Below are 55,228 nucleotides of genomic sequence, written 5' to 3'. Positions count from 1 at the left end.
GCGAGATCGACTGGCGCGAACACCCTGCTGCGCGCGAATGGTACACGCGGGTGAAGTCGCGGCCCTCGTTTAGGCCGCTCTTGACCGACCGCGTGCGCGGCCTGTCGCCGGTGTCGCATTATGCGGACCTCGACTTCTGACGCCGCAAAACTGCGCGCGCTGATCGACGCGGAGGCGCATCGCGCCGGCTTCGATGCCGTTGCCGTCACCTCTCCCGATGCGATCCCACTGGCGCCGGCCCGGCTGGCCGAATTCGTCGCCGACGGTTTTCACGGTTCGATGGACTGGATCGCCGAGACGATCGCGCGCCGCAGTGAACCGACGGCGCTTTGGCCTGAAGTGCGGTCAATCATCGTATTGGCGATGAACTACGGACCGGACCATGATCCGCGTGCGCTGCAAGCCAAGCGCGACCGTGGTGCGATCTCGGTCTATGCGCAGAACCGCGACTACCATGAGGTGATGAAGGGGCGGCTGAAGGAAATCGCCGGCAAGATCGTCGCGCGCGCCGGCGGCGACGTGAAGGTGTTCGTCGACACCGCACCGGTGATGGAAAAGCCGCTGGCGGAAGCCGCAGGGCTCGGCTGGCAAGGAAAACACACCAATCTGGTCAGCCGCGAACACGGCTCCTGGCTGTTTCTTGGCACCATCTTTACCACGGCCGAACTTGAGCCCGACCGCGCTGAGATCGACCATTGCGGCTCCTGCCGCGCCTGCCTCGACGCCTGCCCGACCGATGCTTTCCCGGCGCCCTACCGGCTCGATGCGCGGCGCTGTATTTCGTATCTCACCATCGAGAACAAGGGGCCGATCCCGCATGAATTCCGCGAAAAGATCGGCAACCGCATCTATGGCTGCGACGATTGTCTGGCCGCCTGCCCCTGGAACAAGTTCGCGAAGACGGCTTCCGAAGCAAAACTCGCCGCGCGCGGCGATTTGCGCGAGCCGCCGCTTGCCGAACTGCTCGAACTGGACGACGCGGCCTTCCGCATCTTCCTCTCGGGTTCACCGATCAAGCGCATCGGCCGCGACCGCTTCATCCGCAACGTGCTGATCGCCGCCGGCAATTCCGGCGAGGCCTCGTTGACCGATACCGTGCGCGCCTTGCTCAGCGACGCCTCGCCGCTGGTGCGCGGCGCGGCAATATGGGCGCTGGCGCGGCTGGTGCCGTATGCCGAATATGCCGAAAGGGCCGCGACCGGCTTGATGACCGAGAATGATGCGGCGGTGCGTGACGAATGGCACATGGCGCGGCCAACCAGGGCACATGCATGAGCGAAAAGCAGATCTTGATCTTCGGCGCCGGCTACTCGGGCAAGGCCTTTGCCCGCGCCAACACGGAGCCCAGTACGATCTTCGGCACGACGCGTTCGCCGGAAAAATTCGCGGCGCTGCGTCAGGCTGGTATCGCCCCGCTGCTGTTCGACGGCGTTCTGACTGGTGAAATCGCCGAAGCACTGAACAAAACGACTCATCTGGTGATTTCGGTCGCCCCGGAAGAGGCCGGTGATCCCGTGTTGAGTGCCGCCCGAGAGGCGATCGCCCAAATGCCGGCGCTGGAATGGATTGGCTATCTCTCGACCGTCGGCGTCTATGGCGATTATGGCGGAGCCTGGGTCAACGAAAAGACCACGTGCCGGCCGGTATCGAAACGCTCGGTCATGCGGGTCGCGGCCGAGCAGGCGTGGCTGAAGCTCGGCGAGGAGATCGGCCAGGCTGTGGCGATCCTGCGCCTGTCCGGCATTTACGGGCCGGGCCGCAATGCGCTGGTCAACCTGGAAAACGGCACCGCGCGCCGGCTGGTCAAGCCCGACCAGGTGTTCAACCGTATCCATTGCGACGACATTGCCGGCGCGCTGTGGCATCTGGCCGAAGGCAACACGGGCGGCATCTTCAACGTCACCGATGACGAGCCGGCGCCACCGCAGGATGTCGTTACCTATGCCGCGTCGCTGATGGGCGTCGAGGCTCCGCCCGAAATTCCCTTCGACACCGCCCAACTTTCGCCCATGGCGCGGTCCTTCTATGGCGAGAACAAGCGTGTCGCCAATGCGGCGATCAAGGCGGCGGGCTATCGCTTTCGTTTTCCGGATTACCGCGCCGCCTTTGACCACATGTGGGCAGAAGGCGACTGGCGCGACGGCGAGGCGCGCAGTCCGATGAAGGGCTGACGATCGAAGCATTCTGCGCGGCGTGCTATGATTCGGGCTGGGATTGCGGTGGGGATCCGGTTTCATGAACTCAGCGATGCGTCCATATTTCGGCAAATCGTATCTGTTGGCGGCCGCTCTTGGTCTGCTTGGCCTGACCGGTCTCGCCGTGCAGCCGGCAATGGCCGAGGAACGGGCAAAGGACTTGTTCGGCGCCGAGAAACTGCCGGCGGCGACCGCGGCGCAGTCGATCGGCTTCTACTCCAGGGGTTGTTTTGCCGGCGGCGTCGCCATTCCCATGGATGGCCCGACCTGGGAAGTGATGCGGCCCTCGCGCAACCGCCGCTGGGGTCATCCGGCGATGATCGCTGTAGTCGAGAAATTGTCACGCGACGCGGCGGCCGATGGTTGGCCCGGCTTGCTCATAGGCGACATCTCGCAGCCGCGCGGCGGCCCGATGCTGACCGGCCACGCCTCGCACCAGATCGGGCTCGATGCCGACATCTGGCTGACGCCGATGCCCAGTCGTCCCATGTCCATGGCGCAGCGCGAATCGATCAGCGCCACCTTGATGGTCGACGAGAAGACGCATCTGGTGAAGGACGCATTGTGGAAGCCGCAGCATACCGCACTTCTGAAGCGGGCGGCGAGCTACCCGGAAGTCGAGCGCATCCTGGTCAATCCCGGAATCAAGAAAAAACTCTGCGACACCGTCAAGGGTGACCGCACCTGGCTGCGCAAGATCCGGCCGTTCTGGGGCCACGACTATCATTTCCACATGCGCATCGGCTGCCAGCCGGGTTCGCCCAACTGCAAGGCGCAGGAAGCAACGCCGGATGATGACGGTTGCGGCAAGCCGCTGGCCTGGTGGTTCACCGAGGAACCGTGGCGACCCAACAAGAACCCGGATGCGCCGAAGGCCCGCGATGTGATGACCATGGCCAACCTGCCCAAGGAATGCCGCGCCGTGCTCGACGCGCCGGGGCCGGCCTCGGCCGAGGCCGCGACCTATCACGGCGGCGCCATGCCGGTCGTGGTCGCCGCACCCGAACCGGAAGCACCGTCGCAGCCCGCCACCACGGCCAGCGGCGATTTGCCAAGCGCGGCAAATGCTTTCGCGGCAACGCCCAGAATGGGCGCGCCCGTTCCCCGGCCGAGGCCGCCCGTGAACTGATCGCCGCTGCGCCATCGATCGGCTCAATCGGTTTAGGGGGCTGTTTTTCGGGAAACAGTGGCCGTTTGGCCGCAGAAGCTCACTGCGCGCGCTGCCAGGTTCGAAAACCGTTTCCCTTTTCAAACTCATGCGCTAGTCAACGAAAGAACGGCGATACGCCGTCAGGGGCGCCGAGACGGACGAGAGCATGCCAAGCACAGGCGATGACGATACTTTGCTGCGGTTTCCGATCCTGATCGGCGACATTGGCGGCACCAATGCGCGCTTTTCGATCGTGCTCGACGCCAATTCCGAACCGACCGAGCCGCAAATCGTCCAGACGGCCAATTTCAACACCATCGACGAGGCGATTCAGGCGGCGGTCCTCGACCGCTCGTCGGTCCGCCCCAATTCGGCGGTGCTGGCGGTGGCCGGCCCGGTCGACGGCGACGAGATCGAGCTCACCAACTGCCCCTGGGTCGTCAAGCCCAAACAGATGTTCGCCAATCTCGGCCTCAGCGACATCGTCGTGCTCAACGATTTCGAGGCGCAGGCGCTGGCCGTCGTTGCGCTTGGCGAAGAGCATATGGAAAAGATCGGCGGCGGCACGCCGGAGCCCAATGCCGGCCGCGTCGTGCTGGGTCCCGGTACCGGTCTCGGCGTCGCCGGGCTGATCTATGCGTTGCGCCACTGGATTCCGGTGCCCGGCGAGGGCGGCCATATGGATATCGGCCCGCGCTCGGCCCGCGACTTCCAGGTGTTCCCACATATAGAGAAGCTCGAAGGCCGCATTTCCGGCGAACAGATCCTGTGCGGGCGCGGTCTCGTCAACGTCTACCGCGCAGTGGCCAAGGCGGACGGCAAGCCGTCGCCCTTCACCACGCCGGCCGAGGTCACCGGCGCGGCATTGGCCAAGACCGATCCGGTGGCTGAGGAAGCGCTGGAGACCTTCGTCACTTGCCTCGGGCGCACCGCCGGCGATCTCGCTTTGGTGTTCATGAGCCGCGGCGGCGTGTTTTTGACCGGCGGCATCGCGCAAAAGATTGTGCCGGCGCTGAAAGCAGGCAATTTCCGCGCTGCCTTCGAGGACAAGGCGCCACACAGCGCGCTGATGCGCACCATGCCCGTCTATGTCATCACCCATCCGCTGGCGGCGCTTCTTGGCCTTGCCGCCTATGCCCGAAATCCCTCGCTGTTCGGCGTCCAGACGGCGGGCCGCCGGTGGCAGGCCTGACAGCCAGCGCGAAGCGCTCGGGTCCCCGCGACGAAGTTAATCAGGTGCGGGCATAGGCAATCCGGCCGCAGGGCGTTAAGAGGGGTGCCGAATTTGCAGCCCCGGTCCCACGAGGCGGAAAACCACAAAGCGCTCCCGATTTGACACTTCAAGCTCCCAACAAACAAAAAGCCCGGCCCGGCGAGGTCACAGCGGTGCTCCGCCGCATCCTCGCTGAAAACGGCAATGAGTATCGCTGGACCTATGTCGTCGCCGTCTCTTGCCTACTGATTGTTTCCGGGACCACTGCCTTTCTGGCGTGGATCATGGCCCCGATGATCGATGGGATATTCGTCGAGCGGCGCAGCGACGTAATCTTCTGGGTCTGCGCCGGTTTCATGGGAGCCTCCCTGTTGCGCGGCTTCGCCGGCTACGGCCAGGCGGTGGCACTGGCCAGAATCGGCAACAACCTGGTGGCGCGCTACCAGAAACGCACCTTCGACCATCTGATGAAGCTCGGCGTCAACTTCTTCAACGACACGCGTTCCGGCCGGCTGGCGGCACAGGTCAGCGAGAATGTCGGCGGCGTTCGCGACCTGCTGTCGCTGACACTGACCTCCATCAGCCGCGACGCGGTCTCGCTGGTCGCTCTCGTCGGCGTCATGATCTACCAGGACCCGGTGTTGTCGCTCAGCTCGCTGCTGATCGGACCACCGCTGATCTGGGCCGTCGTCTACATCACCCGCCGATTGCGGCGTATCAACCGGGAATCCGTGCTGATCAATTCGCGGCTGAACGGGTCCGTGCAGGAGGCCACGCAAGGCATCGCGATCGTCAAGGCCTTCACCCTGGAGGCCGAGCTGGCGCGCCGCATTGGCATCATGGCCGATACGGCCGAGCAGCGTAACAACAAGATCGCCCGCGTCGCGGAGCGGCTGTCGCCGATTTCCGAGATTCTCGGCGGTCTCGCCATTACCTCCGTAGTCGCCTATTCCGGCTACCGGGCGCTGTATCTTGGGCAGCCGCCGGGCGCGGTGTTTTCCTTCATCACCGCGCTGATCATGGCCTACGACCCGGCAAGACGCCTGGCGCGTACACAGGTGGGCATGGAACGGGCGCTGGTCAACGCGCGCATGATCTACGAGTTGCTCGACCTGGAGCCGAAACAGGGCGACGCGCCCGATGCCGTCGAGGCCAGGATCACCACCGGCGAGGTGCGCTTCGACAATGTGACGTTCGGCTACAGCGCCGACATGCCGGTGCTGAGAGATCTGAGCTTTGTCGCCGCCGCCGGCAAGGTGACGGCGATCGTCGGCGCCTCGGGTGCCGGCAAATCGACGCTGGTGGCGCTCTTGCAGCGCTTCTACGACGTCGACCAGGGCAGCATCGAGGTCGACGGCCAGGACATCTCGAAGGTGACCAAGCATTCGCTGCGGCAGTCGATCGCCTATGTGGCGCAGGCGCCTTATCTGTTCGAGGGCACGATCCGCGACAACATCCGCTACGGCCGCCTGTCGGCCACGGACGCCGACATCGAGCAGGCGGCCAAACAGGCGGCAGCCGACGAGTTCATCCGCCAGCAGCCGCAAGGCTACGATACGCCGGTCGGCGAAGGCGGCTCGACCCTCTCCGGCGGCCAGCGCCAGCGCGTGTCGATCGCCCGCGCCATCGTGCGCCAGGCACCGATCCTGCTGCTTGATGAGGCGACATCGGCGCTCGACAACGAGGCGGAGGCCCGCGTCCAGGACGCGCTGACCCATGTCATGCAAGGCCGCACGACCATCGTCATAGCGCATCGTCTGTCGACGGTGGTCAATGCCGACCGCATCATCGTGCTGGAAGAGGGACGGTTGGTCGAGGAAGGCACCCATGCGACGCTGATGGCCGACCCGGACAGCATCTATTCCCGCTTCCACCGCATCCAGGGCAAGAAGGGGCTGGGGCTTGTCGATGACAGCAAGCCGATCCAAACCCCGGTCCGGGCCACGCGTGCGAAGAAGACTGCTGTGAGGAGCACATGAGCGAAGCAGGCGATATGGGCTTGGTGGTGGTGGGCGCGGCCGGCCGCATGGGCCAGACGCTGATCCGCGCCATCCACACCATTCCAGGCGCCCGCGTCATCGGCGCGGTCGAGCGCGCGGATTCTCCTCATCTAGGCAAGGATGCCGGCGAACTGTCGGGTATCGGCATCATCAATGTGCCGATCAGTGACGATCCGCTGCCGGTTTTCGCCAAGGCGGATGGCGTACTCGATTTCACCACGCCGGCCTCGACGGTCGAATTCGCCGGCTACGCGGCGCAGGCGCGCATCGTCCATGTCATCGGCACGACCGGCTGTTCGGCCGACGACAATGCGAAGATCGCAGCGGCGGCGCGCCATGCGACGATCGTCAAGTCGGGCAATATGAGCCTCGGCGTCAATCTTCTGGCGGTGCTGGTCGAACAGGCGGCGCGCGCGCTCGACGCCGACGATTTCGACATCGAGATCCTCGAAATGCATCACAAGCACAAGGTCGACGCGCCGTCGGGCACCGCATTGCTGCTTGGCGAGGCCGCCGCCACCGGGCGCGGCATCGCGCTGGCCGGCAACGACGTGCGTTCACGCGACGGCCATACGGGCGTGCGAAAAGAAGGCTCGATCGGCTTTGCCACGCTGCGCGGCGGTTCGGTGGTCGGCGACCACAGCGTGATCCTGGCCGGCACCGGCGAGCGCATCACCCTGTCCCACCATGCCGAGGACCGCGCCATCTTCGCCCGCGGCGCCGTCAAGGCGGCGCTTTGGGCGCATGGCAAGAAGCCGGGACTGTATTCGATGCGGGACGTGCTCGGCCTGAGCTGAGGCGGACCATCCAAACCTCTTTGTTTTAACGCAATTCCGGACGGAAAACCGCTTCACACTTTTCCTGGAATTGCTCTTGTAGGGAGCAAAAAATGTCGAGAACCCTCGTGCTCGTGCGCCATGGCCAGAGCGAATGGAATTTGAAGAACCTGTTCACCGGCTGGCGCGATGTCGACCTGACCGAGCAGGGCCATGCCGAGGCCAAGGCCGCCGGGCAGAAACTCAAGGCGCGCGGCCTGAAGTTCGACATCGCCTTCACCTCGGCGCTGATCCGGGCGCAGAAAACCTGCCAGCACATTCTCGACGCGGTCGGCCAGAGCGACCTGAAGACGATCCGCGACCAGGCGCTCAACGAGCGCGACTATGGCGACCTCTCCGGCCTCAACAAGGACGATGCCCGCAAGAAATGGGGCGAGGAGCAGGTGCACGTCTGGCGCCGCTCCTACGACGTGCCGCCGCCCGCCGGCGAAAGCCTGAAGGACACCGGCGCCCGCGTCTGGCCCTACTATTTGCATGATATGCAGTCGCACGTGCTGCGCGGCGGCACCGTGCTGGTCGCTGCGCACGGAAATTCGCTGCGCGCGCTGATCATGGCGCTGGACGGCAAGTCGGGCGAGGAGATCGTCAAGCTGGAACTCGGCACCGGCGTGCCGGTCATCTACCAGCTCAACGCCGATTCGACCGTGGCGTCGAAGGAAGTGCTGGAGGGTTGAAGGTCCTTAAGCCGGCAAGCTGCGAACGGCTTTGAAAAAAGCGCGTTGACAGCCATCGCTTGCCCGCTTACATGAGCCCGCACCAGCCCAGATGGCGGAATTGGTAGACGCGCACGGTTCAGGTCCGTGTTCCGCAAGGAGTGGAGGTTCGAGTCCTCTTCTGGGCACCATTTTTTCCCGACTACCAACGGGATCAAGAAGATAAGCCTTTTCAATTCATTGCGCTCACCCCTATGTGTTACAAAGGTGTGCGACAATGCATTTCCGGCTGGTCAAACCCGTGAAACGAAAAGGCACCATCAATCAACAATTCAACCAGCGTATCCCGGCTGACGTGCGGAACCGTGCGGTGGGCGTCACGCTCCACATTCCCGTTGGCCTCCAGGTCGTAAGGAAAACGGTCACCTCTAAGGATCATGCCATCCGTGTGTCGCTGCGAGCCTCCACGCCAAGCGAAATCAAGGTGCGCCAGGCCCAAGTAGCCGGCTATTTGGAAACCGTGTGGCAAGGCCTCCGAGAGCCGCCATTGCTCTTGTCGCACAGGCAGGCCGTTGCGCTTTCCCGTGATGTCTACGCCTGGGGGTCTCTGGCGGAGATAGACCCGGACCTGTCTGACGCAGAGAGCGCCTTCACTGGAGACATCGGTGGCGGGGTCTATAAGAATGCGATGGCGAGGCTAGAGGCTGAAACGGACCCTTCAGGCCGCGACCCCGCGATGGCTACGGCCCACCAAATTCTCGTTCGTCGCGGACTTCTTAACGTCAATCCTGTGTCGGTCGAGTTGCTTGCGCGTGAAACGCTTCGCTCCCTAAAGGATGGTTTCACAAAGGCAGACCGGGAGACAGCGGGCGATTATTCGCCGGACCCGAAGGCAAGCCGGTTTCCTCCATTGGAGATTACGAATTCCACCACCACTACCACCGGGCCGGCCGCAGCGATCTCTATAACGGGGCTTGTAGAAGGCTGGTGGACTGAGGCGAAGACAGCCGGCCGGACCATCAGCACCTACGAAAGCTACAAAAGCGCAGCGGCTCGCCTAAGCGAGTTCCTTGAAAATGACGATGCGGCGGCGGTCACTCCAACTAACCTTGTAGCCTTCAAGGACCATAGGCTTGCGCAGGGTGTTAGCCCCAAGACTGTAGGTGACAGCGACATTGCCGGGCTCCGTTCCGTCTTCAAGTGGGCGGTCGCTAACCTGAAGCTGCCAAGAAACCCAGCTGAGGCCATCACTGTGACCCGACCGAAGGTTGTCCGCACACGCGACAAAGGCTTCGCCCCGGAAGAGGTCCAGGCGATCCTTGCCCACAGTCTCCATCATCACCGGAAGGGTCGAGAGTCTGACAAGTTGGTGGCCGCCAAGCGCTGGGTGCCATGGCTCTGTGCCTACTCAGGGGGTCGCCTTGGGGAGATCGTCCAGTTGCGTAAGCAGGACATCCGCAAGGAAGGCGAATACTGGGTGATGACGATTACGCCAGAGGCCGGCACTGTAAAGGATAAGGAGTTGCGGTTGGTAGTTCTACATCGCCACCTCATAGAGCAGGGCTTCGCGGACTTCGTTACGGCCGCCCCTGCCGGCTACCTCTTCCTGAAGCCACGGAAAGATGGGGAGACGAGAGGGGTGCGGAGAAGCGTAAAGAATCGCATCACGGAATTCGTGCGGGAAGTCGTCAAAGATAAGGCGGTGGCCCCCAATCACGGCTGGCGGCATCTCTTCAAGACGATTGGGCGAGAGGCAGGCATTCAGGACAGCGTGTTGGATGGCATCTGCGGCCATGCCTCCAAGACAGTGGGTGGAAGTTACGGCGGGGTGAGCCTCAAGGCTCAGGTGGAAGCGTTCGAGAAGTTCCCCGCCTTCATTGTGTCTAGCTGAGTTTCCCTCCCTCTTCGCCAATGTTCTAATGCGGCCAATACCGACGCTTAGGCGAACGCGGCCTACGCGCTGTTTCCCAGAGTTGTGTCCCGAAAAACGCATTGAAGGCTACGTAGAATGGTGACGCTGACCCAAGAAGGGATCGAAGGCAACCGCCACATGCAAGCCCTTGTTCGATTCGGGCATGTGATGATGTGCGTGAGTAACGCAGACCATTATCTTCACAGGATGGAAACTCTCAAGAGAGAAGTCACTCTGGAGAACGTGCTGGAAATTGACGGCTTGTTGTTAGCCTTCAGTGTGACTTACGGCCGTCTCTTCACGGAGGCCGCTGGAGAGTTTCCTCGGCTCGACCGCAATGCAGTCTACAAGACCGGAGAGCTGAGGACGACGCACGACCGGATCATGGAGATACGGAACAAGCGGTACGCCCATGAGGGCGCTGGGAGAGACATTGAGTTCTCTATGGGGGTCGAGCTGAAGGACAGCTTACTGACGGTGAAGCCCATCATTGCGTTCGCCATTCCGGGCCATGAGTTCCCAAGCTATCGAACGCTAATCGATGTTTTACATACGTATACCTACGAGAAGCTGCACAAGATCATTGAGAAGGCGTCTTCGGCTCTGGGGGTGAGGATAGATTTCCCGCATGGCCCCCCGCCCGCTAATAAAGTAGGACGCGACTAAGGCGCTTCGAGGCGTGGACACGATCCCGCCGCCGCTGTTGAAACGCCGGAGATTACAAAGGAGGTGGGATGGTGGACAAAGAAACAAGGAAGCTGTTTATCGTACTTGCGATCCTAACTGGTCCAGTTGCCGGAGTGATCTTCGCGTTCAAAAACTACGGTGAGACTAACCCTGTATGCCCTTCCTAGGCGGCTTGGTGACAGGACCGCTCTTTCTAGTATTTACCTACGGTTTCATTCTGAGCGGGGCATATACGGGCGGTGCACTAGCGCCTTTCACGTTTTGACGGAAGCGTACCCGGCGTTTTCGAAGTAGTTCTTGCATTCGGCTGCCTCGATGGTTTCGACGATGTGGCCGATGTGGCGCCAAGTGTCCTCGACGGTGCGTTTCTGAGCCTGGCGCATCCAGTGTTTGATCTTGGCAAAGGCCTGCTCGATCGGATTGAGGTCCGGAGAGTAGGGCGGCAGGTACCAAAGCCTGGCGCCAGCAGCCTTGATCATCTGCCTGATGGCCGCCGACTTATGACTTCCCAGGTTGTCCATGACGACGATATCGCCGGGCTTCAGCACGGTGATGAGCTGCTGCTCGACATAAGCGCGGAAGCATTGGCCGTTGATCGGTCCGTCGAAGACGCAAGGTGCCGCGAGCCGATCGCAGCGCAGCGCGCCCAGGAAGGTCAGCGTGCGCCAATGGCCGTGCGGCGCCAGGCCGCGCAGCCGCTTGCCCCTCGGCCCCCAGCCTCGCAGCGGAGCCATATTGGTCTTGATCCAGGTTTCGTCGATGAAGACCAGGCATTGCGGATCGAGACCGGTCTGCCAAGATCGCCATCGCTGACGCCTGCGGGCAATATCAGCGCGTGCCTGCTCAAGGGCGAACAGCGTTTTTTTTGAAGCTCAGGCCCTCGCGGCGCAGGAACAGCCACACCGCGTTGTGCGAGACCTTGACCCCGCGACCAGCCAACTCATCCTTCAGACCGTGCAGCGTCAGATGCGGCATCTCACGTATACGCGCCTCGATGAAGGCACGGTGCGGCTCCAGTAGCCTCTTGCGATGCCCACCCATCTTGCCCGGTGCTACCGAGCCGGTCGTCCCATGACGCTGCAACAGCTTCACAGCGGCCGAAATCGAAATGCCAAACCGTTTGGCGGCAGACCGGCGGCTTTCACCACTCAAAACCGCCGCCACAACTCGCTCGCGAAGGTCATTGGAAAGAGGTCGGGTCATCAGATGCTGGCCTCCACTCCAGCCAGCATCTTGAATCACAAAACCGACAAATCGGGAATCCCCTTCGATTCCATCAAGCCGTGAACCGCTCTAGACAAGCGGTTCAACAAGCCGAAGCCGCGAGAGACCTACGGTGGAGGATTCTATCCGCCTAACCAGTTTAAAGAGGGCCTTTCCATGGCGGGAGGGTTCGCTATCACCGCATGTTGGATGGTGCCTCTCTACTGGATGGCGATGGAACTACCTGTGATCGGAAGCCAATTGGGTTTCATGTTTAGGGACTGACCCGCTAATGCTCCGGTTCGGCCCAGCACCCTCATTACCTGAGTCGCGGACCACTTGCCTCCTCGTGAGGATTTTGCCCCCATGTCGTTTATCGTTTCGGCCATGGCGGTGAGGGTCTGACCGGCGCTCCGCAAGGGGCCTATGATCCTCATAGCCTTCTCCGCTTCGGCCTTCGCCTTCCTCTGTATCGCCTGGTTGCGCTTCATGGTCTTGTCCCGGAGACCACCCAATTGAGCCTGGCCGCCTTGAGGGCCGCCTTGGTGCGCTCCGAGATGAACTTCCGCTCCTGCTCCGCCATGGCGGCATAGAGGTGGAGCTGGAAGGGCTCCGCGTTCGGCATCTGGGCCACCCTGAGGCGAACCTTCTTGTCTTCGATGAGGGTGGCGATGAAAGCCACGTCGCGGCTCAGGCGGTCCAGCTTGGCGACCAGAAGCTCCGCCCCTGTCGCTCGCACCAGCTTGATAGCCTCCGCGAGGGCGCCTGTCGTCGCTGCCCCCCGATAGCACTCCTGGAAGCGCCCTGTGACCTCCCACGGCACCTCGGAGAACGTCTCCATGTAAAATCTTGATGTCGCGCTCTTGGGCCTCCAGGCCTAGCCCGCTGCGGCCCTGCTCCTCCGTGCTGACTCGCGTATAGACCACGTACTGCTTCATTGCCTTGCCCCGTCCGACGACTTCAGGGGGAGTCTAGGCGCCCACTCGATCCTGATAATAATCCCCACGAGGCTGAGCCGTTTGGAACGTCTGGAGGTGGCACGGGGGGCAAGTCCCTCCGCTGCCGCGTAAATTGGAGCGCCCGAGTGATCGACCCATTTTGGAGGTGCCGACCCGCTCCCAGCCTACTGCACTGCACACTCTGATTTTAACACGCGAAATCCTGCAAAACCCTCGGCAACGAGTAGGGCGTCGACCTCTGCTGACGACATCAGGCACTTTGGCCCAAGATGAACACTTTCAATCGATCGCCGAGGGTCAGCTTTGCCGCCGGAATATCGGCCATACTCAAACGGCAGATATCCCACGTCGCGGTCACGTGATCGGCGCGTCATCGGTTCTCGCCAGTGAACTTCCCGGCCATCGGGATGTAGGCTCACCATCTGCGTAATGATCTCCGCAGCGTCGGGCTTCGAGTTGCGCTGATTGACAATGATTCTGGCTTCGCGCTCGTATTCCCAGGACCTGTGCTTGATAGAACTGATCAGGGCAAACGCTTCAGCCATTGCCAAGACCCGGGGTACCGTCCGGGTTTTCCCCATATTCGCCGCTATCTGTAAGACAACCGACCGGAAGAAGTCTTTCATGTCATCTTGCTCATAGCGAACAAGCTGCATCCGACCAGGAATGGAGGATATTGCGGTAGGTCTAAATCCGATGCAGAGGCCAGTTCCGCCGCCCGCATACTCCCTCCAGAGAGGCAACGAATCCCGCGCCAGTGCAAATGAGCATGAGAAGTATGTTGATTTCCTTCGAGACGAGAGCACCTCGGCAAGAAATTCGGCCATGTCACGGTTCGAGGTTCCTAATACTTCATCGGTCTTATAGGCCTTCACGGCCGCAGCTAAGAAGTTTTCCCCCAGCGCTAGCTCTCGCGGGTCGTTGGAGGCCGTTATGTCCGACAGCCAGAGCTGCTTAGACCGCACTATTCCTTCGAAGCCGCCTATATCGGTATAGTAAAATAGCGTCGAGGTGGGTGCGTACTCAAGATATGCCATACCTATCCTAGCTGAGCATGAAATCTAAAAGCCGACTCGGTTCCCGGCCCCGCTTAACGGGCCACATTTAATACTGGTCAGCCCTATCAAAGGCAAATGGGATCGAGCGCTCCGGCTGGCGCGACCATCTTGGCCCCGTTGATCCCAGAATAGCGGCGAGGTTTCCCCTTTTGATCCGGACAGTTGGCCAAAGGTTCGCAAGTGTTCCTGTCATGTCCTTCACTTTAGCGGCGATACGGCCTGTCATTACGTTGCGGAAATCGGCGGCTTTCATTAGGGTTCACTTAAGCGAGTCGGGAGGACGCGACGTTTAGGGCAACCACATGCGAGGTGACACGCAATGTCCGTCCAAGCAAAGAAAGCGTTCGAGTACCGTCCCGACCATTTGGTACAAGACTTCAAGGAGCACATTCGGGCTTTCGGTGAGCCGCATACTTGGCGGCATCACACCCATGAGCCCCCTGCTCCGGAAGGCGCTGAGGTCTTGCTGGCAAACTTCGTGATCCCACGCGAGTTCGTCAGGAGCAAAGGCCTCGCACCTTGCCCCATCTGTAGCCCGAACTCCCCCCGGTATGCGAAGGGCCACCTAATTTGGTCGTCGGTCGGCGGGACCCTCCACGCGGTCGGCCATTGCTGCGGTCACAAGTATTTCGAGGATGGTTCATTCGGAAGAGGCATCGCGGACGCGAAGCAGCGTGAGCAGCGACGGGCCGACGAGATATTCCTACTAGACAACTGGGAGCGCCCTCGCGAAATGCTGGCGCTCTCCGGAGACCTGAAGCCCTGGGCGAGGAGCTATGACCAGGTTGTGAAGAACCTGAAGGCAGGCTTGTCCCCGTTGGTCTGCAAGGCCATTTATCGCGCTGCCGCTGATGGTGCATTCCTGTCAGTCGAAGACCAAGTGGAAAGCCTGGGCAGCAAGATGGTAGGCATCAAGACGCCCTTCGGCTCAAGGCCGGTCCAAGGGGGACGAGTCCTTCGAGGCAGCAAGCGGGGGGCGTCGTGCGAGGGTCGCATCACGGCGGCATCCATGACGTTCGGCCACTTGGGGTGGGTCTCCTATGAGGACGCCTTCTGGTGGGTGTCGTCGCAGCCCAGCGTAGAATTGAGTTTGGTGGCCCGGCACATCAAAGAGGCGGCAGCGGTTTTCCAGGAAGCCCACGCCGATTTCCTGGCGTTGCAAGCCTTTCTATCTGATGAGAACTTGGAGCTGCTCAGTGCATGGTCGGCGGTGGCCCATGCCGGCAATCCCCTCAGGCTCCATGCCCATGATGGGGAAGACCTCGTGATCTGGCGGGGCGCGTTGAGGGTCCGCCGCATGTTGCTTCCAAGAAACATCTGGGGGCCGCCGTTTGCCCTGCCTGCCCTGTCGCCCGATGCCGGCTGATCGGTTGGGGCACAACATAACAATCCGGAGCCAACTATGATGGAACAAGGCCTACGCAAGGCACCCAATGAACTCGACGCTTCGAGGGAGCCCCAGCGGCTCTCTCAACGGCAGCAGACTTTGCGGACATAGGTGTTGCCAAGAGTCATATACGCGTCGTCAGGAATAGCGCCTCGCGCTTTTAGCTCCGCCACGAGGTTCTTGGCCATCACCTGCTCGAAAGTGTCTTCGAGGGTGACCGCGAACCATCCGTTGGTTGCGAGATAGGCCGAGAGCGGAATGGGGGCAGAGCGAACATAGGCGGAGGCATCCGCGAGGTTATCGAAGCTTTTGACCTGTATGTGACGCTGCTCGAATGGTCCGCTCTCATACTGATCAACAAAGACCCAGGTGTCGTGCAAATAGCCAACCTGACCGTTGGCTTGCACCCGATACCAGCGAGCCACATTGCCAAGGATGGCAACCGGGCTCCCGTTACGGAGATTAATGAGGGTAGCGGACTTTCCATCCGCAAGAGCCTTTAGCGGGGCGGCCCCCTTGGGGTGCCTAATGCGACCGGTATGCGCCTGTGGGATCGCTAGTGACGAATCTGCAGGGACTGGCGGCAAAGCGGCCACGGGTGGCTGTGGCGGCGATGGAGATGGCGATGAGGCTGGTGCTTCGCTGACGGCAGGCGGTTGGCGTGCGTCCGAGGTAGTGACCTTGAATTTCGCCATCTCGCTCCTGGAAAGATAGCGTATGTCGTCACTGTCATACTGAAGCGAAAGCTGAAGTAGTGCGGGGTCCACCCCCATCTCGATCATATAAGTGATGATGTCAGCAGTGACTTGCTGGATACCCGAAACCGCGTCCTCTGTGTTACCAGCAAAGTCGCCACTGAATGAAGACTTGTGGACGCCGATTGAACCCGGCTCGGCGTATCGTATCACGCCACCAAGGAAGGCCAGAGAGCAGGCCGAAGCGCACTCGACAGCCCTGAACTGAACCGTACTGAGGCCGAGTCTGCGGATGAGGCGGCCAAGCTCCATTGCCTTCTGGATATTGCCCCCAGGTGATTGGAAAGTTATCGCGACCGACGCATTGGATCGTGCAAGCGCCTCGAAGACCGTGAGGTCGTCCTGAAAAGCGAAATCCCCGGATACAAAAATATAGCGGATTCCGGCGTCAGTCTGCCCGGCCTCAAATTTCAGGCCAGCATGAGCCGTCGGAGTTTCCACCAGCACCGATGCAAGACACAACAGGACTCGAACTAAAGAGATGCGAGACATGGCCCAAGAACAACCCCAAAACTAAGCGTAGCGCCAAGCAGGTAGAGCTGTCGAATCTTTGTTTGCGAAATTGAGAAGCAATCAAGCTGGGGTTTTGTCGGCGACTGGGAGCGTAATGCCCACAATCCCTCGGGCTCCGCCAGCCATCACCGTCATCCCCTCATTAACCTTTGAGCGTGGCACCATGATCCCATCGTGCATCGGTAGGGCCGCTATCCCCATCCTCGCCAGCCGCAGCAAGACGGCAACCAAGATGGTGCTTTCGGTGAACATCAGGTCCGGCGCGATGTCCTGGCCGAAGAGTGGCACTAAGGCGGGGTGCTTCTCAGCGACTGCATTGCGGAACCTTGAAGCCGTCCACCCAGCCGGCAAGGCTGCCTTCACCTTGGGAGGCAATCGGGTCATCTCTGTCTCAGTCGACAGAAGTGCGGAAAGCCCCGCCTTGACCCCTGCTCGATGATCCTGAAGGCCGGGGATGGCGTAGAGGTCCCCTGTTGGCGGCTCGGTGTCCACGCGGGCATACGCTAGCCTCGGGAACATGCTGGCATAGTCGAGGTCCGCGATGGGCTCCCCATTGACCGTTAGACCACCTCGTTGAGCCTTCGGCATCGATATCCAGAAGGCACCGTAAAGCCGCCCATGGAGGTCAAACGCCCTGATGTCTGATGGCGACCGCAAGAGGAAGCGACGAGTTAGCCTGTAGGCAGCTTGAGTCTTCCCATGGACCTCAATGCGTTGGGTGGCGAGGAAGGCATTGATCTCATCCATCTCACCCCTCAGCCGTAAGGTCTCCTCAGTGTCCTCATAGTCCACCAAGACGGGAGGTAGCCTGTTGCCGTAAGGGTCCCTCCCTGTCCTAGCTGAGACCCTTATGACCTCCTCGCCCTCGGCACGCCCTATGTCCGCAACACGGACCTCAGGGGCCACCAGGGCGGTCCTAAGCCACCCAGTAGCCTCTATGCCAGTCCTTCGCACATGGGTCACAGGAGGATGCTGCATGATGAGCCCAGCCCGCTCCATCCCCTCCACCACCTTGGGCAGGATACCGAAGCCACGGCGATCATAGCGGGTCACTACGGTGTGCTTCATTGGCATGGCGAGATACTGCCCCCACACATGGTTGGCATGGAGGAGCATAAGGTTCGCGATGATGGAGGAGACAATCATTGCAGTCCTCTCCACCACCTCGGCCTTAGGTTTCCTTACTCGGCTTCCAGCCTCCTTTGAGGTGGCATCAAGAACGCATTGCGTCACCTCCGTGGCGATGGCGCAAAGCTTTGGGCCGCTTGAGGTTGCCCAAGGGTTGAACAACATGTCTGGGGTGGTGAGGGTAGCTATTAAATCATCCCCATCACCCTTGGCCTTAAGTCTTGCGTTTGCTCGGCTGCTGAGAGGAAGCATCAGGGAACCGCTAAGCATATGGGGCGAGATAAGCGCACGCTAGACTGGCGTTCGGGGTTCAACATGTTGGCACGTTGATGGCTTACCACATCACTGTTTTGTTCGGATTTGCGCACCATTCTACCGGCCACGCCTATCCCAAGATGGCCGCCAACCAGGGAGATGGGAGGGGTGAACGCCGAAGCGGTCTATCTTAATGGCGAGGATTTCCGGCAATGCTTTTAGAACCAGCGGCTCCCCAGCTTTCTCCAACTTCTCTCCGATTTTGCGCAAGACGATGCCGGAGGATCTCGGGTAGACATGAAGCTCCGTATGGACGGTCGGTCCAAGAGGATTGTACATTTCCCATGTCTTGTGGGAGCCCGATGAAAGCCTGTGAACCCCCTTCGCAGCCTGTACAATCTTGAACTCACGTATGCGGTGCGAACCTAGGTCATCGTCAACTAGCGCACTTACGCCTAGATAGATGGCCAACATTCGGCTGGGCGTAACGCCGGCCTCGCGCAGCCTGGCGAATGCGATGTTAGCCCTATAAATCGCCGGCTTCCCCAGCAAGTCCGTCGCTGGCGCTACTCGACCCGCGAAGGCTAGAGTCCAGTTCAACTCTTGGATGGCTGCAGACACCGCGCTGCTCTGCTGCTCCCTTGCAAGCCAAAATGAAGCCGCTTTGAGATACGGCTTCAGGTCGGCCGCACGGATGGTTGGAGCCCAGAACGACCCGAAACGCGCCCTGCGAACAATGTGATATCGGCAATGAAACTGACCAACCCCGTTCCTTGCGGTGGCTGACGAAGGACGTGAACATCCTGGGATGCAGCAGTTCCGGCTTTCGACAGAACCCAACACGAGTATGGGGTTTACGCGAGACATGGATTTTGTCATCGGCTTCCCTCGCTCTCTAACTCGGCGAGCCGCGCCCTTGCTGCTGCTTTGGCTTCCTTCTGAAGGCTCTTCGCTTCAGGCCCCTTGGGGGCATAGACAACGGTGAATTCGATATCGTGCGCTTTGGCGTATTCGATGACCTCTCGTCCGGTATCGTGATCCACCATTGGGCGACCGTTTGGCCCGGTGAATTCGCGGCGAAATGCATCCGCGATTGAGTTGAGGCAAACGTGAACAATCAAACGAACACCAGGTTTTGCTGTTTCCAGCGCAAGCAGAACGGCCTTGATGGTGGCGTGCCACTGATGTCTATCTGCCGCCCGGCTACATTTGATAGTCTTGGTGATTTGGGTCCCAAAAAGGATACATGCTGAGGCTGAGACCCCGCCATATCCCTTTGTTCGCACTGCGAGAGCTACAACGCAGAACACGGTGATCTCTTCGCGAGATTTATACGGTTGATTGTTGAGGGCTGGCATAGTCACTCCTTTGGGTTACGGTTGGTCGGGATAAGTCAGCCGCCCTCAGGCCGTGCATCCTGACGGATCACGATCGAAGTAGGGCTGTAAGAAAAATCCGAGTCCGTATTCCAAAGGAGACCCGCTCTCCTGAGCGTAAGCCTCAGCTGCGTACATAGGCGCTTTCCATATCCTCCGATAGCGACCCCCAAGAAGTTTTTTTGCAGCAGTGTTCTCAAGCTGCTTTCGATGGTTATATCGCGACCGAACGCAGACGCGGCGTTCCGAGGCGTGGAAACCTTGAGCCTAGCGGTACGGCATCGACCGGAATGATGCCGACCTCGACTTTTGGTCGGGGAGCCTGCGGCGTATGTCCAGGTTCTCGCGAACTAAAGGCCGTAGGGACCGGCCTAGGCTTGGTTTTCCAACTCCCCGATCACGGGTCAAGGGAGGCTTGCTTGCGGGGGCGAACCGCAGGCCATCGCCTCAGGGTTGAAACCAATGTCCAATGAAGCAGCAGCTTATGAGCAGCAACTTGCGGAGAAGGCCGAATTCCTCGACCAGCGGAAATTGCAGCGTGACCCCAAGACGGAGGTGATGCGCGGCCTCTTCGAAATCCTTCTGTATTATGGTGTGATCCTTTTGGTAGCCGCAGCGCTGGCGGTGTGTGTCGGTATCGGTTCGCATGCCATTCTTGGCGAAGGAAACTCGAATGCAGTTTGGATACTTTCAGCGACGCTGGTGAGCTTCTTGGTAGCCGCAGGGGGGATCAACTACCTTCTCGACGGGGAGGCTAAGCCGCTACGAAGGTCAGCCCTTGAGCAATTTACGCGGCGCTACGGCTACCCTTTAATCTTGCTCGCGGGCCTTTGCGGCGGATGGTACGCAAGCCAATACAACGATGCCTATTCCGATATAGCAGTGGTGAAATCAGCGGTGCTTCGAGCATGCTTGCAATCGGCATCATGCGTAGCGAAGGCTACCCAGTTGAATGGCGGAAACAACCCTCGCTATGTGTTAGGTCCTGACGGACGACCTTACCCCGAATAGTCATCACTCCATGTCCGGCACGTCGCCACCTACAAAGAGCGTCGTGGGCTCCCCGTATTCGCCAAGCGAGGGGTTGGCATCGCGCGACCACGCAATGACGCCGGCATGCTTCACGGCTAGGCCCTTCGCGGTGCGTATCGCCCGGTCCTCGGTCTGCTGCTCGGCAGGCCCAAAGACAGGCTGGAGGTCCCCTGTCTCATCTCGGTCGAAGGCGGTGACAACGATTAGCTTGGGTGCCTTCTGCTGTGGCATCAAGTTATCTGACATGGAGGCGCTCTTTCCGCTGAACTAGAAGGTCCTTGAAGTTGAGCGGCGGAGGGGGAAGGACCTCGGTCATCTCGAATAGAGGCACCGTAGAGGCCTCCGGCTCGGGTGCTTTCTGCTTGGCCTTCAGCTCCGTAATCTCATCGTCGCGTCGCGCAATTCGGCTCTCCAGATTGGCAATGCGCTCCGTCAAGAAATAGCGCCCGACCGCAAACCCACCGCCTCCGAACAGCACGGCAAACGTGGCGAAGGCTGCCGGGTTGGCGGTTACCAGCGCAGAGTTACTCCCAATGAAAGCGATAAGGTCATGCATTGAGCGCTGCTCCTGTCACCCCAGCATGGGCGACGTATCGTCATATGCAATGGAAACTATTCCCGGATGCCGGTGGGCGACGGCGAGTATCTGAGTCTCAAGCTCGCAGTTGTAGGCCATGAGCGCCTTCACGGTCTCAAGCGGGCTATCATACCGGGCGATGAGCTTCACGGCTTCGGAATGCAGCTCGGCTTTTGCTTCGGCGTCAAAGTGCATGGTGCCCATTGCGGTTTCTCCTAGCGCATCGCGCGGCGTGGTGTGGTGAGCGCGTCGAGGCGTTCCTGGAGGTGGCCGTTGAGCACGATCATTTCCTTGAGCGCCTTCATCACATCGCCCTTGTGCACGGCAACGAAATCCTCGGCGTGGGCCTGGAGGGCGGCTTCCTGGCGACTGTTGAGTGTCACGATGCGGTCCATTAGCGCTTACTCCAACATGAATGCTCATAGTGAACAAAAAGGGAACATAAATGTCAAGGGCGAATTGACTCGGCGAGGAACTCATTCCTATTTTTGCCTATGCCAGAGCAGCCCAGAAAACCCCGCCGCCTTGTGCAGACCCTGTGCAAAGCGCATGAGGTTGGGCAGCTAGTCCGCATCCGGTGCATGAACTGCAACATCACCCGCCACTATCTGCCGGGGGACCTCGCCAAGCTAGTCGGGGACATTCCGTTTTGGGATGTGGACAGGCACATGCGCTGCGAGCGGTGCAAACGTCGCGACCTTGACGTTGATATCCTGCTGCCAAGCGCATCGGAGGGCTTGAAGATACGAGTGAGGCGGCTTTTAGAAGTCCGTATGGTGCAGCGGGTGATCTGGAAGGACGATGATCCGTGATCGACCTAGGCGGCTAGCTACGGAAGGTTAAGTGTTCTTCGATTGTCTGCTATCATTCGGCCTACAATGAGACGACTTGCGGGGGTGCCTTCGCAACTCTTTCGAGCAAGTTTCTCGTAGCTCTCGATGATCTTTGAGTTTTGTGTCTTTTCTAGAGCCGTCCGGGGCTCCTTCTTCAAGAAATTTACCAATACCTTATAGGAGTGATCTTTTGGGTCCAAGATTAAAACCTCTCCTGCGGACGGGTCCGTAGAAGCCCGTCTGACGACAATCTTAGTCGCAAGGCCCTCGCAATTCATTTCCACGAGCGTCCCCAACGGGGAGCCTTTGGTGGGGCAGGTCAATTCGACGGGAAGAAACTCTTTCTTACAAGAGGATGTTTCAGCGGCCTCCGTCAGACCATTCTGCCCAATCGCAACAATAGAAACCAGCAGAACAACGACCTTGCCTGCACCATCCAACATCCGCGCCTCTCCATCTATCCACTAGAGCATTGACAATTGACCGCTCGACGTGTCGCCACCAAGCGGAAACTTGATCTGTGTGGCCGGCTTCTCGACAACCACAAGGGCATCATCCGGGACCGTGCGCTGTAGCCGCTTAGCTTCTGACCAAGGGGCTGTAAGCCAAGTCTCGGTTTCCTCTTGCGTCCTCAGGACAACCGGCATGGCCTTTTCGTGGATGGGCTTGATGAGTGCGTTGGGTGCGGTCGTCATGAAGCCGTAAAGCTCGAAATCCCCGGGGCCGTCTTTGATCTTCCGAACCCCATGCCACGGCGTCCAGAGGCCCGCGAAGAAGAACAGCGGGCGGTCCTCATTGAGAGCAAACCAGTAGTTCCGCTGGATGCCTGTCTCAGGGTCCTTGTCGCCGGGTGTCGGGCTGGGCTCCGCAAAGCTCGTCACGGGCACCACGCAACGGTTCTCGACGCCGACATACTGCTGCCAATGGCCATACTGCGGATTGCGGATGTTGGTGGTGCCATAGTCCGCTTTCCCCTTCATACGCTCAATGGGAGTCGGCATGCCCCACAGCAGGTTGGCAAGCTCCCGCTGCCCGTCCAGCGCATTGCGGACCACCGGGCCGGGGCGGTTGGGATAGATGTCTATGGATGGCTCAAGGTTGCCCAAGATGTCCCGCAAAGCGCCGGTCCACTGGCGGATGGCCTCTTGCGATGTGGTGATGTTGTAGAGGTTGCACATGCTTCATTCAGTCCCTACGGGCTAGGGTTCTTTTGCCGTAGCTCCTCAAGCCAAGCACCCAAGGCGGCACCATCCTTTAGCTCTAGGCGATAAGGCATGAACTTGGTGAATTCTGGCGAGGTAAGCACGCCCGGTTGGAATGTTGAGGTCGTAGAAATTACGGCCTTTGATGCATTCTGATCGGCGGACAATACACCTAGCATCGCCCGAAGTTCATCGTGCCCGACTTGATGGCCGGGCGAATATGCTTTCGCTTGGTCAAGTATCCTGACGGACCCAAAGCCATCCTTCGATGCGATGACGTCCCGTCCAAAATCCCCTCGCTGCGGAGTAAGTATCACATCATAGCCGGCACGCTCGTAGGCCCCAGCAATGAACTCTTCAAACTTGCGAGGGGTTTGGACGAAATGAAAGAGGAATTTCGGATCTTTGGCGATCTCGGCCATGATAGCCAGCCATGGCAGGGTAACCGTGACGATCCGGGCACCCTCAGGCACATGGACGCCGGCCGTCACAAGCGCTTGGAGCAGGAGCGCGGTAGTTGGAACCTCGTTGCTGTCGCGTGGCCTAGCAGGTCGCTGGTTGCCGGCCATGCCTAAACCTATTCCCAGTCCCAAACCAACCATCGGTCTCGACCTCCTCAGAACTCTGGCACCGGCTTGTCCCGGCAGCCAAACTTGCCGCCCGTCCCCGAGTCCTTGACGTTTGAGTTGTAGAAACTTCCTTTGGACTCTGCGGTCAACAGCGCCGACACCGTGCCTTGGTCGATGTCGCAGTAGTGATACCAAACCTGCTTAAGCCGAACGAGCATATAGGAGTGCTCGGCGTTGTAGCAGACGCGCTTGACCACGCTGCTGTCCAGTTCCCCGGTGCATTGGAACTTGGCGAGGTCCACTGGGCCGCGATACTTCACGTCCACCGTTTCGGCGGCAACTGGCCAAGAGGCCATCAACGCGAGCCACAGGGCGGCACCAGCCGCCAGGCATTTTGCCTTCACATGCATTTCCCCACTCCCATCCACCTAGCTCGTAGGCGCCGCCTCAGCGTGTCCCGCCAGTATCCTGAAAACACTTGCCCTGCTGATGCCCAACGCGGCCACCGTATCGCTAACAGATTTCCCCTCTGCCCGCATCCTCAACACCTCCTTTGCCTTTGCGCGAGCCGTGGGTTGCCTTCCCGCATACTTCCCATCCGCCTTCGCCTTAGCGATGCCCTCGCGTTGCCTCTCCAGCATTAGCTCTCGTTCGAATTCGGCGATTGAGCCCAGCAAGTTCAACATCAGCTTTCCGGTGGGAGTGGCGGTGTCGAGGTTCATCGCCAGGATGCGAAGGCCTGCACCCTTTGCCTTCAAGGCCGCAGTGATCGACACGAGGTCAGCCACGGAGCGTGCTAGGCGGTCCAACTTCGTGACAACCAATGTGTCACCCTCACGCACCCATTCAAGGACTGCGGCAAGCTGTGGCCGATTGGTGGCCACTGAGGAAATCTCTTCGCGAAACACCTTGGTGCATCCCGCTTGCTCTAGGTCGCGAAGCTGCGCCTCAAGGCCGGCCTTTTGATCGGTGGTGGAGGTGCGGGCGTAGCCGACTAGTGTGCTTGTTGTCATGACATTGGGTCTCCCATTGGTGTCTATGTGAGACCACTATGTGAGACTAAGAGGCGAAATGTCAAGAGACCATTCATGTGACACTGCTTGGCAGGCCATTTGGCGGACTCACATGGGCTTGCCCTAATGAGACTGAGCTCGTGAGGAGCGTTTTAGATGCTGCCCTTCGAGGCTGCGCCCGACTAGGCTTCGGCCAAGGCTGTCGCATTGCCGGCCATTTAAGCCGGGTTTGGGGGCACGGGGGGAAGATCGTCGCCGCTCCCACAAGGTTGACCTCTCGCGTGGTTGACCCCAAAAATTGATTTGGCCGCGTATTTGTTGCGTTGGGCGAGGGTGCTGTCTACGCCAACGTAATTCGGTCCGCGTTATCGTTGTTGGCGGGTAGCTGCAATCGCCGTGGATTCACTTGGAGGGTTGGCTAGAAGATCGAAGTGCTCACGGAAACGCCGATAGACACGCACATCGTCGGTCGGGTTAAGACATGGCTTAATAGGGTCGCTGCGGCCGGTTGAATGCCCCTCACGCCGACATTCTGCGACATGTTGCCTGATTGAAAATTGTGAACAACGATCCATCTGTGTCCAAGTAGCAATAATGTGGTATAAGTGATTTGGTCGCCTACCATCAGAAGCGGCCGGCGGCGGGAGACGCATCTTAACGATGTCACCAGGTAGGATTGGCCTGCAGGCGAGACACCTCGATCTATTTCGAGGTACGGCTCATGAGCTGATGGCGCATCCAGCGTTTGCGAGACTCGGGAACATAAGCTTCCTGGGTATCTTATCCCTACAATTCGCGAGCGTTAGTGGGTTTCCCCTAAAACGGTCAGATTCTGCGGTAACACGAACGCCTGACGGAACTCGCGCAAACCACAGTGTGGCAGTGTCGAAAGCTGCACAACGATTTGCCATACACTTGCAATTGTCCGAGGAAGCACAGAGGTACGCGGTAGTATGGGGCTTACTGCACGACATAGCAACTTGGCCACTATCGCATACTGGCGAAGCCGGGTTCTCAAAAGTTTCCGGCGTGGATTCAGGCCAACTTCGATGCATGATGGTAACTGGTTCCCATAGACTACCATCTCGATTGTCGCTCTACAGACTCATAAAATCTCTATCGATCGATAGCGGCAAGCTGCTGGCCCTTTTCGACCGTGCTGATGAGCCATTCGATTACGATCTTATGGTCTTACATCGACTCATCCACTCTCCCTTTACTCCCGATACATTAGAGGGAATTAGGCGGACAGGATTGGCTTTTGGACTCAAAGTTCCCACGCCGTCTGCCGTCTCCTGCGCATTCGAAAACGACCTTGTTTCAGGGTTAAGGGTGAGGGGGGGTGACTCTGAGGTGCTCTTTAGGTTCTGGCGGGCGAAATCGCTGATCTACAGGCGAATTATCAATCGTCCAAAAGTGGTTGAGTTCGAATCTGCCTGGTCAAACTCAATCCGAGATCGCTTCTGCCGCCTGTCTCTCACAGAAACTTTAGAGCTTACTGAAGCGGAAGTTTTGCACTCGCTTAATGGCTCCACTGTTGCGACGAAGGACGTTGTTCGTTACAAGCCCCCACAGATTTATACTATTGCCCACGGTTATCGAAAATCGAAGCACCTATCATCCCCAGTGCCGGCCGAGGAGATGGCAAAGATTTTTCTAAGAGAGCCAATGGCTGGGAAGACATAGAATTTTCGGGGGGAGCATGGAGTGCCTAAAGGCTTGTCTCAAAGGCGATCGTCTTGCAATTTACACAAGGGCGGCCGAACTCTCACATAAATTGATCCAGCAGGCTCGCGACACGATCGATACTTTTCTATCGGAAAGGTCAATAGATCACGGTGATCTATGCTTTGCAGTTGTCGGCTCTGTAGGGAGACTCGAAGCGCTGGAGGCGTCCGATTTCGACGTTATTCCAATTGCTAACAGTGCCAGTGCGCTTGAAAACTACAAGACACACGATAAGGACCTACGGAAACGACTTTCGGAAGCTCTTGGCGTGAAGGTTTCAGCGGGCGAAGACCTAACAAAGCCTACCTCACTGGAAGAGCTTACCCGCGCCGAAGCCATAGGCGGAGATGCTGACGACAGCAGCCAACTCACGAAACGCATTTTGATATTGAGCGAAAGCCGCCAAGCCGGGGGATCCTTACCTGTTATGGATGTGCGGTCAAAGATACTTGGGGCCTATGCAAGTGCTGACCGAACAAGCGGGCGCCATGCCTTATCGTTATGCAATGATATTGCCCGGTACTTCAAAACTCTCTGCATTGAGTACAAAGCTAAAATCGATGAAGAGAATAAAGATTGGTGTACACGCAACATTAAGCTAAGGCATAGCCGAAAGATTTGGTATTTTTCATGCATGTTGAGCATGGTTGACGCTGCTGAGTCTCCACCTGATGATGAAGATAAATTCATTTCCAGCCTGTTAAAGCACTTAGATACGTCTCCTTCGGAACGGATAGTAAACGCACTCTCTAAAGCAGGACGGATATCGGCAGGCCGGCTTTTGGAGAGCTACGCCTTGTTCTTAGAATTCATGTCTCAGGCAAATAATCGTGCAGCTCTAAGTCGGGTTAGTCATTCTGCCCGTTATGCGATGACCCTGGATAACCCGTTCCCATCCATGAAGTTCAATTCGGACCTCATTCATTCCGAGATAATGTCTATCATCGATGAGCTCCCCCCGGGGACCCGGAGGAGGCTTATTGGTTGGTTTCTCCTGTGAATGAAAGGCGGCGGAGCGAAGTCCGGAATGGCGGGGGAGGTCTCTCCGGGGAGCCTCAAATGAGTTCGCGATGGTATGCCGATCCTGTGCTACCCTACTGTAACAAACGCTTGGGAAGCGCGAAAATAGGTAATAGAATCAATTACTAGAGGGCACCTGAGCGCAATCCTCTTCTGGGCACAACGTGCTTAAGATGGCAGCTTTACGGCCTCTACAAGCGCTCTCTTCGCCCTTTCCGGGTCCTGCCCCGCGTAACCATGCTGGCTGAGGTCGAGGCTCTTAGCCCGCTCACTGTCCGTATGCCCAACCACCCACGTAATGGTCCACTCGTCAAAGCCCTCGGCACCCGCAAGCTTGGCATCACGCGCCTTCCGGATGAACCAGCGGCAAAGTCGGCTTAGACCTCAATCAGCCTCTTCGCTGTCAAATTCAGAAAGATTGGACCGAATGGGATGGCCGCGCCGCCTGGCTTCTTTCAGGAAATCAATGACAGAATCGGGAGGTCGACGACGCTGGCCTGTAGCCCTCCTTTTGGCCCGCGCAATCCTTGCGAAGGCGATCTCAGCCGCCGAAGGGCTGACTTGGAAGCGCATTGCTATGTCCTCTGGGCATGTGCCATCGATTGCCAAGAGCGTGGGAACTAGAAAAAAGGATGCGAAGACATTCGCTTCCTCTTCTTCAATGCGATCGCGTGCCGTGGGGTAGGCGGTAAGTCTTTGGGTCCGCTCCTTCATACCTTTATGCCCAAGGAGATAATGTCCAAGCTCGTGAGCTATGGTAAACCTCGCCCGTTCCCGTCCTGCCCTCACATCCTCCATGACGCTCTCACGCACTATTAGCGTATCCGCCGCCTCGTCCATCAGCGCTTCGCCCTGACCTAGTTCCCCGACAGTCGCTATACGAAAGCTGAATTTTCGGCCCCGTTGCTGGAATGCTTCAAGCACATTGAACATGCACGGAGCCAACACCCCTTCCAGACCCAACCTGCGCCGAAAATCGTGTGCTGCCTTCTCGATAAATTCTTCACTGAGATTCATCATCGCCTCAAACCTCGGATGAGCGCCCGACTCTGGTGCTGACACCATATGATGTGTTTCAATTTCCTTCAAATACTAAATACGGGGGGTCGGAGCGCTTAAAGTGGGCAGTGCGGTTTCTTATGCTTCTGCGTAACGACACTGTGTTACAGAGGCTCGACTGCGAACCAAATTTATGATAGAAATCAATGACGAAGAGGCCTAAGAGCGCAATCCTCTTCTGGGCACCAAATTCCCGTTTCGAACCGCTCGATGGTTCAGAGACGCAGACAAAGAAAGCCCGGTTCGTCCGGGCTTTTTCTTTGTCCGAGGCATCGTCGTCCGGCCGGACACGGCCGAAAAGGACCGCTGTCGCGACAAAGCTTTGACATGATCGCGGCTAGTTTAGAGCCATCTAAAACTGGATGGCCGGAATGAACCCAACCTATACAGGCGCGCAGAAGGCCATTCACTGGGCCGTGTTTCTCCTTGTCATCGGCCTCTATGGCTTGACCTACCTGGAGGACCTGTTTCCACGTGGCGATCCCGGCCGCGCACTCGTCTGGTGGTTCCACATTTCGTTTGGGATGCTGCTGTTCGCACTCGTCGTCATCCGCGTCGGCTTGCGCCTGACGCTGGGAGCACCGGGCCTGCCGCGGGAAATGTCAGAACTGGAACGATGGGCGGCCAAGGTCGCGCATCTCTTACTCTACGCGCTGCTGGTGACCATTCCGGTGCTCGGCATCCTGCTGACCTGGTACAGGGGTGACGCCTTGAGCTTCTTCGGTCTCTTCACCATTCCGGCTCCGGTTTCGCCCGACCGCGACACAGCCCGGTTCATCAGGGAACTGCACAGCCTGTGCGCCAATCTGATCCTCATCCTTGCCGGCCTGCACGCGGCCGCCGCGCTGTGGCATCATTTCATCCGCAGGGACGACGTGCTCAAGCGCATGCTGCCGCAAACCAGAACGGGTTCGTGAGAGGCGGCGGCCCGTCACTGCAGAGCGACGGCGTGGCGGCCATCAGCCAAACCTCCCCTCGCGGCTAGGCGCTGAACAAACCGCTTCAAAGTGCGCGGCTGCTTCGCTACGCTCGCATCCATGTCCCAGTCCAGCACCGCAATCTTCGGCGCCCGTCGCGATCAGGCGTTTCCCACGCTAACCGAGGCAGATATTGACCACATGCGCCGGTTCGGCGAAGCCAGCGCCTATGCCGCCGGCGAGCACATCATCAAGGCAGGTGATGTCGCGCCCGGCCTGATCGTCGTGCTGTCGGGCACGGTCGATATCACCCAGGATGGCCTTGGCCGGCGCGAGACGATCGTCACCCATGGTCCCGGCAGCTTCGTCGGCGAGCTGGCGCAGCTTTCGGCGCGCCCATCGTTGGTCAATGCCGAGGCCGCCGAACCGGTCGAGGCCTTCGTCATCCCCTCGCAGCGCGTGCGCGACCTGATGGTGCAGGAGGCCAATCTCGGCGAGCGCATAATGCGGGCGCTGATTCTGCGCCGCGTCGGGCTCCTGGAAAGCGCCACCAGCGGGCCGATCATCATCGGACCATCAGGCAATGCCGACGTCTTGCGGCTGCAAGGGTTTTTGGCCCGCAGCGGCCAACCGCACCGCGTGCTCGATTCCGGCAGCGACCCTTGCGCGAAAACCCTGGTCGAACGCTTCGATGTCGACCCGCACCATCTGCCGGTGGTGCTGTGTCCGAACGGCAGGCTGCTGATGAATCCCGGCGAGAAGGACCTCGCCCGCTGCATCGGCCTGCTGCGGCCGATCGATGCCGATACGCTCTATGACGTAGCCATTGTCGGCGCCGGGCCAGCGGGGCTGGCGGCGGCCGTCTATGCGGCCTCCGAAGGGCTGTCGACCATCGTGCTCGATTGCCGGGCCTTCGGCGGACAGGCCGGCGCCTCCTCGCGGATAGAAAACTATCTCGGCTTCCCCACCGGCATTACCGGCATGGCGCTGATGGCACGCGCCTACAATCAGGCGCAGAAATTCGGCGTCGAAATGGTGATCCCCGACGAGGCGAAGCTGTTGAGCGCCGCGACCGACAATTCGGGCGCCCGCTACCTGCTCGATGTCGGCGACGGCGAGACGGTGCGCACGCGCAGCGTCGTCATCGCCAGCGGCGCACGCTATCGGCGCCTCGAAGTCGCCAACCTGTCGCAGTTCGAGGGCACGTCGGTGCATTATTGGGCGTCACCCATCGAAGGGCGGCTTTGCGCCGGCCAGGAAGTGGCACTGGTCGGCGCCGGCAATTCGGCGGGCCAGGCGGCGGTCTACCTCGCCAGCCACGCGCGCAAGGTGGCGCTGCTGGCGCGCGGCGGCAGCCTCGATGCCTCGATGTCACGCTATCTGGTCGAGCGCATCAAGGCGCAGCCGAACATCGAGGTGCTGACCGAGACCGAGATCGAGGCGCTGGACGGCGAGGGCGGCAATCTTGCCAAGGTCCGCTGGCGCAACCGCGTCAGTGGGGAAGAAACGACGCGCCCGATCCGGCATCTCTTCCTGTTCATCGGCGCCGACCCCAACACCGACTGGCTGGCGCAATGCAATGTGGCGCTCGACGCCAAGGGGTTCATCCGCACCGGATCGGAGTTGGGGCCGGAACACGGTCTGATGGAAACCAGCCGTAGTGGCGTGTTCGCCATCGGCGATGTGCGTTGCGGCTCGGTCAAGCGCGTCGCAGCGGCCGTCGGCGAAGGCGCCCAGGTGGTCGCGGCACTGCATGCTTATCTTGCGCGGGACGGCAGCCAAACCGTCTCGCCTCAAAGCATGATCCCGAAAAGTGGGGGCCGGTTTTCGGAAAAAGATCATGCTTCAACGAAGAGATAGTTCAGGAGAGTGTGATGGCGGACGAATGCAAACATGCGGCCGGGATCAAGGATGTGACGCCGAGCGCGCTTGGCTGCGAGGAATGCCTGAAGAGCGGCTCATGGTGGGTGCATCTGCGGCTCTGCCGCACCTGCGGCCATGTCGGCTGCTGCGACGACTCGCCCAACCGCCACGCCACCAAGCACTTTCACGCCACCAGCCATCCTATCATCGAGGGCTACGATCCGCCGGAAGGCTGGGGATGGTGCTATGTCGACGAGGTGTTTCTCGACCTCGGCGACCGCACAACGCCGCAGAACGGCCCGATCCCAAGGTTTTATTGAGACGACGCGTAACGAGGTAAGTTTCCGAGGCGCAAAAAAAGCCCGGTTGCCCGGGCTTTTTTCATGCCATCCCGATCTCGCGATCAGTCCCGCTTTGGCGTCACCGGCGCGGGGGTCGGATTATCGACGCTGTTCTCATTCACCTGGAAGGCTTTGCCATCAACCTTCTTTTTCCTGAGATCGTCGCCGGTCTCAGGCTGCGGCGGGCGCTTGGGATTTTGCTTGCTGTTGTCGTTGATGTCGAAAGCTCTGGTCATCATGTCCTCCAGGGGCTGTCCTGGAAGACAATGTTCGACGGCGCGGCGGGTTCCGCCGCTGAAAGCTCGACCACTGGTGCCGAGCGCCGCCCGGGTGACCTATCGCACGGACCCGGTGACCGTCCGGTCGACGTCGGGAACCGATTTGCGGTCATTGCCGGCAAGGGCGGCGATGATCAGCAGGCTGGCGACCACCGGAACGAACAGGATGGCGACACGGGCCTGTACATAAAAAATGGCGCGCCATTCACTGCTGCGCTTGTCGGGGCTGTCGCTCATCATACTCACTCTGCCATGGACCCCCCCGGGCGTCACATAGAGGTGAACTGTTAAGCAACTCCTTCCGACTTCGTTAACGGGCGGACTTCAAGCGCGAAATCAGCTGAGCCCGATCCGCCTGGCGCCTTGCCGGAACAGCGCCTCGGCATCGGGCTCGAAGCGGAAGGTGCCGATGAAATCGTCGGCGCGATAGTCCGGCAATGTCTTGCGGATGGCGGCGGCGAAGCCGCGCGCCTCGTCGAGCCGGCCGGCCAGCGCCAGGCAGTGCGCGGCGATCGCCAGGATGATGGTATGCGCATTAGGCCGTGCCGCCGCCTTCAGCGCCCAGTCGGCCGCCTCCTCGAACTGGCCGAGCCGGACATGCGACATGGCGCGTGACCCCAGCATGCCGAACAGCAGCGGGTCGAAGGGACTGAGATGGCGCGAATGGTCGGAGGAGCTTATCGCCGCTTGCGGGTCGCCCGACTGCGAGTGGACAAAGGACAGCGCGTAATGGCCGAGCGCGAAATTGGGGCTGAGATCCACCGCCCGTTCCAGTTCGGAGAGCGAGCCGTCCTGCTCGCCGCGCAGCCACAGCGCCCGGCCCATCGCCCAGTGCGCGGCCGGATTGTGGTCGTCGATCAGCAGGCTGTTGCCGGCGCTCTCATAGGCCAGCGCGCTTTCGCGGTCGCGGTCGCCCCAGCGCTGGAAGGCATTCTGCCAGTGAGTAAAGGAGAGACCGGCATAGGCGCGGGCAAAGGTCGGGTCGAGCTGCAAGGCCTTGTCGAAGAAATGCCGCGCCTGCTCATTCTCGCCCTGGGTGAAGCGATACATGTGCCAGAGGCCGCGGTGATAGGCCTCCCAGGCATTGAGCGAGTTGGGCGCCTTTAGCATGGCGCGGTTGCGCTCGACCGTTTCGATCTCGGCCGAGATCGACGACACGATGCTGTCGCCGATATCGTCGAGCACGGTAAAGAGGTCGTCGGGCCGGCGCTCGAAGGTCTCGGCCCAAACTATCCTGGCGGTGCGCACCTCGACGAGTTCGACGCTGACGATCAGACGGCTGGCCATGCTGCGCACGGTGCCGGTGGCGACATAGTCGACGCCAAGTTTTCTGCCGGCTTCCTCCGGCGCGATGGTCGTCTCTGCCAGCGCGAACACCGAACCGCGCGCGATGACGAAGAAATCGCGAAGCTTGGCGAGCCGGGTGATGATGTCGTGGGTGAAACCGTCGGCCAGCCCGCCGCGCCCGCCGCTCTCCTCGACAAACGGCATCACCGCCAGCGACGCCTGGCTCGGCACGATAGTGCCGACATCGTTCGATGGGGCGACCAATTGCGATGATGTGGACAGGCAGGCCGGCTGCGCCTTGAGCGGGCTGCCGGACTGTTGGCCGCGGATTGCCTGCCAGGCCGCGCGAAGCGGGGCGAAATCCAGCTCTTCCGACTGAAACAGGCGAGCCGCCGAAGCCAGATGCTCTTCGGCCGCGCCCATGGCACCGCGCTCCGCCAGATTGGACAGCAAGGCCAGATGCGCGCGTGTGTCGAATGGCGCCAGCTCGACCCATTTGTCGAGATGGGGGGACATTTCGGGCGAGCCCGCCGGATGGTTTGCGGCAAGCTGTTCCAGCACGGCAGCGTGGAATGCGTGAAAACGCCGGCGCTGGGCGATCAGCCAGCTCTCGAAAAGCGGGCTGCGCTCGAGCATCAGCCCGTCGAGCAAATCGCCGGCGAAGAGTTCTGCCAGCGCCTGCAGCTGCTTCCTGTCGAGTGTGCCGATCCCTTGCGTGGTGGCACGGCTGATCTCCAGCGCATCGACAAGACAGCAGTCGAGATCGAGCGCGACCGTGTCGCCTTGTGTTACGACCCGGCGCCGGTCCGGCGTGTCAAGGGCGGCGCGCAGCTTGCTCAGGCACCAGCGCAGTTCGCCACGGGGATCGTTGGGCACATCCCACAGCAGTTCGCACAGGCGGCTGCGCCCCACGGCGTGTGGCGCCAGCGCCAGATAGGCGAACAGCGCGCGCAGCTTGCGTGACTGCGGCAGCGCCACCGGCACGCCGTCGCGCAGGATCTCCAGCGATCCAAGCAGGCGCACGGACAGTCGCGGCATGTCGCCGTCCAGCCTCGATGGTGCGGATTCCACGTCCGTTTCCACGCCTGCTCCCACGCTGGCCTGTCGGCCCTTGCTGTATCACCAAACACGACACGGCGCATCCGGCGGCAAATTTCCACGCCGGGGCATCGTCATTGCCGCATCGTCGGCAGTCAGTCCTAACGCGGCCATGTCTCGAAACCTCGCCGCCCAAGCCGCCGGTTTGTAACCGGCTTGTGAAGATGAACACGATCGAGGAGATCAACGATGTTGAATAGACAGAAAATCAGGACCACGGCCGGGCGCGGCCGCCTGTTCGACAGCATTCTGGACACTGTCGGCGACACGCCGGTGATCCGCATCAACAATCTCGGACCGGCCCACGCGACGATCTACGTCAAGGCCGAGTTCTTCAATCCCGCCGCCTCGGTGAAGGACCGGCTGGCGCTCAACATCATCGAGGAGGGCGAGCGCAGCGGCGCGTTGAAGCCCGGCCAGACCGTGGTCGAGGCGACCAGCGGCAACACCGGCATCGGGCTCGCCATGGTCTGCGCGCAAAAGGGCTATCCGCTGGTGGTCACCATGGCCGACAGCTTTTCAGTCGAGCGCCGCAAGCTGATGCGCATGTTGGGCGCCAAGGTGGTGCTGACGCCGCGCGCCGAAAAGGGCTTTGGCATGTACAAGAAGGCGGTGGAACTGGCCGAGGCCAAGGGCTGGTTCCTGGCCCGCCAGTTCGAGACGGCAGCCAATGCCGCCATCCACGAGGCCACCACGGCGCGCGAGATCATCAATGATTTCGCCGGCTCGCGGCTCGATTGCTTCGTCACCGGCTACGGCACCGGCGGCACCGTCGTCGGCGTGGCGCGCGTGCTGCGCCGCGAGCGGCCGGAGACCCGCATCGTGCTCTCCGAACCGGCCAATGCGCAGCTGATCGGCAGCGGCAAGGCGCAGCAGCGCGGTACCCATGGCGCCCCTGCCGCCAGCCACCCGGCCTTCGAACCGCATCCCATCCAGGGCTGGACGCCGGACTTCATCCCCAACGTGCTGCAGGAAGCGATCGATACCAGCCTCTATGACGAGGTGATGCCGATCGCCGGACCCGAAGGCATCAAATGGGCCAAGGCCCTGGCGCAGAAGGAAGGCATCTTCACCGGCATTTCCGGCGGCGCCACCTTCGCCGTGGCGATGCAGGTCGCGGAGAAGGCGCCGGCCGGATCGGTGATCCTGTGCATGCTGCCCGACACCGGCGAGCGCTACATGTCGACACCGCTGTTCGACGGCATCGAGGCCGAAATGGATGCCGATGAGATGGCGTTGTCGCGCTCGACGCCCGGCTGCCAATTCCCGGCGGCTTGACGGGAGGAGTTCATGGATATCGCGCAGGAAACCCTCGGCATGGTGGCCGAGGAAACGCTCGACCCCGCCGACTGGGCCACTGTCCAGGCCCTGTCACACCAAGTCATCGACGACGCCGTCGATTATCTCCGCGATATCCGGGACCGCCCGGCCTGGCGGCAGATGCCGGCGGATGTGAGAGAGACCTTCGCGGCACCCCTGCCGCGCTTCCCCGCGCCGCTGGCCGCTGTCTATAGCGAGGTCTCGCGCACCGTGATGTCCTATCCGATGGGCAACATCCATCCGCGCTTCTGGGCCTGGTACATGGGGTCGAGCAACTTCACCGGCGCGCTCAGCGATTTCCTGGCGGCAATCCAGGGCTCCAACCTCGGCGGCGGCAATCACGCCGCCGGGCTGATGGACAGCCAGGTGGTGAACTGGTGCAAGCAGATGCTGGGCTTTCCAGCCTCCGCCTCCGGCACGCTGGTCAGTGGTGGTTCGATGGCCAACCTCATCGGGCTGACGGTGGCGCGCAACACCAAGGCCGGCATCGACGTGCGCGAGCACGGCGTTGCGGCAATCGAAAAGCCGCTGCGCTTCTATGGCTCGGACCAGATCCATTCCTGCCATCGCAAGGCGATGGAAGCGCTCGGCCTCGGCAACCGGGCGCTGCGCCGCATCCCGACCGACGCCAGCCTGCGCATCGACATCCCAGCATTGCGCGCGGCGATAGCAGAGGATCGCGCGGCCGGTTTCAAGCCGGCCTGCGTTATCGGCAATGCCGGCACGGTCAACACCGGTGCGATCGACGATCTGCGGACGCTCGCCAAACTCGCACATGAGGAAGACCTCTGGTTCCATGTCGACGGCTGCATCGGCGCGCTGATCGCGATTGCGCCTGACAATGCGCATCGCGTTGCCGGCATCGAATGGGCGGACTCCATCGCGCTCGATCCGCACAAATGGCTGCATGCGCCGTTCGAGGTCGGCTGCGCCCTGGTCAGGGATGCCATCGCGCATCGCCGGACCTTCGCGGTGACGCCGGAATATCTGGAATCGACGCCGCGCGGCCTAGCGTCGGGCGAATGGCTGCACGATTACGGCCTGCAGACATCGCGAGGCTTTCGCGCGCTCAAAGTGTGGATGGCGCTGAAAGAACATGGCGTCGACAAATTCGGCCGACTGATCGACCAGAACATCGCGCAAGCCTTCTATCTCGCCGGGCGGATCGAGGCCGAGCCGCTGCTGGAGCTGGCGACGCCGCCGACCATCAATATCGTCTGCTTCCGCTACCAGCCAGGCGTCACCGGCGAGGCGCTGAAGGCGCTCAACACCGAGATCATGCTGCGGCTGCAGGAACAAGGCATTGCCACCCTCTCCGACACCACCGTGCATGGCGAGCACTGGCTGCGCGTGGCGATCGCCAACCACCGCACACGGCGCGACGACCTCGACCTTCTGGTCGCCGAGACGGTGCGGCTGGGGCGCGAGATCGCGGCCGAAGGCACTTCAGCGAAATAGGTCAGAACGCGAGCGACAGGCATGGGCGGCCATGCGATTCTGCGGCGGTGATTCGGGAGGCTCGACCGTGACGCTGTTTCGTATGGCCGTGCTGGCGGCGCTGGTCTGCACCAATTCGGCCGAGGCCGCCGACATGGCCTTCTTCGTCAAGAACCTGCGCAAGGAAGCGGTTGCGGTCGAATTGTTCAGCCGCGACCGCGAGACGGTCTGGCCGGGCAATGACAAGGTGTTCATGATCGACCCGAATTCCCAGAAATCGGTGCCGCTGTCCTGCAATTCCGGAGAGCGCATCTGCTATGGCGCCTGGGTCGACGGCAACGACCAGATCTCGGCCGGCGTCGGGCCTGACAACGACCAGCCTTGCGACAACTGCTGCTTCATCTGCGTGGAACACACGACCGAGACGATCGATCTGGTGCCGTGATTGGGGCCTCGTGAATCTAGCTACGGTATGCACACATTTCCAAGCAGTTGGTCTTTGGCGATAGCGTGCATGGGAACTTGGCGCATGCATTTTCTTATGTGCGCTGGTCGACCCCCACTCCGTCTCGGCTTCGCCGAGCCACCTCTCCCCCGATCGACGGGGTAGAGGAAAGGCGCCAAACCTTTTTGCCGTCAACGCTCATCCAGCAACGCTCCCTTCCTTTCCCTCCGGAGGGGGGAAAGGTGGCGCTGCGAAGCAGCGACGGATTGGGGGAACCACGTGGCAATCAAGCCGCGGGCCGATCAGTCACGCCAATCACAGAAGAGTGTGCATCCAGTAGCTGAATCTAGGCAGGAGGTCACGTCAGTCCGGCAGACCGGCCTTGCGAAAACCATCGACGAAATGCTCGCGCATCGCGTCGTCGCGGAATGGCTCCGTCCAGACCCAGTGGCTGGTCGTAAAATGCGGGTTGCCGATCAGGAACATTTCGACCTCGGCGCGCGCCTCTTCGAGTCGGCCGAGCTGGGCCAGGCTTGCCGCCAGGAAACGGCGCGAGCTCGTTCGATAGGTCTCGTCCCGGCGCAGGGTCTCGACGGCGGCCTCGTAGTCGCGCGCTGCATACTGCGCCGCGCCAAGGGTGAGATAATACCAGCTCGCCGGAAACGGGTTCAGCCGGAACGCCTTGCGGATCTGCTCGAGGCCCTCCTCGACCCGCCCGGCCAAGGTCGTGATGTCGGCCAGTGTCGCCCAGGCATCGGCCTCGTTCGGGTCAAGTTCGAACGCCTTGGCGAATTCGGCATCCGCCTCTTCGAAGCTGTGCTCATAGGCAAGCAAATTGCCGAGCACCCAGCGGCAGCCGGCATCGTTGGGATCGATCGCCACGGCCTTGCGCGCCAGTTCGAGCGCAATGCGACGGTTGGGTTCGACCGGCTCGCCCCAATGCACCCATCCCATCCAATGGTTCATGGCAAGCCAGCGATGAGCCTGTGCGTACTCCGGATCGAGGGACACAGCGCGCGTCAGCAGCAGATGCGCTTCCCGTGCCGTCTGCGGCGAATCGTCGATCAGCTTGCGCGCCCGCACGCAGAGATCGTAGGCCTCCAGATTGTTGGGCCGGTTGCGCGGCGGCGGCGCGCGCAGCCGACCGAGCAGCGCCTCGACGATCTTGGCCGTGGCCTCGTCCTGAACGGCAAAGATGTCGTCCAGGCCGCGATCGAAGCGTTCCGCCCACAGGTGCTCGCCGCTCACCGCGTCGACCAGCTGTGCGTTGATGCGCACGCGCCCGGCAGCGCGTCTGGCGCTGCCCTCCAGGAGATAGCGCACGCCAAGCTCCTCGGCGATCGCGCGCACATCCATCGCCTTGCCCTTGTAGGCAAAGGTCGAGTTGCGCGCGATGACGAACAGGCCCGGGGCCCTGGACAGGTCGGTGATCAAATCTTCGGTCAACCCGTCTGCGAAGGCCTCCTGCTCGGGGTCGTTGCTGAGATTGACGAAAGGCAGCACCGCTATCGATGGTTTGTCGGGCAGCGGCAAATGTTTACGCTTGGCGCGGTCGAGCTGTTCGATGGCGCCGGTGAAGCGGTAGCCGACGCGCGGCACCGTCGATATCCATTCACCGCCGCCGGCGGGCGGACCAAGCAGCTTGCGCAGCTGCGCGATCTGGACGGTGAGGTTGCCTTCCTCGACGGCCGTCCCCGGCCACGCCGCATCCATCAGTTCGGCCTTCTCGAGGATTTCGCCGGGCCGTCCGACGAGCGCCGCAAGCAGCTTCAGCCCACGATAGCCGACGGCAACGGGATCGTCGTTCCGAAGCAGCGTTCCCGCACCCGGATCAAGCACGAACGGACCAAAGGCAAAGCGCGATCCCTGCATAGGGCGCATCTATAGAGCAATTCGAGGAAAAGTGTGAGGCGGTTTTCCCGGGAAAAGCGTGGTGCGCTTCCTGAGGAGCGACGTCAAAACAAAGAGTTAGAGCCGATTTGGAACTTTTGAGAACTATTTGGGAGGGCTTAATTACGGCGCCGTCCGTATGCTGCAAAGTCCAGCCTCATTAGATCGTTGCCCCTCAAATCGTGTGGGGGTCCCGGAAACCCATGGAGGTTGTCATGACCAATATTTTTGCATCGGCCCCGCATCAGGCAGTGCGGCGGGGAACGTCCGTCGGGCAGGCGTCGCGCCGGCGCTATAGCCTTGCGAGCCTGCGAAACACCGTCGCAGCCTGGCGCGAACGGACCTACTTTCGCTGGGACCTCAAGCGAATCTCGGACACCAATCCGCATCTGATCGACGATATCGGCCTGACCAGGCGGCAGGTCGATGAAGAGATCGCCAAGTTGCCCTTCTGGCAACGCTAGGGCGAGGATTTTGAGATCCTGCGGCCGATTGTATCTGGGCCGATTATATCTGGGATTGTCGCCATCATCCCTTTAGCCCCCGCGCGCGTCGTGCCATGATCCCCTATCGGCCGTGGGGGCCGATTCTTCACGGGGGTTTTCATGTCTTTCACGTCCGCGCGCCGGCTTGCCGCCGCGTTTTCGCTCGCCGTCCTGTTTGCACCATCCGCCCATGCCGGCGACGTCACCTTCACCGTCAAGAACAGCCATCCCAACGCCATGCGCCTTGAGCTCTACAGCCAGGACCGCGACTATGTCTGGCCGGGCGAAGGCAAGGACTTTTACCTCGACGACGGCGAGACCAAGTCGCTGCCGATCTCCTGCAACGAGGGTGAATCGATCTGCTACGGCGCCTGGGTCGATGGTGACGAGGGCACCTATTGGGGCGTCGGCCCCGGCAACAAGGAAAAATGCGAGGACTGCTGCTACACCTGCAGCGGTGGCGAGACCGAGGAGATCAATCTCGTCCCCTGACCGGTTTGCCAGCTTGACGGTTTTCCTGTTCGAGCCATAGCTTGCCCAACACCCAAGGCACGCCGCGTCTGTGCATTCAGCCGCGACGTGCCCCAGGCAACAGGAGCACCGCGATGGCCGGCATGGTCGAAAGTGACAAGATCGACGTCGGGTTCTCCGGCAAGCGCTGCATCCATTCGCGCAATTGCGTGCTCGGCGATCCGCATGTCTTCGTGCCCAACGCGCCGGGCCAATGGATCCATCCCGATGCGGCCAGCGTCGAGAAAGTGGTGGCCATCGCCGAAAACTGCCCCTCGGGCGCCATCACATATGTCCGCAAGGATGGGGGGCCGCAGGAACAGCCGCCTGTGGTCAACACCGTGCGGCTGCGCGAAAACGGCCCGCTCGCCGTTCACGCCGAGATCGTGCTCGACGGCCAAACCTTCTATCGCGCCACGCTCTGTCGCTGCGGCGCTTCGGAAAACAAGCCGTTCTGCGACGGCAGTCACACCAAGGCCGGCTTCACCGCCACTGGCGAACCGGCGCTGAAGGACACGCCGGCGTTGGAGGCGCGCAATGGCCCGCTGAAAGTGACGCCGACCACCAACGGCCCGCTCAAGATCGAGGGCAATGTCGAGATCGTCACCGGCACCGGCCATACGATCGACCGCACACAACGCACCTTCCTCTGCCGCTGCGGCCACTCGGCCAACAAGCCGTTTTGCGATGGGTCGCATAAGCGGGTGGGGTTTGTCGGGTAGGTAGGCGCTGCGGTCGACGCGGCCAATCTCCCCCCTCGTGGGGGAGATGCCCGGCAGGGCAGAGGGGGGCGCCGTAGAGCGCTATCTTCAACACCCAGCGAACAGTGACAATGCCTCATACGCCATTGCCTCCGAGACATCGCGCAAACGCCAGATCGATGCGCAAGGTCATGACATCAGCCGAATTAAAGCTCTGGAACGAGCTTCGCGTGCACCGGTTGATGGGGCTTGGCTTCCGCCGACAACTTCCGGTCGCCGGATACATTGTCGACTTCGCTTGCCCGGAGAAGAGACTTGTCGTCGAAGTCGACGGCTCCCAGCATGCGGAAGCCGACGCAACCACCAGCGACGACGCAAGGACGTTGCGCCTGGAGCAAGATGGTTGGACCGTCCTGCGCTTCTGGAACGATGACATCATCCGCGACATCGACAATGTCTGCCAGCATATTGTGATTGCGGCCGGGCTTGGAGACGCGTCTTTGACGAAGCGGCTGCAGGAACTGTAGTCGCCGCAAGGTCGGCGGGACAGCGCCCCCCTCTGGCCTGCCGGCCATCTCCCCCACAAGGGGGGAGATCGAACTCCTCCCTTGGCCCAGCGCTCGCGGCTTTATCGCCCGCCTCGTATCGGCTAATGGGCTGGGGCAGATAAATCGGACCGCCATCAGCAATGACCGCCAAGACTAAACCAAAACCCCTCTTCCTCGGCATCGACACCGGCGGCACCTACACCGATGCCGTGCTGTGGTCTGAAACCGAAGGCCCACAGCAAGGGCCAAACAAGGGCAAGGTGCTGGCCAAGGCCAAGGCGCTGACCACGCGACATGATCTCGCCGTCGGTATTTCCGGCGCCGTCGACGCGGTGCTCGAAAAGGCCGGCACCGATCCGGTGGCGATCAAACTGGTGTCGATGTCGACGACGCTTGCCACCAATGCGCTGGTCGAGGGCCAGGGCGGTCGGGTGGCGCTGGTGATGATAGGCTTTTCCGAAGCCGACCTCGCCCGCGACGGGCTGAAGACGGCGCTCGGCACCGATCCGGTGGTGTTTTGCCCAGGCGGCCACGATGTCCACGGCAATGCCGCCAAGCTCGACCTGTCCCAGCTGGAAGAGGCCTTGCCGGAGCTTGGCGCTTCGGTGTCCGGCTTTGCCGTCTGCGCCTATTTCGCCACCCGCAACCCGGCCCACGAGATCGCAACGCGCGAGCTGATCCGCGACAAGACCGGCCTGCCGGTCACCGCAAGCCACGAGCTGTCGGCCAAGCTCGGCGGCCCGCGCCGGGCGCTGACGACGCTGCTCAACGCCAGGCTGATCTCGATGATCGACCGGCTCGTTGCGGCGACCGAAGGGTTTTTGGAAGCCCGCAGCATCGCCGCCCCGCTGATGGTGGTGCGCGGCGACGGCGCGCTGGTCTCGGCGGCGTTTGCCCGCCAGCGGCCGATCGAAACCATCCTCTCCGGCCCCGCCGCCAGCCTGGTTGGCGCACGTCACATGACCGGGCTCGACAATGCCGTGGTCTCAGACATTGGCGGCACCACCACCGACGTCGCCGTTCTCGACAAGGGTCGTCCGCGGCTTGATCCCGAAGGCGCCACCGTCGGTGGCTTCCGCACCATGGTCGAAGCGGTCGCCATGCGCACCTTCGGCCTTGGCGGCGATTCCGAAGTGGCGCTGGAGGACGGCGCACTCAACCCGAAGATTTTGCTCGGGCCGCGCCGCCTGGTGCCGCTGGCGCTGGCCGGCATGGCGCATGGTGACGCCGTGAGGTCGGAACTCGAACGCCAGTTGCGGGCACCGAACCCCGGCCGCATGGATGGCCGCTTCGCGGTGCGCACCGGCGTGCCGGACAGACTTGCAGCGGGCCTCACCGCTCCCGAAGCGCGGCTCTACGAGGCGATCGGCGCAACCCCGCTTGCCCTCGACAGGCTGCTGACATCGAACGCCCAGAACGCCACCTTGAACCGGCTGGTCTCGCGCGGCTTGGTGCATATCTCAGGCTTCACCCCGTCGGACGCAGCACACGTGCTGGGCAAGCAGGCCAACTGGGACGCCGTCACCGCTCGCCTCGGCGCCGAATTGTTTGCCCGCAAGCGCGACGGCCGTGGTCAGAATATTGCGGCGTCACCGGAGGTGATCTCGGAGCGGGTGCTGGTGACGCTGACGCGCTGGTCGGCCGAATACATCCTCGAAACCGCTTTCGCCGAGGACGGGCTCGATGGCGCCGCGACGGTGGCGCACGCGCTGGTCCAGCGCGCCGTCGACGCCCACCCCGGCATCGCCCGGCTGAGTGTCGCGCTCGACCGTCCGGTCATCGGCCTCGGCGCCTCGGCGCCGCTGCACTATGCCGGCCTGGCGCCCCTGGTCGGCAATGAGTGCGTGGTGCCGGAAGACACCGATGTCGCCAACGCGCTCGGCGCCGTCGTCGGTCAGGTCAGGGTTTCGGCCGAAGCGCGGGTCAGCCAGCCCAAGGAAGGGCTGTTCCGCCTTGCCTCGGGCGAGACGGTGCGCGATTTCCTCGACGAGGCAGCGGCGATCGCGGCCGCCGAAGCCGATGTGCGGGCAATCGTCGCCCAGAGGGCGAAGGACGCCGGCACCGACAGCGCCGAGATCGATGTCGCGACCGAGTTCAGGGTTTCGACGGTCGAAGCCCAGCGCATGTTCATCGAGGCGCATGTCGTGGCGGTGGCCTCGGGAAGGCCAAGAATTGCGGTGTGAGGACGAGAGCGATCTCCCCCCTTGTGGGGGAGATGGCCGGCAGGCCAGAGGGGGGCACTGTCCCGCCGACCTATCGGTTCTACCTTTGCTTCGACATCCAGTTGTGGTGATGTTCCCACGGCAGAAGGGGGCAAAGGTCGCGATCCTTCACGCCCCCCTCTGCCCTGCCGGGCATCTCCCCCACGAGGGGGGAGATTGGCAGCGTCACCGCTCGCCAAAACACCCACCTTCACCCTAAGCTGAATTGACCCTGCAACCCCAACATGCCAAACGCCCCGCAAAGCCTTTCATCTGGAGTAGCCTGATGACCGATCGCATCGAGATCGCCGGATTGCGGATTGCCCGCGAGCTGCATGATTTTGTGGCCAACGAGGCCTTGCCCGGCACCGGCATCGCGGCGGATGCGTTCTGGAACGGCTTTTCGGCCATCGTCCACGATCTCGGCCCGAAGAACCGCGCACTGCTGGCAAAACGCGACGCCATGCAGGAAAAGCTCGACGGCTGGTATCGCGACAATGGCGCGCCGATCGATATGGAGGCCTACAAGAGCTTCCTCAGGGAGATTGGCTATCTCGTCCCCGAAGGGCCGGCCTTCAGCGTCTCGACCGAGAATGTCGACCCGGAAATCGCTGTCGTTGCCGGGCCGCAGCTGGTCGTGCCGGTGATGAATGCGCGCTATGCGCTCAATGCCGCCAATGCGCGCTGGGGTTCGCTCTACGACGCGCTCTACGGCACCGATGCCATTCCCGAAACCGGCGGCGCTGAAAAGGGCAAGGGTTTCAACCCGGCGCGCGGCGCCAAGGTCGTCGCCTGGACGAAGACTTTTCTCGACGAGGCCGCCCCACTCACCTCAGGCAAATGGGCAGGGGTGAACGGCCTGTCGGTGGCCAATGGCGCGCTGAAGCTCAGCGCTGGTGCCGGTTCGACGACGCTGGCCGACCCCAGACAATTCGTCGGCTATCGTGGCGACGCCGCCAACCCGCAAGCCGTGCTGCTGGTCAGGAACGGCCTGCATATCGAGATCGTGATCGACCGCGCCAACCAGATCGGCCGCACCGATCCGGCGGGCATTGCCGATGTCATCCTGGAATCGGCGCTGACCACCATCCAGGACTGCGAGGATTCGGTCGCGGCGGTGGATGCCGAGGACAAGGTCGTCGTCTACCGCAACTGGCTCGGCCTGATGAAGGGCGATCTGGCCGAAGAGATCAGCAAGGGCGGCAGGAGTTTTGTCCGCAAGCTCAACCCGGACCGTGCCTACACGGCGCCGACAGGCGGCACGCTGACCGTGCCCGGCCGCTCGCTGATGCTGGTCAGGAATGTCGGCCACCTGATGACCAATCCGGCGATAACAGACCGCGATGGCAACGAGGTGCCGGAAGGCATCATGGACGCGGCATTGACGGCGCTGATCGCGTTGCACGATGTCGGAGCCAAGGGGCGGCGGATGAACTCTCGCGCCGGCTCGATGTATGTGGTGAAACCGAAGATGCACGGGCCGGAGGAAGTCGCCTTCGCCGTCGAGATCTTCGACCGCGTCGAGGCGCTACTCGGCATGCCAAAGAACACCATCAAGATGGGCATCATGGATGAGGAGCGGCGCACCACCGTCAACCTCAAGGAAGCGATCCGTGCGGCTAGGGAACGCGTGGTGTTTATCAACACCGGCTTCCTCGATCGCACCGGCGACGAGATCCACACCTCGATGGAAGCCGGCCCGATGATCCGCAAAGGCGACATGAAGCAGGCCGCCTGGATTTCCGCCTATGAGGCGTGGAATGTCGACACCGGACTCGAATGCGGCCTCGCCGGCCACGCTCAGATCGGCAAGGGCATGTGGGCGATGCCGGACCTGATGGCGGCGATGCTGGAACAGAAGATCGCTCATCCCAAGGCCGGCGCCAACACCGCCTGGGTGCCGTCGCCGACGGCGGCGACGCTGCACGCCACGCACTATCACAAGGTCGATGTCCATGCCGTACAGGCGGCGCTGAAGGGCCGGCCGAAGGCCAAGCTCGACGACATCCTCTCGGTGCCGGTCGCCGTGCGGCCTAACTGGACGCCCGACGAGATCCAGCGCGAACTCGACAACAACGCCCAAGGCATTCTGGGTTACGTCGTGCGCTGGATCGACCAGGGCGTCGGCTGCTCCAAAGTGCCTGACATCAACGATGTCGGCCTGATGGAAGACCGCGCCACGCTGCGCATCTCCTCGCAGCACATCGCCAACTGGCTGCGTCACAAAGTGTGCTCGGAAATCCAGGTGCGGGATTCGCTGCAGCGCATGGCGGCCATCGTCGACCGCCAGAATGTCGGCGATCCGCTCTACCGGCCGATGGCGCCGGATTTCGACACTTCCATCGCCTTCCGGGCCGCCTGCGACCTGGTGTTCAAGGGCACCAGCCAGCCCAATGGCTATACCGAGCCGGTGCTGCACGCGCGGAGATTAGAACTGAAGGCGCGCGCCCAGACCCTCTGAGAATTCGCAACGGCCGTGCTCTACTGATGCGCTACTTCGACGGCGCCAAGAATAGGCGCGCCGCTAAAGGCGTCATGACGCGCATCCCCTGTAGCTCACGAGCTTTTGATCAGATCTGCCAGTCGTGGCGGCGGAATTGCATGTGAAAGCAATATGAGGCAGCGGAAGTCCATGATAATTCTGCAAGTCAATATTTGGCTTGGGAGAACCAAAAATGGGCAAGATCCTTGCGCATGGAAGTATGCTTTGCCGTACTTCCGTCCTGATACTGGCAGCGTGTTTTTTCACGCCAGCGCAGGCGAGCCATATGTCTTACAAAATGTTTTATAAAAATGTAAAATCCGGAGTTAATAGCTACATATATAAAAATGACGAGATTTATGCAGATTGTACAGTTTCACACCTGAAGGTAAAGATAAGTACATATCCACAGCACGGTACCTTGGTGCTTTCCGAGGGGACAGTTCAAAATACCTACAGCAAACTGCTGCCCGAGTCGAAATGCGCCCGCAAAGTGTCAAATGGCGTTAAAGGATTCTATCGATCCACCGCCGGATACAGAGGTAAGGACAAGGCCGTTTTCTATGCGATCGATCCAGCCGGCAGGCCCCATTACACGACAATATATCTGACCGTAGGGTAGTTCCTCCGAGAGGCTTCGTTACCGGACGCGTCAGAAGGTTCGCCCGTCAGCGGTTGAACGGTCGCGGATCGTCGCCCGATCCGCGAGGGAACAATTTTCCGTCAGAGCATGGCGATAAAGAGGTCAGCGTTTCGGCGAAACGCTGACCTCTCCTGCCTTGGCGATCTCAGTTCAGCCCCAGCGTACCCCGCAGCTTCGACAGATCCTCGGCCAGCGCCGTCACCGGGCCGGCCAGCGCCTTGCGATCGGCATCCGACAGCTTGTCGTAGGTTTCGTAGCCGTCTGCAGTCTTGTACTTGGCCAGGATGGCGTCGACGGTGGCGAAATTGTCGTCGACGGTCTTGATCAAAGTGGGGTTCTCCTTCTCGACCAGCGGATGCACCAAAGCGACGATCTTCTGGGCGCCGTCGATATTGGCCTGGAAGTCCCAGAGGTCGGTGTGGCTGTAGCGGTCTTCCTCGCCGGAGATCTTGCTGGACGCCACTTCCTCAAGCAGGCCGGCGGCGCCGTCTATGGCCTTTTCCGGCGGCACGGTCAGGCCGGCAACGCGCTTCTGCAGGTCGAGCACATCGGCGTTGAGCTTGTCGGCCAGCGTGCCGAGGCCATCCGTCGTGTTCTGGCTGAAGAGCGTGTATTCGATGCGGTGGAAGCCGTAGAAGTCCGCCGACTTCTCCTTCTGCTCATGGTCGTCAGCGCGCGAATCGATGGCGCCGTCGAGGTCGGAGAACAGTTCGGCGATCGGCTCGATGGTCTCATAGTTGACGCGGGCCGGCGCATAGAGCGCCTTGGCCTTGGCGAGATCGCCTGATTTGACCGCTTCGGTGAACGCCTTGGTGCTGGTCACCAGCGTGTCGATCTTGCCCTGAACGTAGAGCTTGTAGTCAGCGATCGGCTGGACGAGGTCAAGCGGCGAAACGGCGGCGTGAGCCGGCGCGAAGCCGGTCAGCAGGGCGATGGCGGAGACCGCAAGCAGGCGATGGTTTCTCATGGAATATCCTCTCATAGTGTGAAGCTGGTTCGGAGTTCAGGCATGTGTCCCGGCGGCCATTTCGAGCAGTGAGCGGCCGAGATAGTCCTGCTCGTCCTTCACGCCCGGCAGGGCGAAGAAATAGCCGCCGCCGAAAGGCTTTATGTATTCCTCGAGCGCCTCGCCGTTGAGGCGGGTCTGGACGGCGACAAAACCCTGTTCGAGGTCGGCCTGGTAGCAGATGAACAGCAGGCCCATATCCATCTGGTTGGATTTGCTGACGCCGTTCGAATAGTTGAAGGGCCGCCGCAGGATCAGGTGCTTTTGCGCCTCGGCGTCGCGCGGGTTGGCGAGCCGGATATGTGCGTCGAGCGGTGTGGTCTTGCCTTGCGGGTCGTTGGCAAAGTGAGGAACATCGGCCTCGCTCGTACCGCCCTCGAGCGGCGTGCCGCTTGCTTTCTGGCGGCCGATGATCGTCTGCTGTTCCTGCAGCGGCGTGCGGTCCCAGCGCTCGACGAAATTTCTGATGAGGCGTACCACCTGGTAGGAACCGCCTGACGTCCAGGCGGGCTCGCCGCCGCTCGCCTGCACCCAGACTATTCTGTTCATCAACTCGGCGTCGGTGGAATCCGGATTGGCCGAACCGTCGCGAAAACCGAGGAAGTTGCGCGCGCTTTGCTTGGGCTTTCCGGGGTTCGGCGGCCGCACCGGCACCGAGCCTTCCTGCTTCCAGCGCAGGAGCAATGAGTCCGGGGTGTTCTTCACGATATCGCGCAGCGCGTGGATGTTGGTGTCAGGCGTGTTCGACGAGAATTGCAGCAACAGGTCGCCATGGCAGAATTCGTCCTGCAAGGCGTCGTTGGAAAACGATGTCATCTGGGCGAGATGCCTCGGTTTCAGCGCCTGCAGGCCGAAGCGTTCGTCGAACATCGATGCGCCGAGCGACGTCGTGATCGTCAGATTGTCCGGGGTGACGACAGGACCGAGAATGCCGGAATCGGCGGCGGGAAATTTCGGGTCGAGCACGGGCGGCGTTCCGCCTTCCATCAGGAAGGCGATGCGCTCGGTCAGCGTATGCAGCAGCCGCTGCAGCCCGGCACGGTTCTGGGCAAGCACGTCGAACGAGGCGACCAGGCCGGCGGCCGGCCGTGGCGTGACGATGCCCGGCTGGTGCTCGCCATGGAAAGCCTGCCGCTGGTCGATCGTGTCGCTTTCCGGCGCATTGGTCACGCTGCCAGCGGCAGCCGCCACCGCTGCTTGAGGGGCGAGCGCCCCGGCGACCGCGCCGATCAGCACCGAGCGGCGCGAGGGTGAGAAGGCCGCATTCGGGTCGCGGGGTTTTTCCCTGGCTGTCATTGGCTGAGGTCCATGGTTTCACGCAATCGGGAGAGGTCGCCGGCGAGTACTGACGCCGCCTTGCCGAGCTCGGCCTTGGCGGGATCGGAGAGCGCGTCGGATGCTTCAGCGCGGCGCATTGCGATCATGTCGCCCAGCACGGCAAAATCCTTGTCGAGCGACGTGACAATGTCGGGCGCGGTCTTGACTGCTACGGGACGCAAAAGGTCGAACACCTTGCGCACGCCTGTCTCCGCAGCCTCGAAGGAGGTGAGGTCGCCATGCGCGTAGGGGCTGTCGCCGAAGCCGGGTCCCGGAGCCGCAAACCGTTCCAGCATGGCAACCGAACCGCTGACCATGCTTTCGGGCATGATGCGCAATTCGTGGATACGGCTCTTTAGCAATGCCGCGTCGCTCCCGAGCTTGTCGGCGACGGGGGCGAGGCCGTCCGTGCTGCCCTGGCTGAACAGCCCATATTCGAGGCGGTGCAGGCCGCCGAAAGCCGGATCGGCCTCGTGCTGGCCGAAAGCATCGGCGCGCCCGTCGATCGCCGCGTCGAGGTCCGAAAACAGCGGCGACACCGGCGCCAGATGCGCATAGGCGGTCTCTGCCGGCGGATAGAGCGCCCTTGCCGCCGCCAGATCCCCCGATTTCACCGCACCGGCGAAGGCGCCGGCCGCCTGGACGAAGGCATCGGTCTCGGTTGCCAAAAACACCTTGTATTCGGCGAGCGCACCGATGAAGGCGGCTAGATCGGGCTTTTGGGCCGCGCCGGCATCGGCGGCGGGCAGCACGTGCAGCCGACCGCGCGGGTTCGAGAGCAGGCCGCAGGTGATGGCGTAGTCGCCGGGCTCGAGCCGCGTCGCCAGCGTCTGGGTGAAGCCCGGCGCGATGTTCTCGCGCTCCTCAAGCACCATCACGCCGTCGAGGATCTCCCATTCGACCGCGCGGTCGGAGCGGTTTTCGATCTGGAAGACGTGGCGGCCGGCGGCAATGGTCAGCGCATTGGGCTCGCAGGATGTTTCAGTGATCGCCACCAGGGTCGCGGATGACGCGTCATGGCGTCCTTTCTGCGCGACCCGTGTCGCATAGGTGAAGGCGGCGGCGGCAGCGACCAGCAACACCAGGGAAAGCGCCAGGCCGATGCGGACAGCCATGCGCGGCAGTGCGGGGGATTGCGGCGTGGCGCTCATGTCGCGGGCCGTCCGTGCTTGGTGGCTGTTGCCGGCTGCAGGCCCGGCCGATCCGCCAGGAAGAACCAGAGCGAAGGGACGAGGAAGCCGATATAGACGACGATTTCGCTGACCGTTGGCGCGTCGATATAGCCAAAAATGCCTGAGAGCACCGAGCCCAGCGGGCTGTCCATCGGCAGCAGGCCGCCGATGTCGAAGACTATCTGCTGCCCATGGTTCCACAGGCCGGCCTCGTGCAGCGCATTGACCGAATTGGCGAGCAGGCCGGCGGCGACGATCAGAATGAAAGCGCCGGTCCAGCGGAAGAAGCGCCTGAAGTTCAGCCGCACGCTGCCGGCATAAATGCCGTAGCCGACCACGCCTGCCAGCAGCACGCCGGCAAGGGCCGCCAGCGGTGCAAAACTGTTTTCCTGCTGGAAAGCGGCGAGCAGGAAGAACACCGACTCCACACCTTCGCGCGCCACAGCCAGGAAGACCATGGCGATCAGGCCGAAGCCCTTGCGTGACGGCGTCTCGAAGGCCGCGTCGATGGAATTGTGCAGCTCCGCCTTGATCGAGCGCGCCGCCTTGCGCATCCAGAACACCATCGAGGTCAGCACGCAGACGGCGACCAGCCCGATGATCGCCTCGAACAGCTCCTGCGCCTTCTGCGGGAATTCTACGCTGGCAAACTGCAGGATCGCGCCGACGCCGAGCGAAAAGGCAAGCGCCAAAAAGATGCCGATCCACACCACCGGCATCCAGGCGCCACGGCCGGTGCGGTTGAGGTAACTGGCGATGATACTGACGATAAGCGCCGCTTCGACACCCTCGCGAAACATGATCAGGAACGGTACCAGCATTGTCTGTCCAGCCGCGCGGGGAGAGACGTACAAAGTCCCGCCCGCCTGAAGGCCGCCGTTCAAGGCAGGCCGAAAACCTGTGTAAAGCGGTCACCTTTTATTATTGGCAGATGAGCAAGCACAAGCGAGCGCCAATCACATAAATGAGATGTCGAGGTGATCGGCGATCGGTTTCAGGCGCCTTGACGACTAGCGTTCTACCTACTAGATGGTAGGTAGTTGAAACGAAAGATCCCCATCATGTCTGCACAAATGAACGGTCAGAGCCGCGCCCCATCATCGAACGGTTGGCTCAAAAGCTACTATTATCTGCGGTTTGCCGTATCGGCAGCCTGGGTTGCGGCGGCTTTCACCGTCGCGAAAAGCAGCCCACCGCTCGCTGCCGCCGTGCTGGTTGCCTACCCTGCGTGGGACGCGCTCGCGAACTATCTTGACGCGCGCCGCACTGGCGGCCTCAGCCGCAACAACTCGCAGCTGCTCAATTTCGCCGTCAGTATCATCACCGCGATTGCGGTCGCCATCGCGCTCGGTCACAGCATGAACGCGGTGCTCTCGGTCTTTGGCGTCTGGGCCGCTTTTTCCGGCCTCTTCCAACTCTTGACCGCAGTACGTCGCTGGAAAACCAACGGCGCCCAGTGGGCGATGATCCTGAGTGGCGCCCAGTCGGCGCTGGCTGGGGTCTTCTTCGTCAAAATGGCGGGCGGCACGGAGGCGATTGGCATCGCCACCATCGCACCTTATGCCGCTTTCGGCGCCTTCTACTTCCTTGTGTCTGCCGTGTGGCTGTCGGTCAGCGACGTCCTTCGCAAGTCGCCGCAGGTCGCAGGTTGAGATTTCCCTTGCTGGAAGCTAGGCATGTTTATGAGCAAGCCTTCGACCACTGCCGATGACATATTGGCCGCCGCGCGAGCCTTCATCGTCGCCGGCGGCTATAATGGATTCAGCTACGCGGACATCGCCGAGGTGGTTGGCATCCGCAAAGCCAGCATCCACCACCATTTTCCCAGCAAGGTCGACCTCGCGCAGACCTTGGTCAGGCGCTACCTCAGGGATGCTGTTGCGGGCATGGGAGACCTTGAACGCAACGTCCCCGAGCCGCCTGAGTTGCTTCGAACCTATGCCGGCATCTGGGCCCGGTGCATCGAGGATGCGAGCATGCCGTTCTGCGTCTGCGCACTGCTTGCCAGTGAACTTCCGGCCCTTCCGCCAGAGGTTGCCGTGGAGGTGCGAGCATACTTTCAGTTTCTCTCGGGATGGCTGACCGGCGTCATCGAGCGCGGTGCCGAGGAAGGCACACTGGCAATTTCCGCTTCGCCACGCGTTGAGGCCGAGGCTTTCATGGCGACCGTGCATGGCGCAATGCTGTCCGCGCGAGCCTATGGCGATGTCCTGACCTTCGGCATGATCCTGACGCCGACGCTGCAGAAGTTGATCCCGGCGATCGATTGACGTCGGAATCCCGCATGTTCCAATCTAGGCAGCGCCGCGCGAGAGCACGTGAACAACTATCGTGCCGAAAGCATATCTCGGATTTGAGCTTCTGTCGCAACTATTTCCAAGCGTGAAATATCATTGTCTGCAAACCGCACAAATCATCGATCATTTGTGGATCTACTCACGTGAGCAACATTGTCAAAATTCACGAAAACGCGCTCATCGTTCCAAAGAGTAACTTCAATCCACAAGTCAAACCTCCTATTTTCTTTATGACATCTTGGTTTCCAAGGCAACCACTGGAGGCGAGTTTCAGGCCGCCTGTGCCACCCGCTCCGAGCTCATGCGGTAGGAAATCGCCTCGGCGAGATGGATGCGGCCGACCGTCTCGCTGGCGTCGAGATCGGCGAGCGTTCTCGCGACCTTCAGCACGCGGTGGTAAGCGCGGGCCGAGAAGGCGAGCTTTTCACTGGCGTCCTTGAGCAGCGACAGGCCAGCGGCGTCGGGCATGGCGATGTCTTCGATGACCGCCGGTGCGCAATGCGCATTGGTGGTGGCGCTGGTCACGCCGAGCCGCTCGAAGCGCTCGCGCTGGATGGTGCGGGCGCGGGCGACGCGCAGCGCGACCGCAGCACTTTTCTCCGCCCGGTCGGGCCGGATCAGGTCGCTGGCTGACACCGCCGGCACTTCGATCCGCAGGTCAATGCGGTCGAGCAGCGGGCCGGAAATGCGCGCCTGGTAGTCGGTGCGGCAACGATCGCCGCGCAGGCAGCGATAGCCCGGTTCGCCGGCCATGCCGCAGCGGCACGGGTTCATCGCCGCCACCAGCTGGATGCGTGCCGGATAGGTGACGCGATGGTTGGCGCGCGCGATCATGCAGTCGCCGGTCTCCAGCGGCTGGCGCAGCGCATCGAGCGTCTGCGGCGTGAATTCGGGGAACTCGTCGAGGAACAGCACGCCATGATGGGCCATCGACACTTCGCCCGGCCGCGCACGCAACCCGCCGCCGACCATCGCCGCCATCGAGGCCGAATGGTGCGGGGCGCGGAACGGCCGCCGGTCGGTCAGCTTGCCCTCGCCGAGTTCGCCCGCCACCGAGGCGATCATCGAGACTTCGAGCAATTCCTTCGGCGCCAGCGGCGGCAGGATCGATGGCAGCCGCTGCGCCAGCATCGATTTTCCCGAGCCTGGCGGGCCGACCATCAGCAGATTGTGGCCGCCGGCCGCCGCCACTTCCAGCGCCCGCTTGGCGGTTTCCTGGCCCTTGATGTCGGCAAGGTCGGGCAGGTCGCGTGCCGAGGCATGGATGCCGGCCTCCGGGCGCGACAGCACCTGCGTGCCGCGAAAATGGTTGGCGATGGCAATCAGGCTGCGCGGCGCCAATATGTCGAAGTCCTTGCCGGCCCAGGCCGCTTCCGGCCCGCAGGCGAAGGGACAGATCAGCCCCTTGCCCTCGGCATTGGCGCCGATCGCCGCCGGCAAGGCGCCGGCGACGGCGGCAATCGTGCCGTCGAGCGAGAGTTCGCCAAGCACGACATAGCCGGCCAGCATGTCGCCCGGAATGGCGCCAAGGGCGGCCATCAGGCCAAGCGCGATCGGCAGATCGTAGTGGCTGCCTTCCTTGGGCAGATCGGCCGGCGCCAGATTGACCGTCACCTTCTTCGACGGCATCGACAGGCCCGACGCATGCAGCGCTGCCTGCACGCGTTCGCGGCTTTCGGCCACCGCCTTGTCGGCCAGGCCGACGATGTGCATGTTGACCTTGCCGGGCGCGATCATCACCTGCACGTCGACCGGCACGGCCTCGATGCCCTGGAAAGCAACCGTGCGAACCCTCGCCACCATTTTTTGCCCCCAGGCCGCAACCCACGCGATTGGCCAAGAATGGCCCTCGCAGGAGACAATCACAATTCTTCGGTCAAAGGCGATTATGTCGTTGACAAACCCGGCTCATAAAGTGGCCGGCGCAGAGATGTGCCTGAGAAATCCCCTGCGCCGGCCACTCTGCGGCACTTGGGGGCGCCGCGCGCCAAAATTAGCGAACGATAATAGGATGGCAATTCGCCTTCTGCCCTTGGTAAAAACCGTACAGTGGAATCCCGTTGAACCCTTGATCAAACGGATTATGAATCGCTATCGTCGCTGACTGGCAGTTGTGGGCGTCGGCGCTTGAGAGTTCGCAAAACTCCCGCCCATCCTCGGGAGCTACGATCATGGACCAGGACCATGGAAACCGACACATTTCGGCCTTCGATTTCGACATTGTGCGCAACGCCTTCAGGAAGTCGGTAATCGAGCTAAACATGGCTGAAGAGCATTGGGCGAAACATGCCCGGCTGCTCTTGAAAGATTTCACCGACTGCGAGCCCGACGAAACAATTATCAACCATATCATCGGGCGCTAGGCGCTACCCTGCCGTAGGGGAATTAGCCCCTGTGGAAACCGGGTACCGCGACTTGTTGGAGTCGTCGGATACCTACGAATCACCTAATGTTTGATTTGGTCTAACTCCAGACCGACACAGGACCCGCCCTGAACCCGGCGGGGCGCGATCCTGCGTTTCGGTTAACCGGGGACCATCCCGGCGGAGGACACGAACATGGTTACATGTTCTTGGCCGAAGGCCGTACACGTCACATTCTACGTGCGTGTACGTTTTGGACGACTTGAGTTCGTCCGAGAGCATTGTCGCGGACTTCCGATCCGTTAGACAATGTA

The 55,228-nt window shown here is 61.4% G+C and carries 54 protein-coding genes and 1 tRNA gene (1 of these 55 cut by a window edge); 31 read left to right on the top strand and 24 right to left on the bottom strand.

Annotated elements, in window-relative coordinates; genetic code table 11:
* From AC1DX4_RS03695 to AC1DX4_RS03645, 11 genes are all read left to right on the top strand, one after another.
* A protein-coding gene (locus tag AC1DX4_RS03695; RefSeq protein ID WP_477219010.1) for a glutathione S-transferase family protein crosses the window boundary here: on the top strand, positions 1 to 140 show its end. It extends 553 nt beyond the left edge of the window; only the last 140 of its 693 coding nucleotides appear in the window; its start codon lies beyond the left edge, outside the window; the stop codon is at positions 138 to 140.
* The gene (queG, locus tag AC1DX4_RS03690; protein ID WP_477219009.1) at positions 121 to 1,275 is read left to right on the top strand and encodes a tRNA epoxyqueuosine(34) reductase QueG; all 1,155 of its coding nucleotides are present in this window, start codon (positions 121 to 123) and stop codon (positions 1,273 to 1,275) included. The genes AC1DX4_RS03695 and queG overlap by 20 nt, the downstream gene beginning before the upstream one ends.
* Complete coding sequence (locus AC1DX4_RS03685) at positions 1,272 to 2,171, top strand: SDR family oxidoreductase (protein WP_477219008.1); 900 nt, start codon at positions 1,272 to 1,274, stop codon at positions 2,169 to 2,171. Before queG ends, AC1DX4_RS03685 begins: the two co-directional genes overlap by 4 nt.
* A 64-nt stretch (positions 2,172 to 2,235) precedes the next feature.
* Positions 2,236 to 3,324, top strand: coding sequence for a penicillin-insensitive murein endopeptidase (mepA, locus tag AC1DX4_RS03680; RefSeq protein WP_477219007.1), 1,089 nt, complete (start codon positions 2,236 to 2,238; stop codon positions 3,322 to 3,324).
* Between the two features lie 187 nt (positions 3,325 to 3,511).
* The gene (locus AC1DX4_RS03675; RefSeq protein WP_477219006.1) at positions 3,512 to 4,537 is read left to right on the top strand and encodes a glucokinase; all 1,026 of its coding nucleotides are present in this window, start codon (positions 3,512 to 3,514) and stop codon (positions 4,535 to 4,537) included.
* A 140-nt stretch (positions 4,538 to 4,677) separates the two neighbouring features.
* Positions 4,678 to 6,537: an ABC transporter ATP-binding protein gene (locus AC1DX4_RS03670; protein WP_477219005.1), complete on the top strand. Its 1,860-nt coding sequence runs from the start codon at positions 4,678 to 4,680 to the stop codon at positions 6,535 to 6,537.
* On the top strand, positions 6,534 to 7,355 hold the full coding sequence (dapB, locus tag AC1DX4_RS03665; RefSeq protein WP_477219004.1) for a 4-hydroxy-tetrahydrodipicolinate reductase: 822 nt from the start codon (positions 6,534 to 6,536) through the stop codon (positions 7,353 to 7,355). The genes AC1DX4_RS03670 and dapB overlap by 4 nt, the downstream gene beginning before the upstream one ends.
* 92 nt (positions 7,356 to 7,447) lie before the next feature.
* Positions 7,448 to 8,068 (top strand): 2,3-bisphosphoglycerate-dependent phosphoglycerate mutase, encoded by a 621-nt coding sequence (locus AC1DX4_RS03660; RefSeq protein ID WP_477219003.1) that lies wholly within the window; start codon positions 7,448 to 7,450, stop codon positions 8,066 to 8,068.
* Positions 8,069 to 8,153: 85 nt separating this feature from the next.
* Positions 8,154 to 8,238: transfer RNA gene (locus AC1DX4_RS03655), tRNA-Leu, on the top strand.
* An 86-nt stretch (positions 8,239 to 8,324) separates the two neighbouring features.
* The gene (locus AC1DX4_RS03650) at positions 8,325 to 9,938 is read left to right on the top strand and encodes a tyrosine-type recombinase/integrase (protein ID WP_477219002.1); all 1,614 of its coding nucleotides are present in this window, start codon (positions 8,325 to 8,327) and stop codon (positions 9,936 to 9,938) included.
* Positions 9,939 to 10,055: 117 nt separating this feature from the next.
* Entirely contained in the window at positions 10,056 to 10,625 is a 570-nt protein-coding gene (locus tag AC1DX4_RS03645) for a hypothetical protein (protein ID WP_477219001.1), read from the top strand.
* 275 nt (positions 10,626 to 10,900) lie between these two features.
* Here the strand turns inward: AC1DX4_RS03645 and AC1DX4_RS03640 are convergent.
* From AC1DX4_RS03640 to AC1DX4_RS03630, 3 genes are all read right to left on the bottom strand, one after another.
* Positions 10,901 to 11,849, bottom strand: a protein-coding gene (locus AC1DX4_RS03640) for an IS630 family transposase (RefSeq protein WP_477219000.1) whose coding sequence is annotated in 2 segments (ribosomal slippage) — positions 10,901 to 11,512 and positions 11,514 to 11,849 — 948 coding nt in all. Because the reading frame shifts where the segments join, the coding sequence is not laid out codon by codon here.
* A gap of 487 nt (positions 11,850 to 12,336) precedes the next feature.
* Positions 12,337 to 12,690: a recombinase family protein gene (locus AC1DX4_RS03635; protein ID WP_477218999.1), complete on the bottom strand. Its 354-nt coding sequence runs from the start codon at positions 12,688 to 12,690 to the stop codon at positions 12,337 to 12,339.
* A 282-nt stretch (positions 12,691 to 12,972) separates the two neighbouring features.
* Positions 12,973 to 13,845: a DUF2971 domain-containing protein gene (locus AC1DX4_RS03630; RefSeq protein WP_477218998.1), complete on the bottom strand. Its 873-nt coding sequence runs from the start codon at positions 13,843 to 13,845 to the stop codon at positions 12,973 to 12,975.
* Between the two features lie 340 nt (positions 13,846 to 14,185).
* Here AC1DX4_RS03630 and AC1DX4_RS03625 point away from each other — a divergent pair, with 340 nt between their 5' ends.
* Complete coding sequence (locus tag AC1DX4_RS03625) at positions 14,186 to 15,232, top strand: hypothetical protein (protein WP_477218997.1); 1,047 nt, start codon at positions 14,186 to 14,188, stop codon at positions 15,230 to 15,232.
* Positions 15,233 to 15,336: 104 nt separating this feature from the next.
* Here the strand turns inward: AC1DX4_RS03625 and AC1DX4_RS03620 are convergent, their stop codons facing one another.
* The 3 genes from AC1DX4_RS03620 to AC1DX4_RS03610 form a co-directional block, all read right to left on the bottom strand.
* On the bottom strand, positions 15,337 to 16,500 hold the full coding sequence (locus tag AC1DX4_RS03620; protein ID WP_477218996.1) for a COG3904 family protein: 1,164 nt from the start codon (positions 16,498 to 16,500) through the stop codon (positions 15,337 to 15,339).
* Positions 16,501 to 16,581: 81 nt separating this feature from the next.
* Positions 16,582 to 17,901 (bottom strand): hypothetical protein, encoded by a 1,320-nt coding sequence (locus tag AC1DX4_RS03615; protein ID WP_477218995.1) that lies wholly within the window; start codon positions 17,899 to 17,901, stop codon positions 16,582 to 16,584.
* Between the two features lie 878 nt (positions 17,902 to 18,779).
* Positions 18,780 to 19,262 (bottom strand): hypothetical protein, encoded by a 483-nt coding sequence (locus tag AC1DX4_RS03610; protein ID WP_477218994.1) that lies wholly within the window; start codon positions 19,260 to 19,262, stop codon positions 18,780 to 18,782.
* 480 nt (positions 19,263 to 19,742) lie between these two features.
* On the opposite strand from AC1DX4_RS03610, the gene AC1DX4_RS03605 reads away from it, so the two are divergent.
* Positions 19,743 to 20,291 (top strand): hypothetical protein, encoded by a 549-nt coding sequence (locus AC1DX4_RS03605; protein ID WP_477218993.1) that lies wholly within the window; start codon positions 19,743 to 19,745, stop codon positions 20,289 to 20,291.
* 3 nt (positions 20,292 to 20,294) lie between these two features.
* Here the strand turns inward: AC1DX4_RS03605 and AC1DX4_RS03600 are convergent, their stop codons facing one another.
* The 4 genes from AC1DX4_RS03600 to AC1DX4_RS03585 are packed head-to-tail and all read right to left on the bottom strand — an operon-like array spanning position 20,295 to position 21,284.
* Positions 20,295 to 20,558 (bottom strand): hypothetical protein, encoded by a 264-nt coding sequence (locus AC1DX4_RS03600; protein ID WP_477218992.1) that lies wholly within the window; start codon positions 20,556 to 20,558, stop codon positions 20,295 to 20,297.
* Positions 20,548 to 20,868, bottom strand: coding sequence for a hypothetical protein (locus AC1DX4_RS03595; protein WP_477218991.1), 321 nt, complete (start codon positions 20,866 to 20,868; stop codon positions 20,548 to 20,550). Before AC1DX4_RS03595 ends, AC1DX4_RS03600 begins: the two co-directional genes overlap by 11 nt.
* A 15-nt stretch (positions 20,869 to 20,883) precedes the next feature.
* Complete coding sequence (locus AC1DX4_RS03590) at positions 20,884 to 21,093, bottom strand: hypothetical protein (RefSeq protein ID WP_477218990.1); 210 nt, start codon at positions 21,091 to 21,093, stop codon at positions 20,884 to 20,886.
* A gap of 11 nt (positions 21,094 to 21,104) precedes the next feature.
* The gene (locus AC1DX4_RS03585; protein ID WP_477218989.1) at positions 21,105 to 21,284 is read right to left on the bottom strand and encodes a hypothetical protein; all 180 of its coding nucleotides are present in this window, start codon (positions 21,282 to 21,284) and stop codon (positions 21,105 to 21,107) included.
* Between the two features lie 186 nt (positions 21,285 to 21,470).
* Between AC1DX4_RS03585 and AC1DX4_RS03580 the strand changes: the two genes are divergently transcribed.
* Positions 21,471 to 21,701 carry a hypothetical protein gene (locus AC1DX4_RS03580; RefSeq protein ID WP_477218988.1) on the top strand — a complete coding sequence of 77 codons (231 nt, stop codon included), beginning with the start codon at positions 21,471 to 21,473 and terminating at the stop codon, positions 21,699 to 21,701.
* 485 nt (positions 21,702 to 22,186) lie between these two features.
* Here the strand turns inward: AC1DX4_RS03580 and AC1DX4_RS03575 are convergent, their stop codons facing one another.
* The 4 genes from AC1DX4_RS03575 to AC1DX4_RS03560 are packed head-to-tail and all read right to left on the bottom strand — an operon-like array spanning position 22,187 to position 24,506.
* Positions 22,187 to 22,900 carry an SOS response-associated peptidase gene (locus AC1DX4_RS03575; RefSeq protein ID WP_477218987.1) on the bottom strand — a complete coding sequence of 238 codons (714 nt, stop codon included), beginning with the start codon at positions 22,898 to 22,900 and terminating at the stop codon, positions 22,187 to 22,189.
* A 14-nt stretch (positions 22,901 to 22,914) separates the two neighbouring features.
* Positions 22,915 to 23,493, bottom strand: a complete 579-nt coding sequence (locus tag AC1DX4_RS03570) for a restriction endonuclease (protein WP_477218986.1) — start codon at positions 23,491 to 23,493, stop codon at positions 22,915 to 22,917.
* A 47-nt stretch (positions 23,494 to 23,540) separates the two neighbouring features.
* Positions 23,541 to 23,903 (bottom strand): KTSC domain-containing protein, encoded by a 363-nt coding sequence (locus AC1DX4_RS03565; protein ID WP_477218985.1) that lies wholly within the window; start codon positions 23,901 to 23,903, stop codon positions 23,541 to 23,543.
* Between the two features lie 18 nt (positions 23,904 to 23,921).
* Entirely contained in the window at positions 23,922 to 24,506 is a 585-nt protein-coding gene (locus tag AC1DX4_RS03560) for a recombinase family protein (protein ID WP_477218984.1), read from the bottom strand.
* A gap of 1,702 nt (positions 24,507 to 26,208) precedes the next feature.
* On the opposite strand from AC1DX4_RS03560, the gene AC1DX4_RS03555 reads away from it, so the two are divergent.
* Positions 26,209 to 27,234, top strand: coding sequence for a hypothetical protein (locus AC1DX4_RS03555; RefSeq protein WP_477218983.1), 1,026 nt, complete (start codon positions 26,209 to 26,211; stop codon positions 27,232 to 27,234).
* A gap of 404 nt (positions 27,235 to 27,638) precedes the next feature.
* On the opposite strand, the gene AC1DX4_RS03550 is transcribed toward AC1DX4_RS03555, so the two are convergent.
* Entirely contained in the window at positions 27,639 to 28,274 is a 636-nt protein-coding gene (locus AC1DX4_RS03550; protein WP_477218982.1) for an ImmA/IrrE family metallo-endopeptidase, read from the bottom strand.
* A 410-nt stretch (positions 28,275 to 28,684) separates the two neighbouring features.
* Here AC1DX4_RS03550 and AC1DX4_RS03545 point away from each other — a divergent pair, with 410 nt between their 5' ends.
* The 3 genes from AC1DX4_RS03545 to AC1DX4_RS03535 all read left to right on the top strand — a co-directional run bounded on the left by AC1DX4_RS03545 (position 28,685) and on the right by AC1DX4_RS03535 (position 31,413).
* Positions 28,685 to 29,230, top strand: a complete 546-nt coding sequence (locus AC1DX4_RS03545) for a cytochrome b (protein ID WP_477218981.1) — start codon at positions 28,685 to 28,687, stop codon at positions 29,228 to 29,230.
* 120 nt (positions 29,231 to 29,350) lie between these two features.
* Entirely contained in the window at positions 29,351 to 31,090 is a 1,740-nt protein-coding gene (locus AC1DX4_RS03540; RefSeq protein ID WP_477218980.1) for an FAD-dependent oxidoreductase, read from the top strand.
* Positions 31,091 to 31,104: 14 nt separating this feature from the next.
* A complete protein-coding gene (locus AC1DX4_RS03535) occupies positions 31,105 to 31,413 on the top strand; it encodes a UBP-type zinc finger domain-containing protein (RefSeq protein WP_023777710.1) in 309 nt (102 codons plus the stop codon).
* An 83-nt stretch (positions 31,414 to 31,496) separates the two neighbouring features.
* On the opposite strand, the gene AC1DX4_RS03530 is transcribed toward AC1DX4_RS03535, so the two are convergent.
* From AC1DX4_RS03530 to AC1DX4_RS03520, 3 genes are all read right to left on the bottom strand, one after another.
* Positions 31,497 to 31,670, bottom strand: a complete 174-nt coding sequence (locus tag AC1DX4_RS03530; protein WP_477218979.1) for a hypothetical protein — start codon at positions 31,668 to 31,670, stop codon at positions 31,497 to 31,499.
* A gap of 99 nt (positions 31,671 to 31,769) precedes the next feature.
* The gene (locus tag AC1DX4_RS03525) at positions 31,770 to 31,949 is read right to left on the bottom strand and encodes a hypothetical protein (protein ID WP_475455185.1); all 180 of its coding nucleotides are present in this window, start codon (positions 31,947 to 31,949) and stop codon (positions 31,770 to 31,772) included.
* A gap of 99 nt (positions 31,950 to 32,048) precedes the next feature.
* Complete coding sequence (locus AC1DX4_RS03520; protein ID WP_477218978.1) at positions 32,049 to 34,037, bottom strand: transcriptional regulator; 1,989 nt, start codon at positions 34,035 to 34,037, stop codon at positions 32,049 to 32,051.
* A 249-nt stretch (positions 34,038 to 34,286) separates the two neighbouring features.
* Here AC1DX4_RS03520 and AC1DX4_RS03515 point away from each other — a divergent pair, with 249 nt between their 5' ends.
* The 3 genes from AC1DX4_RS03515 (at position 34,287) to AC1DX4_RS03505 (ending at position 37,299) form a co-directional block, all read left to right on the top strand.
* Entirely contained in the window at positions 34,287 to 35,375 is a 1,089-nt protein-coding gene (locus AC1DX4_RS03515) for a PLP-dependent cysteine synthase family protein (RefSeq protein ID WP_477218977.1), read from the top strand.
* A gap of 12 nt (positions 35,376 to 35,387) precedes the next feature.
* On the top strand, positions 35,388 to 36,875 hold the full coding sequence (locus tag AC1DX4_RS03510) for a pyridoxal phosphate-dependent decarboxylase family protein (RefSeq protein ID WP_477218976.1): 1,488 nt from the start codon (positions 35,388 to 35,390) through the stop codon (positions 36,873 to 36,875).
* Between the two features lie 67 nt (positions 36,876 to 36,942).
* On the top strand, positions 36,943 to 37,299 hold the full coding sequence (locus AC1DX4_RS03505) for a hypothetical protein (RefSeq protein WP_477218975.1): 357 nt from the start codon (positions 36,943 to 36,945) through the stop codon (positions 37,297 to 37,299).
* 363 nt (positions 37,300 to 37,662) lie between these two features.
* On the opposite strand, the gene AC1DX4_RS03500 is transcribed toward AC1DX4_RS03505, so the two are convergent.
* The gene (locus AC1DX4_RS03500) at positions 37,663 to 39,180 is read right to left on the bottom strand and encodes a winged helix-turn-helix domain-containing tetratricopeptide repeat protein (protein WP_477218974.1); all 1,518 of its coding nucleotides are present in this window, start codon (positions 39,178 to 39,180) and stop codon (positions 37,663 to 37,665) included.
* Positions 39,181 to 39,404: 224 nt separating this feature from the next.
* On the opposite strand from AC1DX4_RS03500, the gene AC1DX4_RS03495 reads away from it, so the two are divergent.
* The 7 genes from AC1DX4_RS03495 to AC1DX4_RS03465 all read left to right on the top strand — a co-directional run bounded on the left by AC1DX4_RS03495 (position 39,405) and on the right by AC1DX4_RS03465 (position 46,738).
* A complete protein-coding gene (locus AC1DX4_RS03495) occupies positions 39,405 to 39,653 on the top strand; it encodes a DUF1127 domain-containing protein (RefSeq protein ID WP_477218973.1) in 249 nt (82 codons plus the stop codon).
* Positions 39,654 to 39,794: 141 nt separating this feature from the next.
* Positions 39,795 to 40,166: a hypothetical protein gene (locus AC1DX4_RS03490; protein ID WP_477218972.1), complete on the top strand. Its 372-nt coding sequence runs from the start codon at positions 39,795 to 39,797 to the stop codon at positions 40,164 to 40,166.
* 113 nt (positions 40,167 to 40,279) lie between these two features.
* Positions 40,280 to 40,906, top strand: a complete 627-nt coding sequence (locus AC1DX4_RS03485; protein ID WP_477218971.1) for a CDGSH iron-sulfur domain-containing protein — start codon at positions 40,280 to 40,282, stop codon at positions 40,904 to 40,906.
* A 110-nt stretch (positions 40,907 to 41,016) separates the two neighbouring features.
* Positions 41,017 to 41,412: an endonuclease domain-containing protein gene (locus AC1DX4_RS03480; RefSeq protein ID WP_477218970.1), complete on the top strand. Its 396-nt coding sequence runs from the start codon at positions 41,017 to 41,019 to the stop codon at positions 41,410 to 41,412.
* Positions 41,413 to 41,573: 161 nt separating this feature from the next.
* On the top strand, positions 41,574 to 43,616 hold the full coding sequence (locus AC1DX4_RS03475) for a hydantoinase/oxoprolinase N-terminal domain-containing protein (protein ID WP_477218969.1): 2,043 nt from the start codon (positions 41,574 to 41,576) through the stop codon (positions 43,614 to 43,616).
* A 304-nt stretch (positions 43,617 to 43,920) separates the two neighbouring features.
* Positions 43,921 to 46,095, top strand: coding sequence for a malate synthase G (locus tag AC1DX4_RS03470; RefSeq protein ID WP_477218968.1), 2,175 nt, complete (start codon positions 43,921 to 43,923; stop codon positions 46,093 to 46,095).
* A gap of 214 nt (positions 46,096 to 46,309) precedes the next feature.
* Entirely contained in the window at positions 46,310 to 46,738 is a 429-nt protein-coding gene (locus AC1DX4_RS03465) for a hypothetical protein (RefSeq protein WP_477218967.1), read from the top strand.
* Between the two features lie 166 nt (positions 46,739 to 46,904).
* On the opposite strand, the gene efeO (AC1DX4_RS03460) is transcribed toward AC1DX4_RS03465, so the two are convergent.
* Genes efeO (AC1DX4_RS03460) through efeU form a run of 4 tightly spaced genes read right to left on the bottom strand, consistent with a single transcriptional unit; the run spans position 46,905 to position 51,075 of the window.
* Complete coding sequence (gene efeO, locus AC1DX4_RS03460; RefSeq protein ID WP_477218966.1) at positions 46,905 to 47,726, bottom strand: iron uptake system protein EfeO; 822 nt, start codon at positions 47,724 to 47,726, stop codon at positions 46,905 to 46,907.
* A gap of 36 nt (positions 47,727 to 47,762) precedes the next feature.
* Positions 47,763 to 49,061, bottom strand: coding sequence for an iron uptake transporter deferrochelatase/peroxidase subunit (efeB, locus tag AC1DX4_RS03455; protein WP_477218965.1), 1,299 nt, complete (start codon positions 49,059 to 49,061; stop codon positions 47,763 to 47,765).
* The gene (gene efeO / locus AC1DX4_RS03450) at positions 49,058 to 50,233 is read right to left on the bottom strand and encodes an iron uptake system protein EfeO (protein ID WP_477218964.1); all 1,176 of its coding nucleotides are present in this window, start codon (positions 50,231 to 50,233) and stop codon (positions 49,058 to 49,060) included. The genes efeB and efeO (AC1DX4_RS03450) overlap by 4 nt, the downstream gene beginning before the upstream one ends.
* Positions 50,230 to 51,075: an iron uptake transporter permease EfeU gene (gene efeU, locus AC1DX4_RS03445; protein WP_477218963.1), complete on the bottom strand. Its 846-nt coding sequence runs from the start codon at positions 51,073 to 51,075 to the stop codon at positions 50,230 to 50,232. The genes efeO (AC1DX4_RS03450) and efeU overlap by 4 nt, the downstream gene beginning before the upstream one ends.
* A 240-nt stretch (positions 51,076 to 51,315) precedes the next feature.
* Here efeU and AC1DX4_RS03440 point away from each other — a divergent pair, with 240 nt between their 5' ends.
* Positions 51,316 to 51,906, top strand: a complete 591-nt coding sequence (locus AC1DX4_RS03440; protein WP_477219116.1) for a DUF308 domain-containing protein — start codon at positions 51,316 to 51,318, stop codon at positions 51,904 to 51,906.
* Between the two features lie 30 nt (positions 51,907 to 51,936).
* Positions 51,937 to 52,524 (top strand): TetR/AcrR family transcriptional regulator, encoded by a 588-nt coding sequence (locus AC1DX4_RS03435; protein WP_477218962.1) that lies wholly within the window; start codon positions 51,937 to 51,939, stop codon positions 52,522 to 52,524.
* A gap of 297 nt (positions 52,525 to 52,821) precedes the next feature.
* Here the strand turns inward: AC1DX4_RS03435 and AC1DX4_RS03430 are convergent, their stop codons facing one another.
* On the bottom strand, positions 52,822 to 54,354 hold the full coding sequence (locus AC1DX4_RS03430; RefSeq protein WP_477218961.1) for a YifB family Mg chelatase-like AAA ATPase: 1,533 nt from the start codon (positions 54,352 to 54,354) through the stop codon (positions 52,822 to 52,824).
* A gap of 368 nt (positions 54,355 to 54,722) precedes the next feature.
* Between AC1DX4_RS03430 and AC1DX4_RS03425 the strand changes: the two genes are divergently transcribed.
* A complete protein-coding gene (locus AC1DX4_RS03425; protein ID WP_477218960.1) occupies positions 54,723 to 54,914 on the top strand; it encodes a hypothetical protein in 192 nt (63 codons plus the stop codon).
* Positions 54,915 to 55,228 lie beyond the last annotated feature (314 nt).

It is taken from the genome of Mesorhizobium sp. P3_A8, from assembly GCF_056402995.1.
Note: the sequence above shows the minus strand (reverse complement) of the source record. Positions and strands in the feature narration are given on the sequence as shown.

What these genes read in the sequence shown, in the direction of transcription:
- AC1DX4_RS03535 (WP_023777710.1), top strand. Translation starts at nt 31,105, where the DNA reads ATGGCGGACGAATGCAAACATGCGGCCGGGATCAAGGATGTGACGCCG.
- efeB (WP_477218965.1), bottom strand. Translation starts at nt 49,061, where the DNA reads ATGACAGCCAGGGAAAAACCCCGCGACCCGAATGCGGCCTTCTCACCC.
- AC1DX4_RS03650 (WP_477219002.1), top strand. Translation starts at nt 8,325, where the DNA reads ATGCATTTCCGGCTGGTCAAACCCGTGAAACGAAAAGGCACCATCAAT.
- AC1DX4_RS03555 (WP_477218983.1), top strand. Translation starts at nt 26,209, where the DNA reads ATGGAGTGCCTAAAGGCTTGTCTCAAAGGCGATCGTCTTGCAATTTAC.
- AC1DX4_RS03610 (WP_477218994.1), bottom strand. Translation starts at nt 19,262, where the DNA reads ATGCCAGCCCTCAACAATCAACCGTATAAATCTCGCGAAGAGATCACC.
- AC1DX4_RS03520 (WP_477218978.1), bottom strand. Translation starts at nt 34,037, where the DNA reads ATGCCGCGACTGTCCGTGCGCCTGCTTGGATCGCTGGAGATCCTGCGC.
- efeU (WP_477218963.1), bottom strand. Translation starts at nt 51,075, where the DNA reads ATGCTGGTACCGTTCCTGATCATGTTTCGCGAGGGTGTCGAAGCGGCG.
- AC1DX4_RS03570 (WP_477218986.1), bottom strand. Translation starts at nt 23,493, where the DNA reads ATGGCCGGCAACCAGCGACCTGCTAGGCCACGCGACAGCAACGAGGTT.
- AC1DX4_RS03490 (WP_477218972.1), top strand. Translation starts at nt 39,795, where the DNA reads ATGTCTTTCACGTCCGCGCGCCGGCTTGCCGCCGCGTTTTCGCTCGCC.
- AC1DX4_RS03525 (WP_475455185.1), bottom strand. Translation starts at nt 31,949, where the DNA reads ATGAGCGACAGCCCCGACAAGCGCAGCAGTGAATGGCGCGCCATTTTT.
- AC1DX4_RS03685 (WP_477219008.1), top strand. Translation starts at nt 1,272, where the DNA reads ATGAGCGAAAAGCAGATCTTGATCTTCGGCGCCGGCTACTCGGGCAAG.
- AC1DX4_RS03625 (WP_477218997.1), top strand. Translation starts at nt 14,186, where the DNA reads ATGTCCGTCCAAGCAAAGAAAGCGTTCGAGTACCGTCCCGACCATTTG.
- mepA (WP_477219007.1), top strand. Translation starts at nt 2,236, where the DNA reads ATGAACTCAGCGATGCGTCCATATTTCGGCAAATCGTATCTGTTGGCG.
- AC1DX4_RS03465 (WP_477218967.1), top strand. Translation starts at nt 46,310, where the DNA reads ATGGGCAAGATCCTTGCGCATGGAAGTATGCTTTGCCGTACTTCCGTC.
- AC1DX4_RS03500 (WP_477218974.1), bottom strand. Translation starts at nt 39,180, where the DNA reads ATGCGCCCTATGCAGGGATCGCGCTTTGCCTTTGGTCCGTTCGTGCTT.
- AC1DX4_RS03550 (WP_477218982.1), bottom strand. Translation starts at nt 28,274, where the DNA reads ATGATGAATCTCAGTGAAGAATTTATCGAGAAGGCAGCACACGATTTT.
- AC1DX4_RS03495 (WP_477218973.1), top strand. Translation starts at nt 39,405, where the DNA reads ATGACCAATATTTTTGCATCGGCCCCGCATCAGGCAGTGCGGCGGGGA.
- AC1DX4_RS03630 (WP_477218998.1), bottom strand. Translation starts at nt 13,845, where the DNA reads ATGGCATATCTTGAGTACGCACCCACCTCGACGCTATTTTACTATACC.
- AC1DX4_RS03470 (WP_477218968.1), top strand. Translation starts at nt 43,921, where the DNA reads ATGACCGATCGCATCGAGATCGCCGGATTGCGGATTGCCCGCGAGCTG.
- AC1DX4_RS03605 (WP_477218993.1), top strand. Translation starts at nt 19,743, where the DNA reads ATGTCCAATGAAGCAGCAGCTTATGAGCAGCAACTTGCGGAGAAGGCC.
- AC1DX4_RS03560 (WP_477218984.1), bottom strand. Translation starts at nt 24,506, where the DNA reads ATGACAACAAGCACACTAGTCGGCTACGCCCGCACCTCCACCACCGAT.
- efeO (WP_477218966.1), bottom strand. Translation starts at nt 47,726, where the DNA reads ATGAGAAACCATCGCCTGCTTGCGGTCTCCGCCATCGCCCTGCTGACC.
- AC1DX4_RS03675 (WP_477219006.1), top strand. Translation starts at nt 3,512, where the DNA reads ATGCCAAGCACAGGCGATGACGATACTTTGCTGCGGTTTCCGATCCTG.
- AC1DX4_RS03545 (WP_477218981.1), top strand. Translation starts at nt 28,685, where the DNA reads ATGAACCCAACCTATACAGGCGCGCAGAAGGCCATTCACTGGGCCGTG.
- AC1DX4_RS03575 (WP_477218987.1), bottom strand. Translation starts at nt 22,900, where the DNA reads ATGTGCAACCTCTACAACATCACCACATCGCAAGAGGCCATCCGCCAG.
- AC1DX4_RS03425 (WP_477218960.1), top strand. Translation starts at nt 54,723, where the DNA reads ATGGACCAGGACCATGGAAACCGACACATTTCGGCCTTCGATTTCGAC.
- AC1DX4_RS03620 (WP_477218996.1), bottom strand. Translation starts at nt 16,500, where the DNA reads ATGTCTCGCATCTCTTTAGTTCGAGTCCTGTTGTGTCTTGCATCGGTG.
- AC1DX4_RS03645 (WP_477219001.1), top strand. Translation starts at nt 10,056, where the DNA reads ATGGTGACGCTGACCCAAGAAGGGATCGAAGGCAACCGCCACATGCAA.
- AC1DX4_RS03600 (WP_477218992.1), bottom strand. Translation starts at nt 20,558, where the DNA reads ATGTCAGATAACTTGATGCCACAGCAGAAGGCACCCAAGCTAATCGTT.
- AC1DX4_RS03585 (WP_477218989.1), bottom strand. Translation starts at nt 21,284, where the DNA reads ATGGACCGCATCGTGACACTCAACAGTCGCCAGGAAGCCGCCCTCCAG.
- efeO (WP_477218964.1), bottom strand. Translation starts at nt 50,233, where the DNA reads ATGAGCGCCACGCCGCAATCCCCCGCACTGCCGCGCATGGCTGTCCGC.
- AC1DX4_RS03635 (WP_477218999.1), bottom strand. Translation starts at nt 12,690, where the DNA reads ATGGAGACGTTCTCCGAGGTGCCGTGGGAGGTCACAGGGCGCTTCCAG.
- AC1DX4_RS03440 (WP_477219116.1), top strand. Translation starts at nt 51,316, where the DNA reads ATGTCTGCACAAATGAACGGTCAGAGCCGCGCCCCATCATCGAACGGT.
- AC1DX4_RS03615 (WP_477218995.1), bottom strand. Translation starts at nt 17,901, where the DNA reads ATGCTTCCTCTCAGCAGCCGAGCAAACGCAAGACTTAAGGCCAAGGGT.
- AC1DX4_RS03595 (WP_477218991.1), bottom strand. Translation starts at nt 20,868, where the DNA reads ATGCATGACCTTATCGCTTTCATTGGGAGTAACTCTGCGCTGGTAACC.
- AC1DX4_RS03540 (WP_477218980.1), top strand. Translation starts at nt 29,351, where the DNA reads ATGTCCCAGTCCAGCACCGCAATCTTCGGCGCCCGTCGCGATCAGGCG.
- AC1DX4_RS03435 (WP_477218962.1), top strand. Translation starts at nt 51,937, where the DNA reads ATGAGCAAGCCTTCGACCACTGCCGATGACATATTGGCCGCCGCGCGA.
- AC1DX4_RS03475 (WP_477218969.1), top strand. Translation starts at nt 41,574, where the DNA reads ATGACCGCCAAGACTAAACCAAAACCCCTCTTCCTCGGCATCGACACC.
- AC1DX4_RS03565 (WP_477218985.1), bottom strand. Translation starts at nt 23,903, where the DNA reads ATGCATGTGAAGGCAAAATGCCTGGCGGCTGGTGCCGCCCTGTGGCTC.
- AC1DX4_RS03510 (WP_477218976.1), top strand. Translation starts at nt 35,388, where the DNA reads ATGGATATCGCGCAGGAAACCCTCGGCATGGTGGCCGAGGAAACGCTC.
- AC1DX4_RS03485 (WP_477218971.1), top strand. Translation starts at nt 40,280, where the DNA reads ATGGCCGGCATGGTCGAAAGTGACAAGATCGACGTCGGGTTCTCCGGC.
- AC1DX4_RS03580 (WP_477218988.1), top strand. Translation starts at nt 21,471, where the DNA reads ATGAACTGCAACATCACCCGCCACTATCTGCCGGGGGACCTCGCCAAG.
- AC1DX4_RS03590 (WP_477218990.1), bottom strand. Translation starts at nt 21,093, where the DNA reads ATGGGCACCATGCACTTTGACGCCGAAGCAAAAGCCGAGCTGCATTCC.
- queG (WP_477219009.1), top strand. Translation starts at nt 121, where the DNA reads ATGCGGACCTCGACTTCTGACGCCGCAAAACTGCGCGCGCTGATCGAC.
- dapB (WP_477219004.1), top strand. Translation starts at nt 6,534, where the DNA reads ATGAGCGAAGCAGGCGATATGGGCTTGGTGGTGGTGGGCGCGGCCGGC.
- AC1DX4_RS03480 (WP_477218970.1), top strand. Translation starts at nt 41,017, where the DNA reads ATGCCTCATACGCCATTGCCTCCGAGACATCGCGCAAACGCCAGATCG.
- AC1DX4_RS03530 (WP_477218979.1), bottom strand. Translation starts at nt 31,670, where the DNA reads ATGACCAGAGCTTTCGACATCAACGACAACAGCAAGCAAAATCCCAAG.
- AC1DX4_RS03515 (WP_477218977.1), top strand. Translation starts at nt 34,287, where the DNA reads ATGTTGAATAGACAGAAAATCAGGACCACGGCCGGGCGCGGCCGCCTG.
- AC1DX4_RS03660 (WP_477219003.1), top strand. Translation starts at nt 7,448, where the DNA reads ATGTCGAGAACCCTCGTGCTCGTGCGCCATGGCCAGAGCGAATGGAAT.
- AC1DX4_RS03430 (WP_477218961.1), bottom strand. Translation starts at nt 54,354, where the DNA reads ATGGTGGCGAGGGTTCGCACGGTTGCTTTCCAGGGCATCGAGGCCGTG.